Below are 55,858 nucleotides of genomic sequence, written 5' to 3'. Positions count from 1 at the left end.
AGTCTGCGATCCGGTCGTCGCTGTCCTTGTTGGCACCGATGTTCACGCCGATCAGAGACTGGCGCGAGCAGGTTCTCAACCGTTCAAGCGCGGCAGCGTGGCCCTCGTTGTTGAAACCGAGCCGGTTGATGACCGCTTCGTCGGCGGTGAGCCGGAAGATGCGCGGTTTCGGGTTGCCGGGCTGCGGCTTCGGCGTAACCGTGCCGATTTCCGTAAAGCCAAAGCCGAGGCGAAGCAGGGCTTCGGGCACCTCTGCATTCTTGTCGTAGCCGGCGGCCATTCCGAGCGGATTTGGAAAGTCGAGACCAGCAATCGTCTGGTGCAGTCGGGCATCGGGGCGAAGGCGGCAGGACGGAACCAGGCCGCTCTTCAGCGCCGTGATCGAAAGGCCGTGCGCGGCTTCGGGATCGAAAAGAAACAGCCCCTTGCGGGCGAGTGCGGCCAGCGTCATGTCAGTCCATCTCCGGAAACACATGCCGGCCATCAGCCCCGAGCGGCAGCGACTTTTCCCACAGCACCGCATCCAGCGGCAGCGCGCCGTAGAGGTGGGGGAAGAGCTGGCCGCCGCGGGAGGGCTCGTAGACGAGCGCCTTGCCCAGCGCCGCGCCATCGATTGCGACCAGCAGCAGGTCCGTCTGGCCGGCGAAATGCTTCGCGGCCGTCTCGGCTGCCTGTGCTGCGGTGGAGAAGTGGATGAATCCATCGGCCAGATCGACAGGGGCGCCCTCGAACATTCCCCTGGCCCGGGCGGACTGCCACAGACCTGCCGGAACAATCTTGTATATCGTGTCGGACATGGCGCGCTTCTCTGCTCGTTGGAGTGGGCGTATTGTTCGGCCAGCGCATGCCCTTCGGATCGAACTTGGCCTGAAGGGAAGTACGCAGATTGCGCAGTAGCGCTTGCAGCATCGCCGCGGGAATGTCCACGGACAAATTCGTCGGGCGGGGCCGTTTTGAGGAGGAAATCGGATGCGGAAGACGATTGCCGGCCTTACGCTCATCCTGCCGCTCATCATGGCAGGGGCATCGAACGCCGAAGGCGAGGGGCGCTACCAGATGGAACGCAACGCCGATGGCTTCGTCCGGCTCGACACCGTCACCGGCGAGATGTCGGTCTGCAAGGAGGCCTCCGGTCAATTGACCTGTCGCATGGCTGCGGACGAGCGTGCCGCCTTCGAACAGGAGCTCGATCGTTTGACGAAGCGTGTGGAAGCGCTTGAGAAGGCACAACGATCAGGCGTTTTCGCGGACAAACCGCGCCTGCCGACCGACGAGGAGATTGACCGGACCATGGGCATCATGGAAAGAATGATGCGACGCTTCATGGATATCGTGAAGACACTGGAGGGTGGGGAGGAGAAGACCGGCCCCCAGAAGGACCAGATGCCAGACAAGACCTGAGCGCGGCCGCAGTTCAATGTCGCGTAGCGGGGGGCTGATCATGACTGTGCTCTTGGGAGGGAGCCCGCATGACGACAGGACTGACAATCATCATTGCCGATGACCATCCGCTGTTCCGGGGGGCGCTGAAGCAGGCCTTGCAGGGAATGGGGGACGCGCCGGAAGTCGTGGAAGCGGGCGATTTCGAGACGGCGCGCACGACGGCCGAACTGCATCCGAACGCTGATCTGCTGCTTCTCGATCTGGCAATGCCCGGCGTAAGCGGGCTTTCGGGATTGATGATCCTGCGGTCGGAAATGCCGAGCCTGCCGGTCGTGATCGTTTCGGCCAGCGACGACGCCGCGACGATCCGGCGCGCGCTGGACCTTGGCGCCTCAGGGTTCATTTCCAAGTCCGCGTCGATCGATGAAATCCGCCAGGGGATTGCCACCGTCCTCGAGGGCAATATCTACACGCCCGACGACTATGAACGCGGTATCGAACAGGACGCCGAGATCGGCGATCTGATCAACCGGCTGCGTACACTGACGCCGCAACAATCGCGGGTCCTGTCGATGCTGGCGGAGGGGTTGCTCAACAAGCAGATCGCCTATGAGCTCAGCGTTTCCGAGGCGACGATCAAGGCGCATGTCTCGGCGATCCTCCTGAAATTGAACGTCGACAGCCGTACCCAGGCGGTCATCCAGCTCGGCAAGATCGGAGCCACGGTCGCCGTCGCCTGACGGCACTGGCAATGCACACGCTCGAGGGAAGGCCGTGCCGGGCTGCTGTCGGGCGGCGCTATTCCGCGGCGACCTTCAAATTGGCGAGCCGCGTCAGCCAGGCGCGCATCGAAGCGGGACGCACCGGCTTGTTCTGGAGCGAGATGTCGCTATTTTCTGCCAGCATTCGCACCTCGGCCGAGCGATCGGCCGTGATGAGCAGGCCGGGAATATCGGAGCCGTGCGCAGCGCGCACGCGGGCTATCGCCGTGACACCGGTGCCGTCGCCCAGATGGTAGTCGGCGATAATCGCGTTTGGCGGCGCGCCGTGACCGGCCAGAAGCACATCGATTGCATTAAGTGAATCCGCAGTCACGACCTCGCAGCCCCAGCCGGTCAACAGCAGTTCCATGCCGTCGAGGATCTTCGGTTCGTTGTCGATGCAGAGCACCCGCAATCCACGCAACTGCTCGCCGGCTGGCGGCTCTTTGGTTGCGGCGGCTTTGCGGCCGGTGGCAATGGTATCGATCGGAATGCGGACCTTGAAACTTGTTCCCCTTCCAGGCGTCGACTGCAGATCGACGGGATGGCCGAGCACGCGCGAGATCCGGTCGACGATCGAAAGGCCGAGCCCGAGCCCCGGTGCCGTGCGGGCTCCTTCGTCAAGCCGGATAAACTCCTTGAAGACGGTGCGAAATTTCGACGACGGGATGCCGATGCCGGAGTCGAGCACCTGGACGCTTGCATATCCGCCCTTACGCCGCACCCCGACAAGCACCTTGCCGGAATTGGTGTATTTGATCGCGTTGGAGACGAGGTTCTGCACGAGGCGCCGCAACAGGTTCGGATCGCTCCGCACCGCAAGGGAGCTCGCCACGACCGTCAGCGTCAGGTTCTTCGCCCGCGCCATTGGCGCAAAATCGGTCTCGATCCGCTTCAGCAGGTCGTCGAGGCGCACGATTTCCAGACGCGGCTTCATTGCCCCGGTATCGAGGCGGGAAATGTCCAGAACCGCGCCAAGAATGGTTTCGACCGACTCCAGCGAGGAATCGATATTCTGGACCAACGGCCGGTTCTCGGAATCGCCGAGCCGTTCGACCAGGGACGTGGAATAGAGCCGGGCGGCATTGAGCGGCTGCAAAATGTCGTGTCCGGCGGCGGCGAAGAACCGTGTCTTGCCGAGATTGGCCTCGTCGGCGGCGGCGCGCGCTTCGGCCAGCTCGGTGTTGACCCGGGTCAGTTCGGCGGTGCGTTCATCGACGCGAAGTTCCAGCGTCTCGTTTGCGAGCTTCAGCGCCCGGTCGGCTTCGACCCGTTCGGTAATGTCGGTGAAGGTTGCGACGAACCCCTTGTCAGGGATGGCGTTGGAGACAACTTCGACGATGCGGCGACCGCCCGACAAGACGAGTTGGAGCGGCTGATCGAATTCCATGATGCCATTGAGAATCGCCCGCCTTTCAGCCGCGGCGACATGACCCTCCGCGACGAGGATGTCGATCACGTCGGTGAGCGCGAAGCCGACCTGGCCGACCTGTTCGGGCAGATCGAGCAACTCGCGAAACCGGCGGTTCCACACCGTAAGATTGTTCGCGCTGTCGAATACGGCAATTCCCTGGTTCATCCGGCCGAGGGCCGTCTGGAGTATGCCCTGATTGTACTGCAGGGCCTCGCTGGCCTGGTCGAGCAGCCAGCTTGTGTCGGCGGTGGTATCGTCGATCCGCTGTAGCGTGAGCGACAGGACGAGCCGTGCCGAGGAGGAGCCGATCGCACTGCCGAGCACCTGCTCGGAGAAGTGGATGAGCGCGATGTCGGCGGGCTTGTTGTCCTCGAGCCATCGGCCGGCTTGCTGCTCATAGGTGTGGAACGAGCGTTCGGTCCGCTCCTCGCCAAGGTAGGTGGCGACGGTGTTCTTCAGATCGCGGACCGTCACCTTCGTCTTGCTGCCACGGAAGGCACGCTCGAGCTGGGGGCGCGAGTGGATGAAAATGTTTGCTTGCAGGCGCTCGCTGTTCGTCGGGTTGCGCGACAGTGAGCCAATGATGAAAGCGCCGGTGTTGACAAGCAGCGCCAAAACGGAGGCAGCGACCAATGGATCGGCCTTCTCTCCGGAAAATACGCCGACCCCCGGCAGCAGAAAGCCGAGGATAGACGTCGCCAGGCCGGAGTTCTCGCTTAGGCCGAGGCTCGGCAGGAAGAGCAGGTAGGCCCAGACCAGCAGGCCGGAAACCATGCCGGCAATCGCGCCCCGGGCGTTCGCCTGGCGCCACAGAAGGCCGCCGAGCAGGGCGGGCGCCACCTGGGCGATTGCGGCAAAGGCGAGCAGCCCGATCGAGGCCAGGCCGGCGTTCGAGGTGGAAAACCGATAGTAGGCATAGCCGAGCAGCAGAACGAAGAAGATCGCAAGCCTGCGAATACGCAGCAGTGTTCTCGTCAGGTCCTCTTGCGGCTCGGCCTTGCCGATCAGGTTGCGCCGGAGAACGACGGGGATGACGATATCGTTGGAGATCATGATCGACAGCGCCACGCATTCGACGATCACCATGGCCGTGGCGGCCGAAAAACCGCCGATGAAAGAGACGAGCGTCAGGATCGGCTGGCCCTGCGCCAATGGCAGCGCCAGCACGTAGAGATCGGCGTCGCCCAAACCCTGGAAGGTGAGCAGGCCGCCGATCGCCACGGGCAGCACGAACAGGTTGATCGCCAGAAGATAGAGCGGAAACAGGTAGCGGGCGGTGCGCAGTTCCCCGGCAGTCCGGTTTTCCACGACGGTCACATGGAATTGCCGTGGCAGCATGACAATGGCGAAGGCCGACAGCACGATCAACAGCAGCCATCGCGCCACCGGCGTCTCGTACGACAATGCCGTCATGACGCGCTGGCTCTCGGCGGCACGCAGCCAAAGGTCGCCAAGCCCGTCGAACATGAAATAGACGACATAGACGCCGACGGTCGCGAAAGCGAAAAGCTTGACGACCGACTCCATTGAGATCGCCAGGATCAGGCCGTCCTGATGTTCCGTCGCGTCCGTGTGTCGCGTGCCAAAGATCGCGGCGAAGCATGCAAGGAACAGGGAGACGATCAGTGGCAGGTCGATGATGGAATGGCTCTCCGCAAAGCCGTATTCGTAGAAATCGACCACGACCTTGACCGAACTCGACACCGCCTTCAGTTGGAGCGCGATGTAGGGAATGGCCCCGATGAGCGCGATGAGCGCGACGATTGCCGCCACGCCCGGGCTCTTCCCGTAGCGTGCGCCGACAAAATCGGCGATGGAGGTCAGGCGCTCGGACTTTGCCAGTCCGACGATCCGGCGGATCAGCGGAAGTCCCAGCGTGAACATCAGGATCGGGCCGATGTAGATCCCGAGGAATTCCGGTCCCTGGACGCTGGCAAGGCCGACGCCGCCGAAATAGGTCCAGGAGGTGCAATAGATGGCGAGGCTGAGCGCGTAGACCAGCGGCCGACCGCGGGTGGCCGCGTCCGGTGCGCGCGTCTTCCTGTCGCCGTAGGTGGCCACCGCGAAAAGCAGCAGCAGATAGGCGAAGGCCGCGGCGAAGATGGTCCAGCCGGGCAGCATGCGTCCTCCCAGATTGGCGGGACCCTTACCCGCCGCCCGGCACAATAGGGCATTCAAACGGCAAAGAAAATCGAATGCGGCTTAGCCTTAAGTCCGATAAATTCCGGAAAGGTTGCAGGATCGCCAGTGGCGCGCAATGGGTGTTCCATGCGACGAAAAACTGCATTAGGTTGGAGATGCAGGCAGCAACAGGAGATGCACATGCTCAACGAATTCAAGGCGTTCATTGCCCGCGGCAATGTGATGGATCTCGCCGTCGGCGTCATCATCGGTGCGGCCTTCAGCAAGATCGTCGAATCGGTCGTCAATGACCTGGTCATGCCGATCGTCGGGGCGCTCACGGGCGGCGGCTTCGACTTCTCGAACTATTTCCTGCCGCTGTCCTCGACTGTCACCGCGAGCACGCTGGCCGCTGCGCGCGAGCAGGGGGCGGTTTTTGCCTATGGCAGCTTCATCACCGCCCTGATCAACTTCCTGATCCTCGCCTGGATCATTTTCCTGATGATTAAGGGCGTGAACCGTGTCCGCACCAGCGTCGAGAAGCAAAAGGAGGCAGAAGCGGCGCCGCCGCCGGAAGACGTCCAGTTGCTGACGGAAATCCGCGACCTCCTGAAGACGCGATCCTCGGTGTGATCCCCCGCCAGGATCTGGCAAATGCGAGCCGGGTCGCGCCTTCATCACCGAAATCGATCGGAGTGTCAGACAAACTCGCGTGATCGGGCACCGAAATTCCGTTAGAGATCGATCGGAGACGGTCGGCCGGCATTGAACGCGCGCCGCCCGCAGCGGAGAAGTCATGAATATTGTCAATAGCCTGAGCCCGCGGGCGCTGCAGGCGCCGGAAAGCGGCATCGTCGAAGTGGTGAACTACGCGCGCGGTCGGGAAGGGCTCATCCCGCTCTGGGTCGGCGAAGGCGACCTGCCCACGCCGTCCTTCATCTCCGACGCGGCGATGGAGGCTTTGACGGCCGGCGAGACCTTTTATACCTGGCAGCGCGGCATACCGGAACTGCGCCAGGCGCTCTCGCGCTACTACGATCGTCAGTTCGGCCGCGCACTCTCGCCCGAGCACTTCTACGTGGTCGGCTCCGGCATGCAGGCGATCCAACTGACGCTTCAGGCGATTGCTTCCCCCGGGGACGAGATGGTCTATCTGAGTCCGGCCTGGCCGAATTTCGCCGCCGCCGCCGAGATCGCCGGCATTCGCCCGCTGGCCGTTCCGCTAGAATTCACCGGCGGGCGCTGGCAACTGGATCTGGCGCGGCTGGAGGCGGCGATTACGCCCCGGACGAAGGCTCTCTTTATCAATACGCCCTCGAATCCGACCGGCTGGACAGCGACACGCGACGACCTCAGGGCAATTCTCGAAATCGCGCGCCGCCGCGGCCTCTGGATCATGGCCGACGAGATCTACGCTCTCTACTACTATGCCGGCGGCAGGGCTCCATCCTTCCTCGATGTGATGGACGAAGGCGACCGGATCGTCTTCGTCAACTCGTTCTCGAAGAACTGGTCGATGACCGGCTGGCGTGTCGGCTGGATCGTCGCCCCGCCTGAGATAGGGCAGGTCATCGAGAATCTCGTCCAGTACTCCACCTCCGGCGTGGCGCAATTCCTGCAGAAGGGCGCGGTCGCAGCCCTCGACGCGGGTGACGATTTCGTCCGGTCCAACATCGAAAAAGCGACCCGCTCGCGCGATTTGCTCTGCGATGCGCTGATCGCCACGAACCGCGTCGAGACATTGAAGCCGGATGGCGCCATCTACGCCTTTCTGAAGATCGACGGCGTCAACGACGTCCGCCAGACGGCTCTCGACATCGTCGACAAGACCGGCGTGGGGCTCGCGCCTGGCACGGCTTTTGGTAAGGGCGGTTCGCTCTTCATGCGTGCCTGCTTCCTGCGCGATCCCACCCAGGTGGCCGAGGCCGCCGAGCGACTGTCGCGCTACATCGCATCGCTCTAGGCTAAAAACCGCCGCATTGCTTCTTCACCGCCATGGCGCTTCTATGCGTCGATATTGACACGAGAGTTGGAAGGGACCCCGATGGCGGTACTGGTAACAGGAGGAGCAGGCTATATCGGCTCGCACATGGTGTGGGCGCTGTGTGACGCCGGCGAAGACGTCGTCGTCATCGACCGGCTCTCCACCGGCTTCCGCTGGGCGGTCGCACCCGAGGCCCGCTTCTACGAAGGTGACATCGCCGATCGCGAACTGCTGCAGCGAGTTTTCGCAGAGAACCGAATCGATGCCATCATCCACTTCGCCGGGTCGATCATCGTGCCTGAATCGGTGGCCGATCCGCTGAGCTACTACGAGAACAACACCGTCAAGTCGCGCGCACTGATCGCCGCGGCGGTGGAGGCGAGGGTCCCCCACTTCGTCTTTTCGTCCACCGCGGCGGTCTATGGCACGCCGGACACGGCAGACCCGGTCGAGGAGACGGCACCGCTGCGACCGGAATCTCCCTACGGCGCGTCGAAGCTGATGACGGAGATCATGTTGCGCGACACCGCGCTCGCGCATGATTTCGCCTACACGGCGCTGCGCTATTTCAACGTCGCCGGAGCTGATCCGCGCGGCCGCACCGGCCAGTCGACGAAAGGGGCGACGCACCTGATCAAGGTCGCCGCAGAGGCTGTGCTCGGCAAGAGGCGGGGCATGGACGTCTTCGGTACGGATTATCCCACGTCGGACGGAACCTGCATTCGCGACTACATCCATGTCAGCGACCTTGCGAACGCTCATCTGAAGGCACTTGAACGCATGCGCGCTGGCGGCGGCTCGATCGTCGCCAACTGCGGCTATGGTCGCGGTTTCTCCGTGCTGGAGGTGCTGAATCGCGTCAAGGAGGTTTCGGGCGTGGACTTTCCGGTGCGGATCGCCGGCCGGCGCCCGGGCGATGCCGTGTCGATCGTCGCCAACCCCGCAGTGGCAATGCGGGAGCTGAACTGGCAGCCAAAGCACGACGATCTTGCCTTCATCGTCCGCACGGCGCTCGACTGGGAAGATCACCTCGCCCGTCGCAACCAGATCTGACATCGCGGCTCTGGCGCCGGCAGGAGCGGCACCTTATTCGCCGAGACGTTCTGCCTCATAGGCAATCGAGTGCTGGATCAGCCTGTTCCACAGGTCGTCGTAGAACGCTTCGTCGAGACCATGCTGCCGCGCGTTTTCGCGTGCATTGGTGCGGACTTCGTCGACGCGCGCCGGAATGTCGGCCTTCAGGCCAAGTCCCGCCTTGATCTCGGCCGCGCGGCCGATGAAGGTCCAGCGCTCGGCGAACAGCTGCATCAGCGCGCGGTCGATCCGGTCGATGTTCTCGCGGATTTCCGCCATGGTCCGGCATTCGGCTGCTGTCTCAGGCATTCTCTGTCTCCGGTCTTGTTCGCGTGCGCTTGCCCCGCGGTCATTGCGGTTGGCTGTAACAAAGCGGGAGGAGAGAGGAAAGATGAAAGCGCCTGCGGCGGCGCCGTGCCACATAGGGACCGCGCGAAAGACAGGGAGGGTGCGGTCCTGTTCCTGTTTCCGGCGGTCCCGTATGCTGGCCAAGGACAACCTAGAACACGAAGCTTGAGCGAGCCTTAAATTAACAAGCACTAAAGGGTTGCATTGGTGGTGGCGGGCTTACCTTAGGTGAGGCGATAGGGATGCAATACCGGAACGGCAGCAAAAAACTTGCCGTAACCGAGCAATTCTGTGGCCGCGGCGCTCAAGCGCCCAGCGCGAACCTGATGATAAGGCCAACAAGGGCGACGGTCGCGACGCCGGCGATCCATAGGCCTGCGAACCACAACAGCTTTCGGCCGATTCCGCCCGCAGCCATCAGTGATATCCCTCTTCCGGATCGACCTTGCCGCGGAAGACCCAGTAGGCATAGGCCGTATAGGTCAGGATGATCGGCACCAGCACAATGGTGCCGACGAGCAGGAAGACCAGGCTCTCCTCCGGCGCCGCCGCTTCCCAGATCGTCAGCGAAGTGGGGACCATGTAGGGGTAGAAACTGATCCCAATGCCGGCAAAGCCGAGCACGAACAGGCCGAGTGCCGCCAGGAAGGGCTGGCTATCGTGTTCGCTACGCAAGCCCCGAAGCAGAAGCAGGAAACACCCCAGCACGAGCAGGGGAACGACGATGCTGAAGATGGCGGTCGGCCAGCCGAACCAGCGATTGAGGTAGGCGGGTTCGAGGAAGGGTGTCCAAAGGCTGAAGACACCCATTGCGACAAGCGTTCCGATTGCAGCGCGAAGTGCATGGACGCGGGCGCGCGCGGCAAGGTCGCCGCTTGTTTTCATCACCAGCCAGGTGGAGCCGAGCAGCGCGTAGCCGATCAAAAGCGCCACGCCGGTGGCGATCGAGAACGGTGTCAGCCAGTCCCACCACCCGCCGGCATAGGTCCGGTTTTCGACCGGAATGCCCTGGACAAGGGCGCCGAGTGCGACCCCCTGGGCGAAGGTGGCGACCATGGAGCCGCCAGTGAAGGCGCCGTCCCAGAGGAACTCGCCGCGCCGGGTGCGCCACCGGTACTCGAACGCGACGCCGCGAAAGATCAGCCCGAGCAGCATCGCGATAAGCGGCATGTAGAGGGCCGGCAGGATCGTCGCATAGGCGAGCGGAAAGACGGCCATCAGCCCGCCGCCGCCCAGCACCAGCCAGGTTTCATTGCCATCCCAGACGGGGGCGACCGAGTTCATCATCACGTCGCGGTCGTGCTTTTCGGGAAAGAAGGGGAAGAGGATGCCGACACCGAGGTCGAACCCGTCAAGGATGACATAGGCCAAGACCGCAAAAGCGATGATCGCGGCCCAGATGAAGGGAAGGTCGATGGTCATGGCGTGCTCCCCTTGTGACTGTGTGCCGGCGTGATGCCGGCGGAGCGAAGGGGACCCTCCTCCAGATCCGGCCTAGCGTCATGCGGCAGGCGCGACATCAGGCGCAGGATGTAGAAGGTGCCGGCACCGAAAACGAGGAAGTAGACGATGACGAAGGCGGTCAGTGAGGTTGCAACCGCGGGCGCGTCGATCGGTGAGTGCGATTGCGCCGTCAACATGTGCCCGTAGACCGTATAGGGTTGCCGCCCGACCTCGGTCGTCACCCAGCCGCACAGGACCGCCACGAAGCCCGCCGGTCCCAGCAGCACCGCGGCACGATGGAGCCAGCGGTTCGATGCGAGCGTTCCCCGCCAGCGGCACCACAGCGACCACCCGCCGATGCCGAGCATCGCAAAGCCGATGGCGACCATGATGCGGAAGGACCAGAAGACGATCGCGACCGGCGGTTCCAGTTCGTCCGGCACGGTATCGAGCCCGTCGAGCGGCGCATCAAGGCTGTGCTTGAGGATGAGGCTGGAGAGTTTCGGGATTTCGATCGCGTAGTCCACTCTCTTTTCCGTCTGGTTGGGAATGCCGACGAGGATGAGCGGTGCGCCCTGCGGATGGCTGTCTAAGTGACCCTCCATGGCCATGACCTTCGTCGGCTGGTGTTCCAGCGTGTTCAGGCCGTGTAGATCACCGGCAAAGATCTGGATCGGTGCGACGATCGCCGCCATCCACATGGCCATCGAGAACATGGTGTACGAGCGCCGGTGTGCTGTGTTCCTCAGGAGATGCCACGCGCCGACAGCGCCGACCACGAAGGCGGTGGTCAGGTAGGCGGCGAGCACCATGTGCACGAGCCGGTAGGGGAACGACGGACTGAAAATGACCGCCCACCAGTCCGTTGGGACGAATTGTCCGGCGGCATTCATGGCGAACCCGGCAGGGGTTTGCATCCAGGAGTTCGCCGCGAGGATCCAGGTGGCCGAGATCAGCGTGCCTAGTGCCACCATGCAGGTGGCCAAGAAGTGCAAGCCGGCACCGACCCGGTTCAAGCCAAACAGCATGATGCCGAGAAAGCCGGCTTCAAGGAAGAAGGCCGTCAGCACCTCGTAGCCCATCAACGGCCCGATGACCGGCCCGGCCTTGTCCGAGAAGACGGCCCAGTTCGTGCCGAACTGGTAGGTCATGACGATGCCAGACACGACCCCCATGCCAAAGACAAGCGCGAAGATCGTCTTCCAGAAGTCGAATAGCTCCCGATAGACCTCGTCCTTCTTCCACAGCCAAAGCCCGTTCAGTACCGCCAGATAGCTGGCAAGGCCGATCGAGAAGGCGGGGAAGATGATGTGGAACGACATCGTGAAGGCGAATTGGAGCCGGGCCAGGAGAGCAGTATCCAGCATCGTGCATCCTTCCTCGGCCAGTCGGGCCGGGCGAAAGCAAGCCGCGGTCGGCGCGGACATATAATGAATGTGGCGCGGAACGGCGAAACGTCAATTCCGATGCGAACGGCAGGTTGTCAAACGGACGTTACCGCGCGCGGGAAACAGCAGGGGCGGGGATGCGTTCCGCAAGCACTCCGGAGGACTCCGGCACAGTCACTTCAACGGCATTTGCCAGTTGTGGCTATGCTTTCGTTCGGCGCAGTGCCCGTCGACCGCATTGCAAGGCCTTTCTCCGATCCGTCCGGTCTCCTTCCGGGCGAGGCCGCCATTGCCCAGCCACTCGTCGACCTGGACAAAATGAGGCAAGCCGAAGCTTTGCGGGAAGGCGGAGGCAGCGGTTGCGGGCAGCGCCAGAACCGCAGCGGCAACGACAAGGCGTTTCATTTTTAGATCCTCGGAGCTCTGCCCGGTCACAAGGCCCAGTGCCGCAAAAGGGCCGTTCACTGTATTTTAATAGAATCTGATATAAAAGGAACATTGACCAAACGTGGTCAGCCCCCGGCAGTGAAGCGATCCACCGCTTGGAGGATGAACGCACGGTCACGCTGCCCCGATGGAGCGGGGAAGAAAACCCGTGTCTGATCGCGGGGCCGACGCCGATTGGTTGGCACGGAAGGGTCCCCGACCAACCGCCAGCCGCAAGGCGGTCATCCGGGGACCGATGTCATCGCGGGTTCAATTCTTCTGGGAACCCTCTTGAACCGGCTTGGCTGAAGGATCGGCGCAACGCCGCACCGTCTTGACGCCAAACTTGCAGGTCTGCAGTTCGACCGACCCGGTCATGGTATTGTCTATCATGCTTTCATTGGACGCGATGATCGGATCTCCGAACCTTGCGCGATCAAAATTTGCGGTAACTGCAAATGCACCAGTGGCCGAAACGGCCACGACAGCAATCGATACAACGAATGTCTTCATGGTGAGGTCCTTTGATTGCGGGGAACATCGGACATCCTCGTGCAGCAAACGAATCATATGGGGTAAAGGCGGGTTGTGTTAAGTGGGGTGTCAAACGAAAAATCGTCACGTTTTAGTGATCGCTGAAAAACAGCGGGCCGATCCGGCCTTTCCGGGGGCGAAGAGCGCCACGCGCTTACTACAATTGGAGGGTCGTGGCCCCAGCGGGCCGTGAAAATGGAGCGGATTCGGGTACCGCGTACCTCAAAAGAAAAGCGGCGCATTCTTTAGCGCCGCTCTTAGAAAGTTTAGCCCTTACTCGGCCTCAGACGGGTCTGAGATAGCTCTCGGTGAGCTCCGTCCAGAAAGCCGCGCCGATCGGCAGCAGGTCGTCGTTGAAGTTGAAGCCGGGATGATGCAGCGGCTTTGCCTGGTCCGACGCCTTGGCGCCGAGGAAGAAGTAGCTGCCGGGGCGCTCCTTCAGCATGTAGGCGAAATCTTCGCTGCCCATGAACGGTCGCGGCAGATCGACCACCTTGTCGGCACCGGCGAAGCGGGTGGCGAGATCACGCAGCAGGTCGGTTTCGGCCTTGTGGTTGATGGTGGCGTCGTAGCTGCGCCGGTAGTCGACCGTCGCGGTCATCGCGTAGCTTTCAGCCTGGCGCTCGGCGATCAGGCGGATGCGACGTTCCAGCTCGTCGCGGACGCCAGGATCGAAGGAGCGGATGCCGACGACGATTTCGGCCCGCTCCGGGATGATGTTGCTGGCCGAGCCGCCGTGGAAGGAGCCCACGGTGACGACGGTCGGGTCAAGCGGATGGATGTTGCGCGATACGATCGACTGCAGCGCCATGATGATCGAAGCGCCGGTGACAATCGGATCGGCGGTCTCCTGCGGCTCGGCGCCATGCCCGCCCCGACCGTTGACCGTGATGCGCGCCTCGTCGACGGCGGCCATGATCGGGCCTTCGCGCAGGGCGAACTGGCCGAAGGGCAGGCCCGGCTCGTTGTGAAGCGCAAAAACGGCATCGCACGGGAAGCGGTCGAACAGGCCTTCCTCGACCATGATCTTCGCGCCGCCGAAATTCTCCTCCGCCGGCTGGAAGATCAGGTGCACCGTGCCGTCGAAGTTCTTCCGTTCCGCAATGGCGCGCGCCGCGCCGAGCAGCATGGCCGTGTGGCCGTCGTGGCCGCAGGCGTGCATCAGGCCGGGCGTCTTGCTGGCGTAGGGCAGGCCGGTTTCCTCGAAGATCGGCAGCGCATCGATGTCGGCACGAATGCCGATCGATTTGCGGCTGGTGCCGTTCGAGAGCGTCGCCACCAGGCCGGTCTTCGCCAGTCCGCGCGTCACCTTGTAGCCGTAGCTTTCGAGATGCCGTGCGATCACGTCCGAGGTGCGCACCTCCTCCAGCCCGAGTTCTGGATGGGCGTGCAGGTCGTGGCGGATGGCGACCAGTTCCGGGATGGCATTGGTGAGGGAAGCGCGAATGTTCATGTCAGGCACCACGGGTTGGAATCTTGTTTTCGAGATAGCGGAACCCCACAACGAGGATCGCTGTCAAGCAAAGGTAGATGAGTGCAAGCAGGAGCAGGGGCTCGTAGGTCAGGTAGGTCATCTGCCGGATCTTTGAGATCACGGCGTAGACGTCGATGACGGTGATGGTGGCGACCAACGGGGTTGATTTCAGCTGCAGCACCGTCTCGCCGTTCAACGTCGGCAGTGCCCGGTGGATTGCGCGCGGGAGCCAGATGCGGCGGAAGACCTTCCAGCGGCTCATGCCGTAGGCGCGGGCCGCCTCCAGTTCGCCCGCGGGCACGCCGGCGAAGGCGCCGCGCATCACCTCGCCCTCGTAGGCGGCGAACGAGATCGTCAGGGCGGCGAGGCCATAGGGCCATGCCTCGCGCAGATAGGGCCAGAGGAAGGAGTCCCGGATGGCCGGAAACTGGGGAAACAGCGAACCCAGGCCGTAATAGAGCAGCCAGAGCTGGAGCAGTAGCGGCGTGCCGCGGATGATCGTGCAGAAGCCCTTCGCGAGCATCTTCAGCGGCCAGGGGCCGGTGACCTGCACGAGACCGATGGGAAGGGCGAAGAGAAAGCCGAGAATGCAGGTGCTGAAAAGCATCAGCAGCGTGACGCCGACGCCTCCCAGGAGCCGACCGCCATACTCCGGCACCCAGTCCCAGCGCATGAACCAGACGACGCAGAAGACCATGATCGCCGCGATTGCCATCAGCGCGATCCGGTGCGGCTTGAAGAAGCTTTGCCGGTTCGGCAGTTCGGTGAGCGCCATGGCGTCGATCGTGCTGCCCTCGCTCATCATGCTGTCGCCACCATGCCGCGCCGCGCGCGGGCTTCAATAATGCGGATGATCACGTTCGAAACGAGCGTAAGGGTGAGATAGAGGGCGCCGGCGGCGCAGAAGAAGAGCAGGTAGGCCTTGGTGCTGCCGGCCGCCTGGCGCGTCACGAGCGTCAGCTCGCTGAAGCCGACGACGGCGAGAAGGGCGGTATCCTTCGTCGCGATCAGCCAGAGATTGGACAGGCCGGGAATGGCATGCGGCAGCATGGCGGGCAGCGTCACACGCCGCATGATCTGGGCGGGCGACATGCCGAAGGCGCGGGCAGCCTCGATCTGCCCGGCCGGCACGGCCTTGATCGCCCCGCGCAGCACCTCGGTCGAATAGGCGCCCTGCACGACGCCGATGACGAAGATGCCGGCGGCAAGCCCGCTGATGTCGACGGGGCCGTAGCCGATCGCCGACATCAGCTGGTTCAGAAGATCCGTTCCCGCATAGTAGAGAAGCAGGATCAGCACCAGTTCCGGGATAGCCCGCACGAGGGTCGTGTAGACCTCGAGCAGATCCTTCAGCACGGGTCCGCCATAGAGCTTGCCGAAGGCACCGCCGGTTCCGAGCGTGAGCCCGAGTGCATAGCCACCGACCGCGATCTTAATCGAATTGAGCAGCCCCCCAAGAAGCACGCCGCCCCAGCCGGGCGGGTCCAGCGCCAGAAGGCTCCAATTGATCAAACTACCGGGATCGGTCGCCATGAACCTTGTATCCGTTTGAATCCGACCGGTCGCCCGGCCGAAGAGTCATTGAAAGTAATAGCCAGGAAGCCGTGCCGCGCTTCCCGCGGCACGGCTCGAGACGGATCATTCGCCGTAGATGTCGAAGCTGAAGTAATTCTTCGTGAACTCTGCGTAGGTGCCGTTGTCTCGGATCGCCTTGATTGCCGCGTTGAGCTTGGCCTTCAGTTCATCCTCGCCCTTGCGGAGGCCGATGCCGGTGCCGACGCCCAGGATCGCCGGATCGTCCTTGACCACGCCCTTCATCTCGCAACAGGCCTTGCCTTCCTCCGTCTTCAGGAAGTCCTCGAGCGGGATCAGGTCGGCCTGGATGGCGTCGATGCGCCCGGCGACCAGATCCTGGTTCGCCTCGTCCTGTGTCTGGTAGATCTTCACGGTCGAGCCATTGCCGCTGAAGTACGTGTTTGCGTAGACTTCCTGCGTGGTCGACACCTGGACGCCGATCGTCTTGCCGGCGAGACCTTCCGGCGTGGGTTCGAACGCCACGCCCTTCGTGCCGATCACGCCGCTCGGCGTCTTGTAGTACCGGTCGGTGAAGTCGATGGTCTTCATGCGTTCTTCGGTGATCGTCATCGAGCCGATGATGACGTCGATCTTTTTCGACGTGAGCGCCGGAATGATGCCGTCCCAGGCAACCGGGGTCAGGACGCAGTCGAGCTTGGCCTCGGCGCAGAGGGCCTTTTGAAAATCGATCTCCCAGCCTTGCCAATTGCCTGTTGCGTCCGGCGATGTGAACGGCGGATACGGTTCGGCCGCCAAGCCGACCTTGATTGTTTCCGCGGCGGCGCCGCCCGCAGCAATGATGCCGAGCGCGGTAGCCATCGCCAGGATTTTCGCAGTCTTTTTCATGCTGTTCCCTTGGTTTTTTAGCAATTCAAAGATCACGGGACTGGCGCGCTTCTCCCGACGCGCGCCAGCCGCGGTGATCAGTCGCCGTACACGTCGAAGTCGAAGTACTTCTTGGTGATCGTATCATAGGCGCCGCTTGCACGGATCGCCTTGATCGCGGCGTTCAGCTTGTCCTTCAGTTCGGTTTCGCCCTTGCGCATACCGACGCCGACGCCGGCACCGAGGATCGCCGGGTCATCCTTGACGAGACCCTTGAGCTCGCAGCAGTCCTTGCCCTGATCGGTTTTCAGGAAGTCGCTGAGGGCGATGGAGTCGGCCTGGACGGCGTCCAGACGGCCGGCGGCCAGGTCATTGTTGGCTTCGTCCTGGGTCTGGTATTCCTTCAGCGTCGACGTCGCGCCGAAGTAGTGGTTGGCGTAGGCCTGGTGAATGGTCGCGACCTGGACGCCGATGGTCTTGCCGGCCAGGCTTTCCGGAGTGGCGTCGAAGGCCACGCCCTTCGGCCCGATCACGCCGGTGGGCGTGTTGTAGTATTTGTCGGAGAAGTCGATCGTCTTCTGGCGTTCGGCGGTGATCGACATCGAGCTCATGATCATGTCGATCTTGCCGGAGGTGAGCGCCGGGATGATCCCGTCCCAGGCGACCGGGGTCAGCACGCACTCGAGCTTGGCCTCGGCGCAGACCGCATTCATGAAGTCGACTTCCCAACCTTCCCACTTGCCGGCGGCATCAGGCGCGGTGAACGGCGGATAGGGCTCGGCGGCAACGCCGACCTTCAGTTCAGCGGCGGCTGCGCCGGTGATGCCGGCTAGGCCTACGACGGCGGCCAGCGCGAGCGTTTTCAATGCAGTCTTCATGCTTTTTCCCCTCTGTTGGTTATTTATACTTTCAGTGGATGGAGCTGATAAACTTCTTCAATCGTTCCGATTTCGGTGCGCCGAAGATCTCTTCGGGCGGGCCCTGCTCCTCGATCACACCATTGGCGAGAAAGACGATGTGGTTGGCCACGTTGCGGGCGAACTTCATCTCGTGCGTCACGAGGATCATCGTGCGCTTTTCCTTCGCCAGGTCGCCGATAACGGTCAGCACCTCTCCCACCAGTTCCGGATCGAGTGCCGACGTTGGCTCGTCGAAGAGCATGACATGCGGCTGGACGGCGAGCGCCCGGGCGATGGCGGCGCGCTGCTGTTGGCCGCCGGAGAGGAACGCGGGATAGGCGTCGCGCTTTTCGAACAGGCCGACGCGGCGAAGGATCGCCTCGGCGCGCTCCACCGCCTTGGCCTTCTGCTCGCCCAGAACATGGACGGGCGCCTCGATGACGTTTTCGAGGATCGTCATGTGCTGCCAGAGATTGAAGCTTTGGAACACCATTCCCAGGCGCGAGCGGATGCGCTGCACCTGCTTGCGGTCGGCCGGCATGAGGCCGCCATGGCCGTCTTTTTTCATTGCGATCGTTTCGCCGTGGATCGTCACGGATCCGGCGCTGGGGAGTTCCAGCATGTTGATGCAGCGAAGCAAGGTGGACTTGCCCGAACCAGACCCGCCGATGATGGCGATCACGTCGCCTTCTCGTGCCGTGAGCGAAACCCCCTTGAGGACCTCGAGCGGTCCGAAGCGCTTGTGCAGGTTTTCGACTGCGATTGCCTCGGCGCGATCCGTCATCGGACAGATTTCTCCGCGCGGCAGAACACGGCATCACTCATGCGCATTTCTTCCCCTGTTTTTCTTCGCACACCGTGCCGTTGCAGCCGGTGGCTCTTGTTCGTGCGGGCATCTTCGGCTCGTCACGTCCTTCCATTGACACCATCGTTGCACTTGTGGCGTAATTGTTCAAGCGTATAATAACCCGCGTCGCCGACTTTTTGTTTGGTGCCGCCAAAACACCTTTTCGGTCAAAGGAGTAGCTCATGTCCGCGTTCGGTTCCCAGGAAATGTCGGCCCCGCTCTTGCGTGTGCTGATGCGCCGTCCCGGCCCGAGCCTGGTCGCCGCCGATCCGGTCAAATGGCACTACGGGCCGACTTTCGACGGACAGAAGGCGGTGCGCCAGTATGCGGAATTCACTCGGCTCGTGGAAAAGTCGGGGACGGAGATCATCTGGCTCGAAGATTCCGCCGACGGGCTCGCCGATGCGATGTTCACGCACGACCCCTCACTGATGTCCGACCACGGCGCGATCATCCTGCGTATGGGCAAGCCGCTTCGGGCGAACGAGACCGAACTGCACGAGAAGGCCTATGCCGAACGGCAGATCCCCATTCTTGGGCGGATCGAGGCCCCGGGCACGGTCGAGGGCGGCGACTGCATCTGGCTCGATACGAAGACGCTCGTCGTCGGCCGGGGCGTGCGCACCAATCAGGAGGGTATCGACCAGTTGACGAGCATGCTTGCGCCGCATGGTATCTCGGTGCTGGCCTATGACCTCCCGCTCTGGCAGGGCGAGGAGGCGTGCCTGCATTTGATGAGCGTGATGAGCCCGCTTGCCGGCGACCTCGCACTCGTCTTCGCGCCGCTCCTGCCGGCAGCGTTCTATCAGCTTCTCAAAAAGCGTGGCATTCGCCTGATCGAGGCACCGGCCGACGAGTTCCATGCCAGCAACGGGCTTAGCCTCAACGTTCTTCCGACCCGGCCGAACGAGGTCATCATGGTTGCCGGCTTTCCCAAGACGAAGGCGGCGATGGAGGCTGCCGGCTGCACGGTCGAAACCTTCGAGGCCGACGCGCTCTGCATCGCCTGCGAGGGCGGCCCGACTTGCCTGACGCGGCCTGTCCTCAGGCGGGCTGCATGACGAGACGCCCCTTTCATCGCGCGCCCGAAAGTGAACGCCGCCACGATCTGATCGAGGCGACGCTGGACTGCATCGCCGAATCCGGCTTGCAGGGCGCGACGGTGCGCCAGATCGCCATCAAGGCCGGCGTGACGGCCGGGCTGATCCGGCACTATTTTTCCTCCAAGGAGCACATTCTCCACGAGGCCTATCGGGTGGTGATCGCCCGGCTGACGGAAAAAGCTGAGCGCGTGACCGGCGACCCGGAGGAGCGGCTGCGCTCGTTCATCGTCATCAACCTGACGGAGCCGGTTGCGAACAGCCGCAGCCTGTCGCTCTGGGCCTCGTTCATCAGCCAGGTGAGCGTCGACCCGATGCTTTCGGCCATCCACCGCGAGGGCTATCTCAGTTTCCGCGATGCGCTGGAGGGGCTGCTTGCCGACTTCCTCGCGAACAAGGGGCAGGATGCCAGCCCGGCGCGCTGTCGGGCGCTTGCCATCGCGATAAACGGACTGCTCGACGGTCTCTGGTTGGAAGGCTGCCTGGCGGGAGATCTTTTCGAGGAAAGCGAACTGGTGAAAATCGCACTCGCCTCCGTCGAGGCGTTGCTGGGTGTGCCGATCGGGTTGCCGAAGGCAATTGACTAGAAATGGAGAGGACGACGATGCGCTATGCATCCATCACGGATCGGCTGGCAAGCCTGGGCTCAGAGAAATGGGCAGTGCACTCGGAGGCACGCCGCCGCAAGGAGAAGGGCGAGCCGATCATCGAATTGACGATCGGCGAACCCGATATGCCTCCGCACGAGAGCCTCCTGGCCGAAGCGACGCGGGCGATGCATGCCGGTCGCTACCGCTATTCCAATGGCCGGGGCGAGCCGTCGGTGGTCGAGGCACTGGTTCGCAAGTACAAAAAGCGCCGCGCCGATGTAACGAGCGCAAACGTGCTCTGCTTTCCCGGCACGCAGACGGCTCTCTTCGTCGTCATGCTCGGGCTTGTCGAGAAGGGTGACGGGGTGTTGGTCGGTGACCCGCTCTACGCGACCTACGAAGGGGTGATCCGCGCCACCGGCGCAGATCAGGTGACGGTGCCGCTGAGTGCGGAAAAGGGCTTTCACATGCAGGCGGAGGACCTCGAGCGGGCGATCACGCCGCAATGCCGCGTGCTGCTGCTCAACACGCCGCACAATCCCACCGGAGCGGTGCTGACCGCCGCCGAGATCGCGGCGATCGGCGAAGTCTGCCGCAAGCACGATCTCTGGATCGTTTGCGACGAGGTTTACGAGGAACTGGTGTTTTCCGGCGGCTTCGCCTCGCCCTTCGACAGTCCCGACCTCGCCGAGCGCACGATCGTCTGCTCGTCAATCTCGAAGTCGCATGCCGCCCCCGGGTTCCGCAGCGGCTGGGCGATCGGACCGGAGGAGTTCACCAACCGGCTGCTCTCCGTTTCCGAGACGATGCTCTTCGGCACGCAGCCCTTCATCGCCGACATGACCGCCTTTGCGCTAGACAATCCAATCGACACCTCTGCGCGCATGCGGAAATCCTACAAGAGCCGGGCCGAGCGGATTGTGACGGTTCTGTCCGAGGCGCCCGGGTTGGTTCCGGTGATGCCGGAGGCCGGCATGTTCATCGTCGTCGACGTCTCCGGGACGGGCATGAGCGGTGAGGAATTTGCATGGGCCCTGCTGGATGAGGAGCAGGTCGCGGTCATGCCCGGAGCCTCCTTCGGAGACAGGGCGGCCGACTTTATCCGCATCAGCTTGACGGTGCCGAATGACCAGATTGAAGAGGCCAGCCGGCGGATTTCCGCCCTGGCGATGCGATCGAACTGCAGGAAGGAAAAGCGGGCATGACGAGTTCCATCACGAGACCAAAGACAGTCGGCGAGGCGATGGTCGATCTCCTCGAGGCGAACGGCGTCGAGGTGGTCTTCGGCATTCCCGGCGTGCACACGGTCGAACTTTATCGAGGCCTTGCCACCTCCAAGATTCGCCATATCACGCCGCGTCATGAGCAGGGCGCAGGCTTCATGGCCGATGGCTACGCCCGCGTGACGGGCAAGCCCGGCGTGGCGCTCGTCATCACCGGCCCGGGCCTGACCAATACGATCACGGCCATGGCGCAGGCCCGCCAGGATTCGGTGCCGATGCTGGTGATCTCCGGCGTCAACCGCCGCAACTCGCTCGGCCATGGTCGCGGTCTGCTGCACGAACTGCCGGACCAGGCAGCGATGATGAAGAGCTTTGCCCTTTATTCGCACACGCTGGTCGATCCCGCCGACCTGCCCGCGGTGATCGCGCAGGCCTTTTCGATCATGGGTTCGGCACGGCCGGGTCCGGTCCACATCGAAATCCCAACGGATGTGATGCCGCTTCCGGCCGGCGACTACATGCCGAAGGCAACCCGAGCGGCGCGCCCCAGTGCGGATACCGCGACGCTGGCGGAACTGGCCGCCCTGTGCAACCAGGCAAGACGCGTCGTGCTGATGTGCGGTGGCGGCGCCGCCTCGGCGGACAAGGCGGTTACGGCGCTGGCCGAAAAACTGGACGCACCGGTCGTCCTGACGACGAATGCCCGTGGCATGCTGTCCGGCCATCCGCTGCGAGTACCCGCAAGTCCAAGTCTGAAGGCGCCCCGGGCGCTGATCGCGGATGCCGACCTCGTCATCGGTCTCGGGACGGAGATGGGGCAGACGGACTACGACATGTATGCCAACGACGCCTTCCCGGCACTGAAGAAATTCGTGCGGGTCGATATCGACGCCCAGCAACTGGCGCGGGAGCCCCGGGCGGACCTGCCGGTTCTGTCGACGGTGCAATCGGCCATCGATGGACTGCTGCCCTTGCTGTCTGCGCACAGCGCCGAGGGCGCACAGCTGGCTCGCAATGCGCGCGAGGGCGCCTGGAGCGAGCTTTCGCCGAAGATCCAGACGGAGATCGGTGTGATCGGTATGATCTACAAGGCGCTGCCAGATGCGGTTGTCGTTGGCGATTCCACCCAGGCCGTCTATGCCGGTAACATCTACCTCGACGTCGCGCGACCGATGAGCTGGTTCAACGCCGCGACCGGATTCGGTGCGCTTGGCTACGGCGCGCCGGCAGCGGTGGGGGCAGCGATCGGCGCTCCCGACCGTCCAGTCGTCTGCCTCACCGGCGACGGCGGCTTCCAGTTCTCGCTGGCAGAAATCGGCTCTGCGGCGGATGCCGGTGCAAAGGTCATCTTCCTCGTGTGGAACAACGACGGCTACCAGGAGATCGAAAACTACATGGTCGAAAACGGGATCGAGCCGGAAGGCGTGAAGCCTTCGGCGCCCGACTTCCTGGACATCGCCAAGGCCTACGGGGTTCCGTCCGTCCGGCTCTCGGATGTCGCGGAATTTGGTCCTGCATTGCAGGCGGCCGCACGCCGCAACGGCCCGAGCCTGATCGAGATCCACCAGACACGAACCAGAGGCGCGACCGCCTGAATTCGCGTCGGGCGAGCGGCGACGCGAGTTGCCGCTCGCCTTCGCCCACTGTAGCTTTCCGGTCGGGCAGGCTTTGTGCAGGCTTACCGATTGGTGGGAGAGTTGCGGGATGGGCAAGAACGGAAACGGCCTCCACGCCAGGACGGAGCGATGTGCCGTCTGCGGCGAACTGTTTGCTGCTGGCAGGCTTTACCACGCTTCCTCCATACGACCCGGCATTTCGGAGCTGATCGCCAGAGACGTGAAGGATTGGAATGCCGATAGCCGTATCTGCGGCCCGGACCTGTCGTCGTACCGCCGTCGCTACGTGGCCGACCTTCTCGAACAGGAGCGCGGCGAACTAAGCGATCTGGACCGTCAGGTGCTGGAGAGCTTCGAGAAGGGCGCCTCCTCCGTTCACGCCACTGCTGCAAGCGCGGTGAGGAAGGACCTCGAAGCGGAAACCTTCGGACAGCGGGCCGCGGACAACGTTGCCGCGTTTGGCGGTTCCTGGACGTTCATCATCGCCTTCTGCGCGGTGTTGGTCGGCTGGATGACGATCAACGTGACAGGGTTGCTGGTCGGCGGGTTTGACCCCTATCCCTTTATCCTGCTCAATCTTGTTCTTTCCTGTGTGGCCGCCTTCCAGGCGCCGGTCATCATGATGAGCCAGAAACGCCAGGAGGCGAAGGATCGCCGGCGCTCGGAAAACGACTACATGATCAACCTTCGCGCCGAACTCGAGATTCGTCAGCTGCACGACATGATCGATCACCAGATGGCCCATCAGTGGGAGCGCCTGGCGGAGCTGCAACAGATCCAGATCGAGCTTCTCGAGGGTCGACAACAGGGGAAGCGCGACTGAGCGCACCGACGCGCACGACCTCTATCAGGAGCGGATCGCCTGCCAGAAGGCTTCCACGATCGGCCGGCCCGCCGCGGCGTGGCGGTAGATGCGGATCTGCGTTTCGAGGTCCCAGGCGGGGTCATCGCTCGCCCGTATCAGGCTTCCATCCGCCAGTTCCTGGCGGATGAGGCTCTCCGGCAGCCAGGCGAGCCCCCAGCCGGCCAGCGCCATCGTCTTCAGGCCGATGGAGATCGTGTTCTCGTGGACGATCCGTCGCGTGAACGCAGGCCGTGCTGCAAAGAGCTTCGCCAATGCGACCCCGAAGAACGAGAAGTCGCCGTAGCTCAGATAGGGAATCGGTTCTCCGCTTCTGATTGCCGCGTCAAGCGTCTGAACGCCGGCGTCAGGACGGCAGACTGGAATGACCCGTTCCGTCCCAAGTACGCGGTAGGGAAAAAGCTTTGAATCCAGCAGAAATGGCACGGCGGGGTGGGCATAGGTGAGGAGGAAATCCGCCTCTCCATCCACCAGCGTGCCGATATTCTCCTCGATCCCACCCTTGTCGGGGCTGAGGCGGGAGCGAATGCTGCTCAGCCCCTTGGCCACGGTGTTGAGCCACTCCGGGAAGAACGTCACCGTCAGCGTGTGGAGCGCCGAAAAGGTGAGTGTCTGGTCGTTCTTGTGTGGGCGGAGCGCATCGCGGGTCGCGTAGAAATTCCGGATCGTTTCCTGTGCGACCGGCAGGAATGCCCTTCCTTCGCGGGTCAGCTCGGCAGGAAAGGTCGCGCGGCTGACGAGCGTCACACCGAGCCACACCTCAAGCTGTTTTATCCGTCGGCTGAACGCCGACTGCGTGACGTTGCGCTCTTCCGCGGCTCGCGAAAAGCTGAGTGTCTGAGCGAGAGTCGTGAAATCCTCGAGCCATTTCAGTTCCATGGGCGCCGCTCTCCTCGTGCGGATGTGTCTTCCTATCAAAGTGCCGGAATTGAGCCTATGCAAAAAATGCATAAATCTTGAAAAACAAAGCATTGGCCAGGCAAAGGCCTTTTCCATAGCGTTCGGCCCGCGAGCTTTTCATCTCAATTTACCGAGGTTTTCGCCTTGACCAGGACCGTTTATGTGAACGGGCAGTACCTGCCCGAACACGCTGCACAGATTTCGATTTTCGATCGCGGTTTCCTTTTTGCCGACGGCATTTACGAGGTGAGCGCAGTCATCGACGGCCGACTCGTCGACAACGACCTGCACCTTGCCCGCCTGGAGCGGTCGCTCAGGGAAATCATGATTCCGCTGCCGCTGCCGGTCGCCGAGATCATGAAGGTCCAGGCTGAACTGATCCGCCGCAACGAACTGCGCGAGGGCGTTGTCTACCTGCAGGTGACGCGTGGAGCGGCGGACCGCGACTTCGGCTTCGCCGACGGCATGCAGCCGACCTTCGTTGCCTTCACCCAGGCGAAGAACCTGCGCGGTGCCGCATCGGTGCAAAATGGCGTCGCTGTCGACGTGATCGAAGACCAGCGCTGGGCGCGCCGGGACATCAAGACCGTGATGCTGCTCGCACAGGTGTTGGCCAAGAAGCAGGCGAAGGCCAAGGGCTTCCACGAGACCTGGCTGGTGGAAGACGGCTTCGTCACCGAAGGGGCCTCTTCGACCGCCTATATCGTTACCGCCGACGGCAAGATCGTCGTCCGGCCGAACTCCCATGCCGTCCTGCCCGGCTGCACGCGGCAGGCCATTCTGAAAATTGCGGAAGACCTGGATGCTCTAATCGAGGAGCGCCGGTTCACGGTCGAGGAAGCCTATCAGGCCAGGGAAGCCTTCCTCACCAGCGCGTCCAGCCTTGTGACCCCGGTCATAAGAATAGCGGATCGCACGATTGCGGACGGCAAGCCCGGTCCGATCACGCGCCGCCTCCAGACCGTCTATCTCGAGCTCGCCCTGAAGAACTCCGAGCCGCTCATCTAGACGCCAATCCTCTCAAGCAAACGACCATAAAGGAAGGGAACCATGACCATCTCCAAGATCACGAAACGCGTTGCGACCGGCGCACTGCTCGCCGCCTCGCTGGCGCTTTCCGCCGGCACGGCAATGGCTTCGGAAGGCTACGGCGATTGCCCGCTGACCGGCCAGAAGGGCACCGCTTCGATCACCCCGGCCGTTCCGGGCCAGTTCACCGTCATCATCAACCTGCCGGCCGTCGGCCAGTTCAACGGCGACACGCCCGAGACGATCAAGGACGGCTTCGAGTTCTGCATGGCGGTCAACATCGCCCACCGCCTCGGCCTCGACAAGGTCAAGCTGGTCAACGCCTCGTTTGATTCGATCGTTGCCGGCCAGAACAGGGAATTCGACATCGCGCTGGCGCTGATCTCGGTCACCGAGCCGCGCAAGAAGGTCGTCGATTTCTCCATGCCCTATGCCTCCTCCGACTACGGCATCGCCGCCAAGGCCGGCTCGACGCTGAACGAAGAGACGATCAAGACGAGCCACATGGGTACCCAGGCCGGCACGACGATGATCCCGTTCCTGCAGGAGACGCTGAAGGTCGCACAGGTCGACGTGTTCGACGACACCGGCTCGATGTTCACCGCCGCCGCAGCCGGCAAGGTCGATGCGGTCATGACCGACCTCGGCATCGTTCTCGGTCAGGTTGCCAATTCGAACGGCAAGCTCGTCACGCTCGGCAAATACTCCACCGGCGGCCAGACGGCCGGCATCTACCAGAAGGGCTCGTCCAACAACCCGGTCATCGACAAGGTCATGGAAGAGCTGAAGGCCGACGGCACGCTGAAGCAGCTGGAAAAGGCCTATCTGCTGGAATCCTTCGGCGGCGTTTCGCCGGACGATGTTCCGGCCTGGAAGCAGTAATCGAGAATAGAGAGACCCCATGACCATATCGGCTGTCGAAGCCGGGGGAGAGCGCGCCAACAACTGGCGCGCTCGCAACCAGGTGAAAACCCATGGCAGGCGCGCCCTCGTGGTGCTGATCTGCTCGATCCTCACGCTTCTGGCCGTTGTCTACACGGTCCATTCCATCCGTGACTACGTCCTGGTTCAGGGCTGGTCGGCAATGCCGGTCAATCTGGTCTCGATCCTTGCGGTCATCTTGCCTGTCGTCGTGACCGGTGTGGCGCTGCGGGCCGTATCATTGTCGCGACAGTCGGCACGCTCCTCGGACATCTATCTTGGTCGCGAGCTTGGCGCGAAAGCGTCCGACACCTCGTGGAAAGCGCTCGCCTATGCTGCTTCGTTGCTGATCATCTGTGCCGCCGCCGGGTTCCTTGTCGTCAATGACGCGGCGGTAAGCCGGACCTTCTTCGACGTCGGGCTGATTGCGAAATCCGCTGGCGCCGTGCTGAAGGCCTTCGGCACCAACGTCTTCATCTTCGTCGTTTCCTGTATCCTGATCCTGGTTTGGGCATTGGTCGTGGCGATCGCCCGCACCTTGCCGGGCGAGGCGGGCAGGCCGATCCGCACCATCGCCATCATCTATGGCGATCTGTTCCGTGGCCTGCCGGCGATCATCACGATTTACCTGATCGGTTTCGGCCTGCCGTTGACCGGACTGCCGATCCTGAAGGATCTTTCGTCCAACGCCTATGCGATCATCGCGCTGACGCTGACCTACGGCGCCTACACGTCCGAGGTCTATCGCGCCGGCATCGAGAGTATTCACCCGAGCCAGATCGCCGCCGCCCGCTCCCTCGGCCTCTCCTACTTCAGGACGATGCGCTATGTCGTCGTGCCGCAGGCCGTGCGTGGCATCGTGCCGCCGCTGATGAACAACTGCATCAGTTTGCAGAAGGATACGGCACTGGTCGCCATCATCGGCACGATCGACGCCTTCAACCAGTCGAAGATCATCGCCAGCAACTATTTCAACCTGTCCGCCGTCACGACGGTCGCGATCATCTTCATCGTTATCACCATCCCGCAGGCCCGTTTCGTCGACAAGCTGATCGAACGCGACCGCCGCAAGATGCGTTCGTGAGCCGGCAGGTAAGGAATTCAGAGACATGGCACTCGTCGAAATCGACAAGGCATACAAGCGCTACGGACCCGTCGAGGTTCTGGCCGGCATCTCGCTGGATATCGAGGAACATCAGGTCGTCTGCCTGATCGGCCCGTCCGGCTGCGGCAAGTCCACGCTGCTTCGCTGCATCAACCGCCTGGAGACGATCCAGGAAGGGGAAATTCGCCTGCACGGCGACCGGGTCACGGGTCCCGGCGTCGATCTTGACATGCTGCGGCGCGAGATCGGCATCGTCTTCCAGGGTTACAACCTTTTCCCGCACATGAGCGTGATGGAAAACGTCACCCTCGCGCCGCTGAAAGTGCTCGGCATGGGCAGGAAAGAGGCTGTCGAGAAGGGCAAGGAGCTGCTTGCCCGTATCGGCCTCGATCACAAGGCAAGTGAGTATCCCGATCGCCTCTCCGGTGGCCAGCAGCAGCGCGTGGCAATCGTCCGCGCACTGATGATGGACCCGACCTTGCTCCTGCTCGACGAGATCACCTCGGCGCTCGACCCGGAACTGGTCTCCGAAGTGCTGGACATCGTCCGCGATCTTGCCAAGAAGGGCATGACGATGGTGCTCGCCACCCACGAAATGGGCTTTGCCCGTGAGGTGGCCGACAAGGTCTGCTTCCTGCAGGGCGGCGTTGTCTATGAGGAAGGTCCTCCGTCGCAGATCTTCGGCCAGCCGCAAGGCGAACGCACGCAGGCTTTCCTGAAGCGGATCATCGAGGCGGGCCGGCTTTGATCCGTTGGGTGGCGGGCGAACGTCCGGGCCGATAAGGTTTGGCCCGGGTCTCGGCCGCCTCGCCTCGGTCGGTGAAGCCGGCACCATTCGAGACAGTAGAGCAGAAGGGAAGATGTCATGTCGATGGCAGCACGCAATCTCGGAATCGTCTGCGGCATCCTGCCGACCGGCGAGAAGAACGCCATTACCGACGTGCCGGGCGTCCGAGTCGGCCACCACACGATCCGTGAGGGCGATGTAAACACCGGCGTGACTGCGATCCTGCCGCATGGCGGCAACCTGTTCCGCAAGAAGGTGCTGGCGGCCAGCGAGGTGATCAACGGCTTCGGCAAGTCCGCGGGCCTCGTGCAGGTCGATGAGCTCGGCACGATCGAAACGCCGATCCTGATGACCAACACGCTCTCGGTCGGCACCTGCGTCACGGCGCTGGTGCGTGAGGCGATTGCGGCTAATCCGGACGTCGGCCGCACCACCTCGACCGTCAATGCCGTCGTGGGCGAATGCAACGACGGTCCGCTGAACGACATCCAGGCGCTGGCCGTGACCGAGGAACACGTTCGCTCGGCGCTGGCAGATGCGCATTCAGGCGAGGTCGCCGAAGGCAGCGTCGGTGCGGGCACCGGCATGACCTGCTTCGGCTTCAAGGGCGGGATCGGTACGTCCTCGCGCCGAATGGTGCTTGACGATCGGGACTTTCACCTGGGCGTGCTCGTGCTGTCCAACTTCGGCCGTGTCGGTGACCTCGTGCTGCCGGACGGCCGCCGTCCCGACCCGCGCGCGAAGCAGGAGGCGGAGAAGGGGTCGATCATGATCGTGCTCGCCACGGACGTGCCGATGGAACACCGCCAATTGAAGCGCGTGACGCGGCGGTGTGGCGCCGGTATCGCGCGGCTTGGGGCCTTCTGGGGGCACGGCAGCGGCGATATCGCGATCGGTTTCACGACCGGGGTTAGCGTTGATCACGACGAGTCGAGGGACCTTTTCCCGATCACCGCGCTGAACGAGGATCGGATCGACATGCTCTTTCGCGCCGCCACCGAGGCGACGCAAGAGGCCATCCTGAACTCGTTGTGTGCGGCCGAAGCCTTTCGGGGAAGGGGCGGAACCAAGCGGCCGTCGCTCGCGGACTGGCTGCGCCAGCAGAGCTGATCCGGCTTCGAAAAAAGCCGGCGGGCGAACCCGCCGGAGTTTTGCTCGGTCTCCATTCCGAGCAGGTGCAGTGACAAGCACCAGGTAAATGACGGTTGAAAGGCCCGATTTGTTCCCGGCATCATCCGAAATGATGACGTTTGTCGGCGTGCTTTCCGTATCGAGGCACTTGGCATGCGAACGCTCGCGTGCATGACGCTGCGTCATACTCGCGTGAATGGTCAGGTGTCTTGGCGCAAGCAACCGATGATGCGTTGAAAACCTTTGTTTTGGCGGTACCCTTCAATTGCACTCTGTGCGCGTGCTGGGGCGCCCAAGCGCCTTGCTCATGAACTTTCCCAATCGGATCCGCCCGGTCGATCGCTTTGCGTCCCACGGCTCGAACGAATGGAAACTCGAATTAAGCGTGCTTCCGAACTCCAATCTTCCGGGCCATCCAATCGTCCCGAAGGTTGGTAGATCCGCTGAACACTGCGGAAGGAGACGTCGACGCGATGCCCAAGAACGCGAGGTCTGGTGTGAGCGGCCTCGACGTGGGTGCGTTCCTCATCTGTGCAGCGTTTGCGGCCGGACTTGCCCTCCTAATTGCGGCGCGATCTTCGTCCGATCTTGTCTTCATTCTGCCGATCGACCGGCAGATTGATGTTCACTCCGCGCAGGCGTTGAAGGTCCGTATTGCCGACCTGAGTGTGCTGGACGAGGACTTCGGCGCATCGTTGCGCAAGAAGGGCGGCGAAGACTTGGCGCTGTCGCTTGAAATCGACAGGGCCGAAAAGCTGGTCACGGTCAAACCTCTGTCGCCCCTGGAAGGGGCGAGCGAATATACTCTTTGTCTGTCGCGTGTATGGCAGAGGTCCGTCTTCCGAGAGATGCTCGAAGATTGGTTGCCGAGCGCCAGTTGCACCTCGTTCACGACTCGTGCCGTTGCAGCGGGAATCCATCACGACGGTGCAGCCGGCCTGATCGTCGTTGGAACGGACAACACCTACGCCTCCTACTACGAGGAGATTTTGAAGGCTGAAGGGCTCAACCTCTTTGATTCGGTATCGCTGGAGCGTTTCGATACCGGCTTGCTGAAGCATTATTCGACGGTCGTTCTGGCCAATTCTTCCCTCCTGTCTGCGCAGGTTGCGTCGCTGGTCGAATGGGTGAGGGCAGGAGGAAGCCTGGTCATGATGCGGCCGGACAATGACCTCCTTGCCCTGATGTGCCTGGAAAAAGACGGGACATTGCTTCACGACGCCTACTTGCGTGCGACCCCGGACCTCGAGGCGGTCAAGACGTTCGCGACCCGACCGCTGCAAGTCCATGGCGAGATCGACCGGTTGAAACCACGGACATCATGCGAGGCAAAACCGGTTGCGGCGGGCGGCGGTGGCGTATCGGAGGAAGCACCACGCACGGTTGCCGCCCTGTCTGTGGGGGCTTCTTCGCCGTCTCTGGCACCGGCCATTGCCATGCTGCGTATGGGCCGGGGCACCTTGACGGCGTTCTCATATGACCTCGCCCGCTCCATTGCCTATACCCGTCAGGGAAACCCCGACTGGGCGGGCCAGGACAGGGACGGCCAGGCGCCGCGCCGTCCAAACGACCTGTTCTATCCGGACTATCTCGATCGCGAACTGATCGGCGTGCCGCAGGCGGACGAGCATCAGCGTTTGTTCGCCAACATCGTCCTCTCGACGACGGCGATGCCGCTTCCCCGCTTCTGGTATCTGCCTGGAGACCGCCGCGCTGCCATCGTCATGGTTGGCGACGATCACGCCACCCGCGATGCGACGGCGACCCTGCTTGCAAAGCTTGTTGAACTCAGCCCGCCGAACTGCAGCCTAAAGGGTTGGGCGTGCTTGCGTGCGACGGCATTGTTGACGCCGGAGACTGAGATGGCGCCTGCGCTCGTCAAGACCTACCACGATCAGGGTTTCGAGTTTGGGGTGCATGTGAACACGAAGTGCAAAAACGCCGACACGGAGGAGTTTGAAGAGCTGCTGCGCCGGCAGGTGAGCGAATTCAGGGCCAGGTATCCTTTCCTCGGAAGGCAGCAAGTCGAGCGCTTTCACTGCATCGTCTGGAACGGCTGGACAGAGTCGGCCGAGCTGGAGGTCGAGGCCGGGATCCGCTTCGACATGAACTATTACAACTGGCCGCCCGCGTGGCTCGAAGGACGCCCCGGTTTCATGACCGGGTCGGCCTTGCCAATGCCGTTCGTGACGGAGGACGGAACCGTTCTCGACGTCTATCAGGCGGCGACCCAACTGGTAAATGAAGACCAGGTCCCCCATCCATTGGGTGTCCGGACGATGATCGAACGGGCACTCGGCGCCGATCAGTTCTTCGGCGCCTTTGTCACCCACTATGACTATTCCGACGACTACGCCGACATACTGGTCGACGAGGCGAGGCGGCACAACGTGCCGCTGATTTCAGCCGAACAATTGCTGGCTTGGGTCGATGGTCGCAACCGCTCCCGTTTCGCCGACCTGAACTGGCGAGACGGCGTGCTGCACTTCAGTCAGCGTGTCGCAAGGGGGGCCGAAGACGCCTTCGTGCACCTGCCCCTGCACGCGACGGGGGGACAATTGCGTGCCGTCCGCTGCAATGGTCAGCAGATCGCCTTCAATATGCAGGATATCAAGGGGCTGCCGGTTGCCACCTTCCCCGCCCGCGCAGGCGACTGTACGGCGACCTATGGCGGCGGCCGGGCAAGTTGAAGGCTGTCGCGGTCTTCAGATCCGCTTACCGCGCCGTTCCGGGGGGCGGACGCCGAGCCCTCCATATGGGAAGCGCCGGATCAGTTCATCCACTTGCATTGGTAGGCAAGGACGGGGCGCGCAAATCCTTTCAGGTGGCGGTGAGTGGCGTGCGCGAAGATGTCGGACGCGCCATACTCTCTGTAGATGTTCTCGGAAACCAGGATCTGATCGCCGCTCGCCGCCGCGCACAGCCTTGCAGCCAGTTGGACCGTGGAACCGAAAAGATCGTTGCTGTCCTCGACGGGCTCGCCGCAATCGATCCCAATCCTGACATGAACCGGCTCGGAATTGCTGGAATTGAAGCGTCGGAACTCCCACTGGATGTCCATCGAACACTCCACGGCCGACACGATCGAGGAGAAGGCGGCCATGATGCCGTCGCCGGTATGTTTGATTTCCCTGCCATTTGATCGGTTCAGGCAGCGGCGGACAAGGGCATCGTGTGCCCTGACGAGTTCCGTCGATATGCGATCGCCCAGCCGCGAGGTCATTTCCGTCGATCCGACAATGTCCGTAAAGAGGATGGCGCGATGACCGGGATCATTGTCGCTGGCGCTTGAGGGCGTGAGATCCTCTATGCGCCCCAGGAAGGCCTCGACCGCCGACAGGGGCACCTCCAGGACCTCAGCGGCGACAAAGCCGTGAGCCTCGCGGTGGACGCACTGTGCGGTCTCGGCATCAGGAGCGTCAATCAGGCAGAACGTGTTCCCATTGCGATGGTCGAACCAGTAGGTGAGAAATTTGACGCCATACCGGTCCTGTATGCTCAGATCCTTGAGGTGAGCTTGAGCCACGTCCGCCGCGGACACACCGGGAAGCACGTGTCGGTCTATAAAGATTGGCATTCGCTAGCTCCTGCCAAGACCATCGGGGATGGGAGTTTAGAGCAGGCGCAGCCGATCGTCCATCTTCCTGTGGCGACCCTCACCGTCGGGCTTTGCCTTCGTCCCCGATGGGCGACTCGCCTGGCGGCCAATTTCGTCGCCGCACCCCGGCTCACGAGAACGTGTGCGCTTGCCCAGAATAAGCGCGCGGCTTCCTCGGTCTCCTACTCGGACGATAGACGTCCCCGAAAGGAGAACGGCAATGCGCAAGGACGAACAAGAGACCGATGCTGGCTTCGTGCTGACGCGCCGGCATGCGCTCGAATGCATGGTATGGGCGGGAACGGGCGTGCTGTGGACCGTCTCGGGCGGCATCCCCAGGTCGCTCGGCTTGCTCGACGCAGCTCAGGCCGCCGACGCCGCGCAAGGCGCGATGACCTTCCTGCAGATATCGGACAGCCATATCGGCTTCGACAAGGAAGCCAAGGTAACCGCCGTCGATACGCTGACCGAGGCGATCGACAGGATCAAGGCGCTTCCGGTCAAGCCCGCCTTCATGATCCATACGGGCGACATCACCCATCTGTCCAAGAGCGGTGAATTCGACGATGCCGCCCGCATTATCGGCAGCACTGGACTGGAGGTTTCCTATGTTCCCGGCGAACACGACCTGATCGATCCGGAACAGGGCAAGGCCTATCTCGATCGCTATGGAAAGGGAACGCTTGGCGCCGGCTGGCATGCATTCGACCGCGACGGGGTCCATTTCATCGGGCTGGTCAACGTCGTCAATCTCAAGGCCGGGGGGCTCGGCAATCTCGGCGCCGAGCAACTCGCCTGGCTGAAGAACGACCTCGACGGGCGCTCGGCGTCGACGCCGATCGTCGTCTTCGCCCATATCCCGCTGTGGTCGATCTATCCGCAATGGGGCTGGGGCACCGACGACGCCGCGCAAGCACTCGCGCTGCTCCGGCGCTTCGGTTCCGTGACTGTTCTCAACGGCCACATCCACCAGATCATGCAGAAGGTGGAGGGCAACATGGTCTTCCACACCGCCCGCTCGACGGCCTTTCCGCAACCGCAACCCGGCACGGCCGACAAGCCCGGCCCCGTGATCGTTCCGGCTGACCAGTTGCGGTCGATGCTGGGCCTGACGTCCGTCGACTTCACGGTCGGCAAGGAAAGGCTCGCGATCACTGATACCACCCTCGCGTGAGAGGCCTGACATAAACATGCAGGAAGGGAGCAATGACCATGCCCGGCATTCTGCTTAACACCGTCAAGATGGGGTTTGCCGCCACGTTTGTCGCCCTTCTTGTCCAGCCGATAACGCCGGCTGGCGCAACGGAGGCGCTGGTGACAATCTCGAATTTCACATTCAAGCCGCAGGCGTTGACGATCGAGCGTGGCGACACGGTGCGCTTCGTCAATTCCGATGACATGGTCCACATAATCGTGGCGGGCGACGGCAGCTTCCGCTCCGCGCCGCTCGATACCGACGACAGTTTCGTCCGGACCTTCGCCCAGTCCGGCACGATCGATTATTTCTGTGGTCTGCACCCCTTCATGAAGGGTAGCATTGTCGTCAAATGACCGACGCGGCGGCCGCTCGGCCGGCGCGGCAAAGAAGGACACGAGCGCTTGCACGAGGATCAGCCGGCGACCCGATTCCGGGAATTGGTCGTGCCGCACCTTCAGGACGCGCTGATCTTCGCGCGCGGGCTGACGGGCAATCGCGACGATGCGGAGGATGTCGTGCAGGAGGCTTGCCTCAGGGCCTATGCCGCGACCGGCCGCGGCACCGTGCTGCACCCGCGTGCCTGGCTGCTGGCCATCGTGCGCAACACCGCGTTCACCTGGATGGCGAAGAACCGCCCGAAAGCAGTCCTCGTGCTCGGCGATGACGCGGAGCTCGATCGGCTGGCCGAGACGGCAGACGCAGCTTTCACCGATACCCCGATCCTGACGCCGGAGGCCGAACTGATCCGCAAGGCCGAGGCCGCCGCCGTCCAGCGGGCTGTCGATGCGCTGCCGGCGCCGCTGCGCGAGGTTCTGGTGCTGCGCGAATTCAATGATCTGAGCTATCGCCAGATCGCTGACCTTTTGTCGGTGCCGATCGGTACGGTGATGTCGCGTCTGTCACGCGCGCGCCTCCTGCTCGCCATCTCGATCGCGGAGGCTCATCGTGACTGAAGCCAGATTGCCGCCGGAAGCCGATCTTGTGCTGCTGAACGCGCTTGTCGACGGCGAACTCGACGCACCCACCGCTGCGGCAATAGAACGCCGTATCGCGGATGAGCCGGAGATGGGGAAGGCCCATGAGGCCATCGTCGTCACGCGCGCGGCACTGGCCAGGCTCGAACGCGAGGAGGTTGGCACGAGGCTGCTCGACAGAATCGAGTCCGGCGCCGGCATCTCCGTTCCTGCTTCCCCCCAGCGGCAACCACGCCGACAGGCGGACTGGCGGGCGATGGCCGCCTCCGTTGTCGTCGCCTTCGTCATGGCCGGAGGCGGTGGTTACTGGCTGGGTGCGACCCGCCCAAGTGAAACCACCAGCGATCTCGTGGCAAGCACCCACCGCCGCAGCCTGCTTGCCGCAAGCCCGGTCGATATCGCCTCGTCCGATCGCCACACGGTAAAACCCTGGCTCGATAATCGGATCGGCATTTCGCCGCCGGCCCCCGATCTGGCTGCGAAAGGCTTTTCGCTTGTCGGCGGCCGTGTCGACGTCATCGGCGGCCGCGCCGTCCCGACGCTCGTCTACCGCCACAACGAGCATCTCATCACGGTGGTGGCGGAACCGGCAGCGGCCGGGACTTCCGGTCCCCAAAGCAAACAGGCCGACGGTTACAACATGGTGAGGTGGACGGGCAGCGGCTTTAGCTACTGGGCGGTGTCCGATCTGGAACGCGCCGAACTGGATGGCTTCGCTGAAGGTTACCGCATTGCCACCAGCGTGACGGCGGCGCCTGAGCCTTGATGCCGACCAATCGTGTCGACTGCGTCGGGTATTGGGCCCTGAAACAAAGTGAAGCCGCTGCGGCCATTTCGTTTCTCTTCATGCAGAGCCGCCGCGCCCGCGCGCAAGTTCTTCGAACATGTCAAGTTGTGCTTCTTGTATCTTCGATAACCGCTCCCATTGACCAATGAGGATGTGATCGAGTTTTTCGTGCAAGTGGCGGATCTCAAGCTCTGCCTTGAGATTGATCTGGTAGTCGTTCTGAGAACGCAACCGGTCTTTTTCTTCCTGTCGCCGCTGGCTCATCATAATCAATGGAGCTTGAAGCGCCGCAACCATGGACAGGAATAAATTCAGCAGGATGAAAGGGTAAGGATCGAAAATCGAAAAGAGGGCCGGCAGGATGTTGATGAACATCCAGAACAACATGAAGGCAACGAACGACACGATGAAGGTCCATGACCCGGCAAATGCCGACGTGCGGTCGGCAACGCGGTCTCCGATCGTCGTGGTTTCCTCGTAGCTTTCATCGGTGTTCTCTGTAACCGTTTCGTGCGCTGCTAAGCTCTCGATAACCTCTCTATCCAGTTCAGTCAGTTCGCCGTGCTCACGCCTGATCATCGCTTCCACGGATTTGCGTCGATAGTCCTGCAGATCGGTCCGGCAGATCCAGCCGGTATCCCGCCAGTCTGGAATGGCTTTATCCAGTTCCGCGGCGACTGAGGTGCGCACAATATCGCATTCGGTCATGTCCGTGATGGGTTTGGTTAATCCGCAGACACCGCAGACTTGTGTGAGCGTTTCTCGATGCAAGTGATTTCTGGATTTGGACATGACCCAACTCCCTGATCTCGAAATATCGACGAGAAATGCCGACCGGTCAGAGACCGGACGGCAATGGAGTACTGACCAAGCGTGCCAGCAAGCGGCTCAGTTGACGGCGAATGGTACCGTTACCAAGCTCTGACCATCTTGCCCGCGGACCAAGAGCAAGACTGACTTATGCCCGCTACGACCGGCATCAGCGACGGCAGCCTTCGCCGCTTTGGCTGAGGTGACCGGTTGCTGGTTTACCGACACGATGACGTCACCGGGCTGCAGGCCGGCGTCCGCCGCCGGCTGGCCCTCAGCAACGCTTGTGATCACGGCGCCGGATTCGTCGCGCGGCAGATGAAGCTGGCGGCGAATGCCGGGCGTGATATCGCCGAGGTGTATGCCGATTGTGGGCCGCCGTTGGGCAGACGCGTCGGATTTTCCGCTCGTATCAGCAACTGCAGACTGCTGCGCTGCTTGGTCCTGCCCGATCGTGATGCTGAGCTCGTTGCTCTTGCCCCTGCGCCATACGGTAACGGTCTCCGGTGTGCCCGGGGCAAGATCTGCGACAAGCCGCGAAAGATCGCGAGGCGAAGATATTGGAGTTTTGCCGAAAGCGGTTATCACATCGCCCGCCTTGACGCCGGCAAGAGCTGCCGGTTCGCCGGGCTTCACACCGGCGACCAGGGCACCAGCCGCTTTCGGCAGGCCAATCGCCTCCGCGACGTCGTCGGTGACTGGCTGGATCATGATACCGATCAGGCCATGAGCGATCGTTCCATCTTTGATGAGTTCCGCCACCACCTTACGCGCCTGATCGGAGGGAATAGCGAAGCCAACGCCCACGCTGCCGCCATTTGGTGAGTAGATCGCCGTGTTGATGCCGACAACTTCACCGTTGCGATCGACCAGCGGCCCGCCCGAATTGCCGCGATTGATCGGCGCATCGATTTGAATGAAATCGTCATAAGGCCCGCTATGAAGATCACGGCCGCGCGCGGAAACGATCCCAGCCGTCACGGTCGTGCCTATCCCGAAAGGGTTCCCGATCGCGATGATCTGGTCGCCCGCACTCAGTACATCGGAATCGCCCCAGTGCAGAACGCTGAGCACCTTCGGCGTCTGCACCTTGAGAACGGCGAGATCAGACTTGGGGTCTGCACCGATTAGCTTAGGCGTAAGTTCAGTGCCATCGTCGAGCGTGACCTTGATCGATGTCGCTTTTTCGATCACGTGGTTGTTGGTCACGATATAGCCGTCGGACGCGATGATGAAGCCCGAACCAAGCGACTCGGTCTGGGGCAGAGGTGTCGAGGGCGGAGATGAACCACCTTGGTCACCGAAGAACTGGTGGAACTGTTCGCCGAAGGGCGTGCCAGGCGACACGTCGGCAGAAGCGGAGTCTTGCTCCTTCACCGTCGCCTCGATCGTAACGACGGCAGGCTTGTCGACGGACACAATGGGAGCAAAGGAACCTGAAACTCCAGTCGGAGCAGCACCTTTTGGCGCGGCTGCAACCTTGTCTGCAGCCCCTGTGGTTGACGTCAACATTACGATCGGTGCGGCAGCGATCACGACCCCGAAAAGTGCCGCGACTTCGCGCCTATGAAGAGTGGTCGCCATGTCATTTCTCCCTCGAACCCTGGATCAACCTGTTTCCAGTATTTGCCTGCGGTCGGGCGCGGTCCCGGAGAGCCATAGCCAGTATGTTCCAGGCCTCCGGAAGCCGCGGAATTGGTGCCGGGCCGGCCGTTCGGCCGTTTGCGGCTCAACTCGATCGTGCGACGTCGCGATCAAGGTGACGGATTTCATTCTGCAGCTGCGCATAGGTCTGGTTTGGAATAGCGCCGTCATGTCGGTCGGCGGTGGCAACGGCCTGAGCCCGAATGTTCGATTCCTCGCGCTCGAGGCGGTTGAATGCAGTGGCGGAAAGCTTGCCGTGTGTGCGGTCGCGGTCAATTCGGTAATCTTCGACACGCAGTTCACCCAGAACATGGGTAAGGCGCGGCCGCTCGACAACGCCCCGGTGTGGCGCCACGACCACCATCATGTTCGCGGGATAACTAGGATTTTCATCGACAAAGTGGTCCTGGCCCTGGTTGGATTGAAGTTGCGACGACACCACGGCATGTTGATCGCCGCTATCGTGGTCATGGTGACTGGCTGCGTATGCTGCGCCTCCGCCGGCGCCTGCATACAGAATTAGTGTGGCAATCGCAGTAGTCTTGAGAAGCGAGCGCATGGTTGAATCTCCACAATTGTGGATACCGTCGCGTCGCGGCTCACCGAGTCGCCGGCAGTATCCGGCTGGATGCAGAGTGTATTCCTTCCAGTTTTGCGGGTCATGTTACGTTTGAGTAAGATTCTGTTCGGTTGAACGGTCGCAGTCACGGCCAATCAATATTTGTTTACCGCGAAAATGGCGCAAATTTCAAATGCATAGCATGGATCGCCCTGCAGAGAGTCACTAGGTGGCTACTATGTGTTCAAATTATTTATAGTTGCCTATATTTAATATTGATATTTTTTCTTTTCGCTCCAAAGTGTCAGTGTGCTGGCATTCGTTGCCGGCATGCAGAATACGCCCGCGCAATTCGAATTGATCCCGAGACGTGAGGCGGAGGTGGCTCATGGATCGTTCGATTTTTCTTGCCAGACTGGTCGGACCGACATTGATCGCGGTTGCGCTCGGCATGCTGGTCAATATCGGTATGTACGAGAAGATGATCGTGGACGCGCTGCACTTCGGCATCCTGATCTATCTGTCCGGTCTTTTGTCGATGCTCGCCGGTCTTGCTATCGTCAACCTGCACAACAAATGGCAGCTGGACTGGCGGTTGGTCATCACCATATTGGGCTGGCTAATGACCATCGGTGGCATTATCCGAATTGCTTTGCCGAAAGTCGCAATTGCGGCAGGTTCGACGATCTATAGCGGTCGAGCGTCTATCGTCGTGGTGGCGATGATTTCCGGATTGCTGGGCGCTTTCCTAAGCTTCAAGGGATATGGGGGCGTAGCTGAAGGGCAGGTGCGCCGTGATGGGTGATGGGTGATGCGGAGGCCAGTTCTGCTCCGGGTTCGGCCTTAAAAAGATGGAAACGCTGGGACCCACTACACGGGCGAGCTGCCGCAGAACTCCAAGAATCCGAAGAGCGTGTCTCAGGCGACGTGGCTGGATTCCAGCAGCCGCTTAAACGTCACTGGCCGGAGCGGTGGTCTTTTCTGCAAGATAGCGGTGCTCTACCGGCCAGACCGGAGCGGAAAACCAGGAAGCATTTTGAGCTGCTGTTGTTGGAGATGCTCCTTCAGAGCAGCATTGGGCAAAGCTCGCTTCGGTTCCGCATTCCTGGGCTCGAACTCACTACCCATCCAAATGCATGAATACGTCGATTTGCAGAAAGTTGCGATTCCGCCGTGACAAGGGATACCCATGCCCATGAACGTCTTCCCCGTCCTGCATGCCGTTTCCTTGAAGTCCCTGCGTCCCACCCAGATGACCGTTGGTATGCGCGAGGTGGCGCTGAAGCGCAAAGAACTGCAGAAGATGACGATCGGCAAAACCGGAATTTTTCTGGGCGGCCATTTCCTTCCCGCGGTTATGGCGCGAAAGGGCCGATACCATATAGTCGACCATCATCACCTGGCGCTCGCTCTGCTTCGGGAAAATATCGAGCAGGTCCTTGTCACGGTCATCGCCGATCTTTCCGCGCTGGACAAGGACGCTTTCCTCACCGTCCTCGACAACCGCTCGTGGCTGCATCCGTTCGACGCGTCTGGCGGGCGACGGCCTTATGGCGATATTCCCAAGAGACTCGACAAGCTCAGCGACGACCCGTTCCGCAGCCTCGCCGGCGAGGTGAGGCGCCTTGGCGGCTATGCCAAGGAGGAGACGCCCTTCGCCGAGTTCCTGTGGGCGGACTTCTTCCGCCGCCGCGTGGACGCTGATGATCTATGGGATGATTTCGACAAGGCGGCCAGAAGAGCGCTGCAACTGGCGAGGCACAAATCGGCCGCCTATCTGCCGGGCTGGTGCGGTCCGGAGGATTGATTGCGCGGTATCACGTGAACCCGTCGGGAGATGACGTCAGGAGCATCGGAGTGCAATGCGCATGCCCTGATTTGGTGGCTCAGGGTGCCGTCGTAGAAGAATGCGACCGGCGGTCGAGGACCCGCCGGTCACTCTGAGGCATTCAAGTTTGAGCAAAGCGGCAAGCCCAAACTTGCGAAAGGATGCCCTGAGTTTCTGACAAGAGCCTGAACAATTCCCGGTGGAAAGGCCCCGCACAGTGGCGGGGCAAAGGGCGTCACACATGGCTCTGGTGGTGCGGTCACACCTCCGCGGGAGATGGCGGGCATTCCGTCCTCACCTCCGTGTCGCAATCCTCGCCCACGTCGTGGATTGGCAGATAGCCGCTCCCGCCAGCCACTCCCGAACGATGAGTGCGGTCGTATATTCGCGGCGCTTTTTGCTATGAGGCTGAAAAACAGGGATCTTTGAAAGCAAATGGTGCCCGGAGGCGGATTTGAACCACCGACACGCGGATTTTCAATCCGCGTCTAACCGTGTCAAAGTGGTATTTTATGGCCGAAAAGCTGTCAAACGTCGCCCCTCAAATCAACTACTTACCGCCATTTTGTCAAACCGCTATGGCCGGCATTTTGGGCTATCAAAGACCTTTGAAGTTTGCGCCGGGCTACTGCCGCAGGCTGCCCCCCCCCGGACGGCGCGGATCTAACTTCGGTCAACCGAGCTCTTATCAACGCTCATCAGACGTTTTTGTCAAAGACGAAGGCAAACCTGCAGAGCGCCAGACTCACTCGGCAGAATGGACGCCGGCGATGAAGGCCCATCTCGGCGCGATCAACAAGAACGCGCTGCTGCGGCGCTACGGTCTCGGAGTGCCGTCAATAGTGCGGGCGCTCGGCAGTCTCAACAATGACGTCACCATGGTCGTCGAGAACGAGATGCAGCCCTTCATCACCGTCGGAAGCAAGATCGAAACCAAGGATACGGTGCTGCATGAGCTGCCCTGGCCAACACAGGAGCTCGAAGCTCTTGGCGAAACTCAAGTTCAGCTGCGGATCACGCTGAGCTATTTCATCGAGCCAAACCCAGGTGAGCGCGGCCAGACCCGGCGTCACAGCTATGCCTCGCATGGATTGAGGTTCGCGTTGAAGCCGAGCGCCGAGCGTGCCGACGTGTTCTTGCGCCGTATCAATGCTGCCGCGGGCGCCCGGCCGCCGGCAAGGGCGGCCGGCGACGCAGGTTGGACAATGGGGCCCGTGCTGCGCAATCGGGGTTCCCTACATGCGGATATCTGGGAGGGCAATGCAGTCGAGCTTTCCCAGCGTGACGCGATTGCCATCTACCCGACCGGCGGCTGGTGGCGGGAGAACACGGGGCAGAGAAGGGGCGATACGGTCGTTCGATATGCGCTCGCGGCAACATTGCGAACCGCGGCGGAGGCCGATCTCTATACCCCGATCAGCACCCGCATTCAGCCAGAGGTGGCGCCTGAGATCCTGATTGAGACTTAGCCCAGGGATAGCCGCTCAAGGAACGACTATCTTATTCCCGTAGCTTGATCTCGGAAACGAAAGCTTCCCCGATGTGCATTCGGGCGCTGTAACTCCCGGCATCGGTGGTCATGCGTTCCTTGACGGCTTGGGTCTCGTCACCGACCACCTCCTGGATCGGTTCCTCGACCAACGGATGGTCGGAAAGCTGGCCAAGAAAGTCCACACCGACGCCATATCGGACCCGCACCGATCGAATGACACGCTTGCCGACCGTGATTGGCGCCGGAAGGTCAAAGTCGATCGCACGACCGAGATAGCGTTGTTTGTCGGCGGTGAATGCGACGCGATCCCGCCTGTTTTTCAACTCCTCCGCTGCGTGGCCTTGCTTCTCGGTCACGGTCTCACGCCGCATGCGCTCAAAACGGCCGGACGTCGGCCGAGATCTCGGTGTCGCACCCGCCGGCGCTGACATAGCGGAAGAACTGGCACCAAAGCCTGCGAGTCGCAACGATCTCGCACTCACAGCTCTGATGATGGCATCGTCGGCATGGATCATCTCATCCTCGCCGACTACGAACTTGTCCTCCGCGGGCGGATCAATGACGCGCAGGCTGCTAGCATGCGCGCCGCCTTGCACTCCAATCTGGAGCCCGCAGGCCAGACGCTGCCCAGCATAACCTGCAGGAAATGTAATTGTCCGCTTCTGGGCTACCGCTCCCGTCGGCGGTGGTCCGAGTCCGCCAAGCTGTGCCTCGCGATAACCATTTCCGGTCTGCGTGCCCTTGCATTCGATGATGTGCCAAATACCGTTTGTATCCCGTGCTACAAAGTCCGGCGACTTTCCCGGTCCCCGCTTTTTTGGTTTTGCTGCGGTCGCACCGACCGATGCTGCGACACGATCTATGAAATAGCGCCCATCGGCGATAGGCCCGAGCTGGAGACGGTCCATCAGCCAGCAAATTGGCGCACCCATCCCAAAATCGTCGCTGAGGATGGTCTTCTGGTGAGCATCGAGTTCGAAGAAGGCAGGTGTTAGACGTAGATCTGGATCAGGCGCAATCGCATGGAGATAGCGCACCCACGCCCAGAACTCGCTAAGGGAGACGCCGGAGGCGTGCGAGGGCGTGGTCAGATAACCGATCGTCAGAAGCAGGGCTGGAATGTTCAAGTCGAACGACTGCGCTCCGGCCGTGAACGTGGATGGGAAAGCGGGCAGATCAGGTGGCGTTGGCCAGCTTGTTCTGTCGACGAATACGGAAAGTTCACGCTCCATTGCTCCCCCGATGCTGCATTAACCCTCATCCGCTACCTTCTCCATGCCCAATGGGCGAAACGGCGTCGGGGCGGCAGATTATTCACCCGCGCGATGCAGTCACCCAAGAACTGGTTCTCAACCTGGAGGCGGGGTATTCTCCTGCCAAAGTGCTTCATTGTCGGCATACAAGGCGACGTTCTTGGAACGAAGCGTTTTAGCCTCGGATGAGCGCTCGCGGACAGCGAAAGGCCTGCCAGCCAATCTGCCCCGATCACCTATGTGACCTCGCGCTGTGTCTCGTCGAATAGGCCCGCGGCGCGCACTTTAGCGACACTCTCTAGCCCGTGCTTCGCTTGTTTGATCGATGGACGTCGGCTCCAACCGCCTGCCGCATAGTTGGCGAGTGTCATGCAGATGCTGGCGAGCTTGAAATGAAGCACCCCGTTGCGCTGCCCGGCCTCAGCTGTTGCTACCCAGACCGCCGACGGGACACGCATGCATTCCTCGATCCGGTCATAATCAGCAACCTGCAGAGCCGGTCCGTGCCGTTCTGTCACAGCGCCGACCGTTTTTGGCGAGGTGCCGTTAAGCTCCGCCGGGAGCGGATCCGACAGGGTCGGCAGATGATTGCGGACTTCAGCCCAGCAGTCCTCTTTCTTGAACCATTCCGTGGGATTGTGGTTACCGACGCTTGCACGCAGGGCCTGATCGATCAGCGGTGCCCAGGCGGAGATGAGGGCCTCCATCTCGTTCGACAGCTTTTGTTGGCGCCAGATAAAGTCGAAATCGATGCGGCCGCCCGTGCGCTCTCCAAGCGCGGCAATCAGATATGCGACAATGTTCACGCCATACGCTGGGAATTTCATCGTTCGGACCAGGCGCTCAGTCGTACGATAGAGGATAGTGAGCGCAATCAGCCGGTGGAACCAGGCGGCGTCCGGGGGTGGAGCAGTCAGCTCCTTGCGGCGCTGCATGAACGCCTGGAAGTTCTTCTGACCGCCAAAAGCGACCCGCCAAGGGAACCCGTCCCACGCCGACAGATAGCGCGCGAGGTCGAGCTTGTCGAAGCGTCGAGACTTTGGCGTCTGCTCGCGGAAGGCGCGCTGCTCAGTGGTTCGGTACGAAGCTTTTTGCTCAGCGGCAATCCATGATCCGCGTGCCCGCTCATAGAACCAGCGGCCGCGCCCGCTTTCGAGCCACGCGTTGTTCGCCAGCGTCTCCACCTCGCGATGGAACGGGTCGTTGGCCGAGAAGTCGGCCTGCTGCACAGTATTCTGCCGGTTGGCAGCGCGAGAGATCGAGGAAACCATTTGCTCCAGATCTCCCTCTGTCACTCGGATAATTTTGACCGGTACCTCCACCGCGCCAAGTGCTACGCTTTCCTTGCGCCGGGCGCGGTGCAGCGATGCCGTCGTCTGTCCCCCATTGACGATCTGCAGGCCCCGCAGGCCGGTCAGGTACACCGCGCCGCCTTCATGTTCGAGCCGCACCTCGTCCGCGGTTGCGACCACACCGTTGTTAAAGGCGAGGAACATCTCCGGCTGTTCGACCAGCGTGCGGCGGAGCTCAGCATTCACCGACTTGCGCCCGGAAAGTCCGAGAAATGCGCGTACATTCAGTTCAAGGAGATGCGTGCCATACCGGTCATAGATGCGCGATAGCGCCTCACCTGGAAAGGCGGCAAGGAACGCCTCGTAGTGTCCCGCGCCGGAAGCGACTGGCAAGCAGGCGATGCGATGTCCGACAAGAGCGACTAGGTCAATGTTGATATCAGCGCGGGTCTGGCCTTCTCCAAGAACTCTGTGGAGGCGGACGATGTCATAGAGCTCGATCTCGACTGACTTTCCATGACTGTCGACCGCCGCGGGCAGCGTGCCACCGGCAATGCAGTCGGTCAGCACGACTATCCGAAAGCGATCGATGCGCTCGCCGAGTGCTGCCACGCGGCGCGCCAAGTCCCCGGCTTCTGTATTGGACGGCTCAATGCGATCCGCCAAACCACCAATGCACGCGGCTACATACGTCCCGGCCCTTTCTGCAGTCTTCAGCAGGTCCGAGGCGGGAACCCGGCGCGGCGGAATGTCGCCAGAGTAATGCGTTGCGAAGAGCGTCAGCTGGCCGGCGTCTTCATCGATGGCGTACCCGCTGATCCGGAAGGGTGACCGCCCGACCTTTCCCTCCTGAGGAAGATCAAAGGCCGCCTCGAAGTGACCGATCTCCTCCAGCTCATCGATGACGATGCGTGTGAAGAGCGCTTCCGTCGACGGGATGTCTATTGTTGGATCGTCACGCGCCTCATCGACCTCGGTCGCCAGCGCTCGAGCGAATTCCGACGTCGCATCCTCACTCATCGCCCGCCCCCCCGAACGTATCCAATACCGCTGCCGCATCGACGGCAAAGCTGACGAGCGCGCGCACGTCTATCTGATAGGTCGCCTCCGCGATCCCGAGCGCTACATCGCTCCTTCGAAGTCGCGGGAAGCCATCGTGGACCGCGTAACAATCCATGCCTACGCAAGCAACCTGCGGCCCGGCGGTCGTATCGCCCCCGGGTGCAAGGCCGCGACGCAAAAGCGCGTTGCGAAAAGCCCCACGCGCCCGCTCGCCATTTAGCCGCTGTTCAATCCGTGCGGTGATCTGGCCGAGTGTCTCGCCGGCAACCGTTTCCACCAGACGGACGTGCGCGACGTGCAGGGAGACAAGACCGGCGTCGTCAAGCTGATCGAGCGTAGAAATATGGAGTCGCCGCGCCGCGCCCAGCGCAGTCTTGACCTCAAGGCCATGACTGGAGAGCACGAAGTCATGCAGGCCATCATCAGGTGCCTTCCACGCGGCGACCGCTTCAGCATTTTCGTCCAGCATCCGATCGAGGACGAGGAGCTCACCGATCAGCCCAACTATTGCGTTTCTCGACAGGCCGGCGGTCTGATCGCGCAGAAACGCTCGCCACGCAGCGAGACGGGCGGCGAAGACCGTGACCAATTCAGTTTCGCCTTCATCCTCAGCGCGCAGGACGGAACGGATGCAGTCGCTGCAGATCTCGGCGAAAAGATCACGTCGGGAGGTCTCCTCGAGTGAAAGGACCAGCGGGAAACCGCCGGGATCAGCTGCTCGGGATAGCCGCAGGCCCGCGGTCTCGAAAGAAGCGATGGAATTGCCAGCGTCACCCGGCAACGCAACGAGACAAGGTGCGCCGTCAGCTTCCCGCAGACCCGCACGGAGATCGAGTTGCACCGGGTGAGAAAGCCGTCGGCTGCGATACAGCCGGTCCCCCGGGGTTACGGCAGCCAGCTCGTCCCATTCCCTCAGTAACGCCGCCGCATCGGGAGTGACGCTCATGGCGCCGCCCGCTGCTGGACGGTATTTTCCAGGCGCCACTCGGCCGAAGCTGTCGGGGAGGTCGGGAAACTCACGACTACACCCCAAAGCGGGGTTCCAGCTTCCAGCCCAGCGCCTGCCGAGTCGATTGGATAGAGAAGGAGCAGACCGCGACGTGGATCTTCACCACGGACCCTCCGGATCCAAGGACCGGCCGGACGGTCGGCGGGCGGCTCCCCCTCGTCGGCCAGCACCTGATCGGTATTTTCCTGCGCGCGACGATACTGGTCGTCGCTCAGATCGATGGCTTCGTCGAGTGGGCTGAGGATCGACTTAGTGATAAAGCGCGCAGTGGTTGAACGGGCGATTGGCGAGCGACGAACACTCCGCAGGTCGCGCCCGGCCAACTGAACCGTGGCTCCGACACCAGCCGGCACAAACACCGTCCAGTCGCTCAGTTCGCCCAGCTGAAGCTGCGTGGTGATGTAGGCCGCCATGCGTTTCCCATCGACGTCGCTGCTCTCGGGCGGAAACGCCATGGCCTCAAGCAGCGCGGCGACGCGGTTACCACGTACATTCCGCCAGATGAAGCCCGCTGCTGGCGGGCGGCCTCCCGGCCGGGCCGGATCGATCTCCGGCTCTCCCAGTTCTTCCAGCAGGCCGTTGACAGCCGCAGCGTTCGCAATTGTAGTATCGGTGTCGCGGTATAGTACCGTCTGGATCTTGCCTTCGCCCGCATAGGTGACGGGACGGAGAACAGCATGGCGCCGTTTGTTCGCCGCCGTCACGTTCATGATACTATGATCAGCGATGCTGAGACCGTAGAGTTTGGGCGTGCCCGCGGTGACGCGCATATGTGCCAGCTGCGCGCGGAGGTCCTCGTTAACCGTAGCCAAGTGCCGAAACCATGTTTCCATATCGGGGGTGGTGTACAGCCGGCAGAGATCGGCATAACCGCGTCGGTAACCGAACCAGCGCCCCATCTGCAGCAGACTGTCATACTGACGGGAGAAGCGCAGGAAGTAACTGGTCGAAAGGCCTTCAAGCGTCAGCCCACGTGACAGCTTGTCACCACCGATGACAATGACCGACAGGCTCTGTCCGGTAGCGTCGGCAGCATCATAATCGATGCCCGTGCGGCTGCGGCCGTTGGATACCACGACCTGAATGCGGTCAGCCTCATCTCCAAGCTGCAGCGCTACCTCATCCCAGCGGATCCTTCGAACAGAACGCGCGAATACGGAGGACGCCATTGCCTCGGTGGTCGGTTCGAAGTCCTCGCACCACAGCCGTTCCAGTTCCGCCATTTCGATCGGATCGGACGCAGCGATAGCATTGCGGATCGAGCGAAGCGCTACTTCGACCTGAGCATGAACCGGGTCATGAACATCCTGAAAACGCGAAACGTGCACCAGCATGGTTTTGTGTGCATTGGCTTGGCCGCGCGCGGCGCGTGCCGCGCAGCAGATGACAAAGCTGCGGATCGCTTCCAAGAGGCTCGGCGGGACGCGTGCCTCACCCCGGTATATCGGCCGCCACGTCTTATCGTGCGGGTCAGGAATCCAACTCTCAGCAGTCTGGTCGAGATGGCGAATGACTGGCAATCCCACTGCATCAGCGTCGTCGTCGCGACCGAACACCGCTAGTGGCCCGAAATAGTCGTCCGGAGCGGACAGCGACACAATGAAGGCAGAAGGAAACAGGTCGGCGCCATAATCCTCAGCCGCACGCTCATCATGAATCATGATGTTCGCGAAAGGAGTTGCGGTGTAGCCGACATAGGCACTGCGCCTGAACCCACCCAGCAGTTTGCGGATCTCGCCGTTGATTCGTTTTGGATCGTAATCCTCATCGAAGCTTCCGTCCGGTAGAAAGCCCTGATCTCCCGTGTCAGGTGATGCCTGATCCGCCTCATCATCGATCACGAGCAGTGGCGCGTTGCGCGACTCTTCGGGCAGTCGTGCGATCCACCGATTGATGTTCTTGAGCACTGCGCCGTTCTTCTTCACGACAAACACAAACGGCCGGTTGGCCGGTGCGAAGTTGGAATTTTGCGCAACAGTTCGGTTGAAGTCGCCGTTCAACTGGGAGGTTGTCAGACTGTCGACTAGCTGTACCGGTCCCGGCAACAAGCCGACGCCGACAGGCCGGCGCCCCCCGCTTCCGGCAACGCCGGCGGTATCGAAACCGAGAAAATCCTGGTCGAGACGCAGCTGGGTCTGCCGACGCAGGATCTTGTGCATGCCCGCAAGAATGATGATTACGCGATAGCCGGCATCAGCGGCCCGGTTGATGACCCCCGCATAGTGTGCAGTCTTGCCCGACTGAACATTGCCGACTACGAGGCCGCGCCAATTCCATGGCACATCCCGGTTTGGATCGTCGAGCAGCTCGAGCACATCAGCAGTGCTTTCCTCAAGCGCCTCGAGCGCACGCGGCGCCCACCCGCTTTCGCCCAGTTTCTGCAGATAACGTGAGAAAAAGGCGCCTGGCCGACGGCGCTCGCCAAGATACCACGGTGGCGGCTGTGTTTCACCAAGCAGCCGGATCGACGGTCCCTGCGCAACCACAAAAAGGGCTTCAAGGTCGCGCGTCGCTGCTTGAATTTCGTCCTCGGTGAAGTTGTGTCCGCTGGTCAATCCGACAAGCGGGGCTGTGGCGCGCACCACCGCCATGATCTCATCTATGCCCAGCGTGCGGTCGCCGGCTCTTGGACCGAGTGCAACGCGGGCGGTATTCGCAAGCTGCGTAACCGGATCCATCCGCTCAATTCTCCTCCAATTTTCGGATGACGGCGGCGCGCAATGCGGGCTGCGTGATCCCAAGGGAACGCAGCACCGAGTCGAGTCGGTCTCCAGTATTGTCCATGTTATCCATACTGCGCACCAGCGTGGCAAGCGGTGTGGCGAGTTCGGCAATTTCTGTGGCTGCCGGTTGCATAAGCTCTGCGCCACCCTGCTCGGCGACATCCAGCCAGATGCGTTCGACCGGGACAGTCAGCTCGAGGGCAGACAGTAATCCTTCTAGCAACCCCGATTGGGCGCCGAGCCCTTGCACCACAGCAGAAACAGCAGGATGGTCCCGCCGTACACGGTACCGCGGCACGGCCTTGGCGCTGCGCGCTTCCCATGGCCATGCTTCCCCGTCTGAATTGCTCCGGCGACCTTTGCCACCCGCCCCAACACCGCGCCAGGCGAAGACCTCGCGGGCGCGGCGCCTGCAGTCCGCGCCAAGACCTGCCAGACGTCCCCGAGCCCAGGCGGGCGGTCGGGCAACAGATTTGCGGATATCGATCCGCCAAGCCTCATCCATCGAGGCGGGCAGATCGAGCGCAATGCGGGCGAGCCGGCTCGATTCCTCGCGGGTCCAAGCCCGAGCGCCGCCGAGCCCAAGCCAGCCGCCGGCCGAGACGAGGCGGTCGCCTCGGTAGACGTAAAATCCTTGCCGTTCGACCCAGCCGCCCGGCCCACCAGCTTCTTCCCATTCGCGCTCGCTCGCGAACCGGTCTCGATGAGGGAGAATGTATGGTCGTGCTATGACCACGCCGTCAGGACCGCGAATTATATCACGCGGTAATGCCATGGTCGCATCATGCCATCTGCAAAATGGATCCCAGGCGGCGAGTGCTCGGCCATTGACGCTCACAGCCAACCGCCGTGTCTCGCCGCTCAGAAAGCGGTGAAAGGTCATCGCGAGATGCGCGCGTATATCGGAGATGCGATCATTAAAGGTATCGCGATCGAGACCCCAGAGGCTACCGAGCCGGTCCATTCGGCTCCAGCTCACCAGCGTGCCATTGCCTGACGACTGGAATTCCGTCGCCAACTCACCCGACGGCGACGCATCAGGCACAGCGGCGGACCACTCTTGACCGACGCGATCGATATCCCAGGCCAGCCGCGCGACCGAGCCATCGTGGCGCGATGCAACAGTCAGCTCGCGGCACTGCGAGAGTGAGGCGGTCTTCAATCCCAGTCCGAATCGGCCGAGATCACCATCTTGCCGTTCGGCATCGGGTCCGGTACCCCCAAAACGCATGGCCTCAATGAGCCGGCCGAAGTTCATTCCGGCGCCGTCATCGAGAACTTCAACGAGCGGATTGCCGTCGCGCCAGTCAAGGTGAATGCGCACCTGCCGCGCACCAGCTGCAAGCGAATTGTCGACCAGATCAGCGAGCGCGGTTTCGGGTGAATAGCCCAGGCCCCGCAGGGATCTCAGCAGTGCATACGGCGATGGCTCAATCTTGACGGGACGCAACAGACAGCCTCCGGTGGCAGACAGTGGAACGAATTTACGCCGACGCACCGAGTCGGAAATACTGAGAGTCGGCCCGACAGAGCGAAACTGTGATTTTCGCCCTTCTGGCAGCTAGCTTGGTGACTTATCAGATTCTGTACAAGTGCGTCCTTCGTGATGAAAAGTGGTGCATAGTGGTGCGATCTGGTGTAGCATCGAGTCAGGGAGTATCGCAATGTTAGCAACAGGTAAGACCGTCCGTACCACAGTATTATTGCCAGAAGGCGTGTATCGCCAAGTGCAGGCGTTGGCGGTTACCAATGATGTATCAGCTGCCTGGGTGATTCGGCAGGCAGTTCTACACTACCTTGCCACGAAAGCCGGCCAAGCCGAGTTGCCGTTGGGAAGCGATCGGTCATGAGCGTTGATCCGAAAGTTATCCGCCAGAAAATCCAGCGATTAGACGCCGGCGCTCGCCCTCGTGTGTTGGATCTCTTCTCAGGCTGCGGTGGGATCTCGCTTGGTTTTCAGTCGGCAGGTTTTGAGATCGTCGCAGCGGTCGAGAATGATCCCGACGCGGCCCGCTCGCACGGCCTCAACTTCCATAATGGCGAGGACCGCCATAGTATCCCACGCGACATCACCGCAACGTCGCCAGCCGCCCTTGCCACGGCGCTCGGCCTCGGCCCCGCGGCAGGCGCGTTCGATGTGATCGTGGGCGGCCCTCCCTGCCAGGCATTTGCGCGTGTCGGGCGCTCAAAACTGCGCGAGATCGCCGAACATCCGGAGGCCTTTCGACATGATTCCCGCGCCCGGCTCTATATTGAGTATCTGACCTACGTAGAAGCTTGCGCACCACTCGCCGTGGTGATCGAAAACGTGCCAGACATGCTCAATCATGGGGGACACAACCTCGCTGCAGAGATCGGTGAGATCCTAGCGAGCAAGGATTATGTCGTTCGCTACACGCTGCTCAACGCAGCATTCTACGGTGTGCCGCAGATGCGCGAGCGGATGATCCTCATCGCAATCCGCCAAGAACTTGCGGACGATGTCGAGTTTCCCGCACCGACACACTGGATTGACCTGCCGTCCGGCTATCAGGGTTCGCGCGCTGTAGCGCTCAAACTGGCGACAGGAAGGGATCTGCTCACCGAAGCAACCGGCGGCAGCGCATACAAGGCCGCTCCGGAAGCTGTGGAAACCCTGGCGCCCGCGGTGTCCACCCAACAGGCCATCGGGGACCTTCCGGAAATAATGGCGCGAGAATTACTTGCCGAAGGGGCGCTTCGACGTGGCACACGTCGTCTAGACGCCATGCTCCCTTATGGCGGGCACAATCAGCAGAACGACTATGTGAAGGAGATGCGAAATTGGCCCGGGTTCGAGGGTAGCTCGCATGTGCGTGACCATGTGATCCGATATCTCCCGCGCGACTATCGTATCTTTGCCGGCCTGAAGCCCGGCGATCAGTATCCTGAGGCACATCGCTATGCGCTGAGCCTGTTCGAAGCGGAGCTCGAACGACTTCATGCCCAGGGTAAACGCCCGGAACACGGCAGTTCCGAATGGGACGCGCTCAAGGCAGCTTTCGTGCCTCCATACGATGCTGGGAAGTTTCCGAACAAGTGGCGCAAAATGGAAGCAATCACGCCTGCCCGCACCCTCCTCGCGCATCTCGGGAAGGATGGCTACAGTCACATTCATTACGATAGCCGACAGGCGCGGCCGATCTCGGTACGCGAGGCAGCGCGTCTGCAGTCGTTTCCTGATGGCTTTCGCTTTGCCGGAACGATGAACCCGGCATTCCGTCAGATTGGCAACGCGGTTCCGCCGCTGCTCGCTCGCGCGATCGCCCAGACCCTGCGCAGTCAGCTTGTCCGAGGAGTAGCAACAGAGGACCTGCCGCGCGTGGCAGGTGCAGGTCGCTAATGAGCCGGCGCGATGAGATCATCGTCGTCAGGTCACTTGCGGAATCGGACCTGGGCCTCTTCTCGGCGCACCGCCTGAGCGCCACCAGTAAGCAGCGCGCGATCGCACTGACCACACCTGTTGCGCGAAAGCTCCTGAGCGCGCAGCTGTTCGAAAAAGGCGGCGCGGACATGGATTTGATCTGTGTCTATGGCGGCTACGGCAACCGGGAGCTCAGGAACATCGGCAAAGTCGGCAAGAACTGGCGGCTGGGCGGCCGCAAGATCACCGCCAACGCTTGCGCCTTTCTCGACAGCAAGGATTTCGTGCTGCTGCGGTCTGTTGCGGGAAATGACGGCGTTCAGCCGATCCTGATGACGTTCATCGGCCGTCAGCGCGAGCGTCTTCTCCACGCAGGGATCGTTGCCAGCCTTGTCAACGAATTCCGGGACAGCGTGGCCATGGTGTCAGCTGGGTCGGATGCCTTCAACGCGCTCTCAGCTGCCTTTCCTGCCGTGCCAGCTGATCTGGCGATCGGTGCGCCCCTGGCTGGGGACGATGCGGTGCCCCTGGAGCAGGCGGCTGGGAGCGATGGCCGATAGACTTACCCCGGAGCAGCGCCGGCTCAATATGAGCCGTATTCGCGCGAAGGATACAGCGCCAGAATGGACCATACGTCGGCTTCTGCACAGCCGCGGCTTCCGATACCAGCTTCATCGAAGGGACCTGCCGGGCAATCCGGATTTAGTTCTTCCACGGTTTCGTACGGCGGTCTTTGTGCATGGCTGTTTCTGGCATGGTCACGCCTGCTCGCTGTTTCGTATGCCGGCAACTCGCACAGACTTTTGGTCAGCTAAAATCGCTATCAACCGTGAGCGCGATGCCGCTGCAATGACCTCCCTCAAAGATCTCGGCTGGCGCAGCCTGTGGATTTGGGAATGCGCGCTCAAGGGGCGCGGCCGCCTGCCGGAAAGCCAGCTCGCGGAGCAAGTGACAGCCTTCTTGAACAGCGACGCCATATTTGAGGAGATTGCGGGGAATGGTATTTCACCAACAGCGGAGGAGATTTTATGAATGAAGCTCTGCCGGTTCCGCCAGCAGCTCCGTCGGACGCGCTTGGTGACCTGAGCGATATCGCGCTGCTTCGATTGCGTGGTCGGGTCGCGGCGGAGCTCAAGCGACGCGGGTTGGCATCGAATGTCGGGCAGGTCGCGGAGAGCCTTGTGATTGCCCTCTATAACGCCACGCCTGGCCGTCCCAATCTTCAGTCTGCGCCGACTGGCACGCAGAACGTCGATGCCCTCTCCCGGCGCGGGGACCGTTATTCGATCAAGGGCGTGCTCGATGCGCGTAAGACCGGCACCGTCTATCCGGATCGCGATGACCCGGAGAAGCAGCTGTTCGAATATTTGCTTGTCGTGCGCATCGATCCCGATTGGCAACTGGTGGCAGTCTACGAGTTCGATTGGAAGACGTTCTGCGAGGTGCGCAGCTGGGACAGACGGATGAATGCCTGGTACGTGGGGCTTGCAGCAAAGACCCTATCCCGAGCGACGCTGGTCACGCCCGAGCCAGGCTAGTGCCTCGCCATGAGCCCCCGGTATCGGCCGTCGATAGTCGTGCGGCCCTTGAGAAGCATGTGCGGTAGGAGTTCAATCCGTGCTATGAATGTCGCGAAAGCTTGTGATTGCTGCGACGAGATTGGCATGAACCCAGGCGGCCTTCTCGTCACGAGTGAAAAGTCCGTCGTCGCATACACAACGAAACCGAGATCGATGAGGTCATTGCTCATTCGATCCATGCGCACCACCGCTTGACTACCGACCCGGATCCACCAGAGAAGATTGACCACTATGCCCAGCGCGTACCGAAAGAGATAGGCCCGGCATACGACGGTTTCGTCGAGGCCCTCCCATCTAATTTCGTGATGGCCTGCCAGAGTTTCCCAAATCTGCAGCGCGGCGCCGAAGATAGTGAGAACCATCTTTTCAGTGTATTTGCCGGCCGTCCTGATAATCCGAACCTTCTGGCGATCGAACATCTGCTCCTGCATCTCAGAAAAGACACGGCGATGTCCGTCGCACCTTCGATCGACGAAGGCTGCAGATTTCTTGCCCAGTCCCATAACCAGTTCAGTCGAGCCGTCGCCAGATCGTCCATTGGTCCGTCCGATCTCACAAGGCGAACAAGTTCGCCGATCTCGCTTTCAGGTCCGTCGAAGACTAATCTGTTCAGATCCTCAGCGACCGCCGGATCCAAGCGTGATATGTGTCCTCGGGACCGAAGGAGGATCACCTGCTCAGGATGGTTGCCGACGACAGAAAGCCCCAGTCTCAAACCTTCCAAGGATTGCTGCTTGTAGAGTTCGTACCACGCGAAATCCGGAAGTATCGCCAGATTGCTCCTCTCTTGCTTCAAGTACCGGCGGAGTTCGTCCGACTGCAACATATTGCTGTCGATCACGTAGGCCTTGATGTCCATTCTCGTAGAGTGGGTGCTAACATACGGTGGCGACGAGTGCTGGAATCG

General features: G+C 61.8%; 53 protein-coding genes and 1 tRNA gene (1 of these 54 running past the window's edge). 28 read left to right on the top strand and 26 right to left on the bottom strand.

The window, feature by feature from the left end; all coding sequences use genetic code 11:
* Both AC1DDS_RS19320 and AC1DDS_RS19315 read right to left on the bottom strand, forming a co-directional pair.
* Nucleotides 1-451 carry the 5' portion of a quinone-dependent dihydroorotate dehydrogenase gene (locus tag AC1DDS_RS19320; protein WP_477480353.1) on the bottom strand. It extends 632 nt beyond the left edge of the window, so 451 of the gene's 1,083 nt are visible here — the first part of the coding sequence; the start codon lies at nt 449-451; its stop codon lies beyond the left edge, outside the window.
* Between the two features lies 1 nt (nt 452).
* Complete coding sequence (locus AC1DDS_RS19315; RefSeq protein ID WP_477480352.1) at nt 453-797, bottom strand: DUF952 domain-containing protein; 345 nt, start codon at nt 795-797, stop codon at nt 453-455.
* 172 nt (nt 798-969) lie between these two features.
* On the opposite strand from AC1DDS_RS19315, the gene AC1DDS_RS19310 reads away from it, so the two are divergent.
* A complete protein-coding gene (locus AC1DDS_RS19310) occupies nt 970-1,401 on the top strand; it encodes a hypothetical protein (protein ID WP_477480351.1) in 432 nt (143 codons plus the stop codon).
* A 68-nt stretch (nt 1,402-1,469) separates the two neighbouring features.
* Nucleotides 1,470-2,123: a response regulator gene (locus AC1DDS_RS19305; protein ID WP_477480350.1), complete on the top strand. Its 654-nt coding sequence runs from the start codon at nt 1,470-1,472 to the stop codon at nt 2,121-2,123.
* Nucleotides 2,124-2,181: 58 nt separating this feature from the next.
* Here the strand turns inward: AC1DDS_RS19305 and AC1DDS_RS19300 are convergent, their stop codons facing one another.
* Nucleotides 2,182-5,679, bottom strand: a complete 3,498-nt coding sequence (locus tag AC1DDS_RS19300) for a NahK/ErcS family hybrid sensor histidine kinase/response regulator (protein WP_477480349.1) — start codon at nt 5,677-5,679, stop codon at nt 2,182-2,184.
* A 201-nt stretch (nt 5,680-5,880) separates the two neighbouring features.
* Here AC1DDS_RS19300 and mscL point away from each other — a divergent pair, with 201 nt between their 5' ends.
* From mscL to galE, 3 genes are all read left to right on the top strand, one after another.
* Complete coding sequence (mscL, locus tag AC1DDS_RS19295; RefSeq protein ID WP_477480348.1) at nt 5,881-6,312, top strand: large conductance mechanosensitive channel protein MscL; 432 nt, start codon at nt 5,881-5,883, stop codon at nt 6,310-6,312.
* Nucleotides 6,313-6,475: 163 nt separating this feature from the next.
* Nucleotides 6,476-7,642: a pyridoxal phosphate-dependent aminotransferase gene (locus tag AC1DDS_RS19290; RefSeq protein ID WP_477480347.1), complete on the top strand. Its 1,167-nt coding sequence runs from the start codon at nt 6,476-6,478 to the stop codon at nt 7,640-7,642.
* A gap of 81 nt (nt 7,643-7,723) precedes the next feature.
* The gene (gene galE / locus AC1DDS_RS19285; protein ID WP_477480346.1) at nt 7,724-8,716 is read left to right on the top strand and encodes a UDP-glucose 4-epimerase GalE; all 993 of its coding nucleotides are present in this window, start codon (nt 7,724-7,726) and stop codon (nt 8,714-8,716) included.
* Nucleotides 8,717-8,749: 33 nt separating this feature from the next.
* Here the strand turns inward: galE and AC1DDS_RS19280 are convergent, their stop codons facing one another.
* From AC1DDS_RS19280 to AC1DDS_RS19230, 11 genes are all read right to left on the bottom strand, one after another.
* A complete protein-coding gene (locus tag AC1DDS_RS19280) occupies nt 8,750-9,046 on the bottom strand; it encodes a chorismate mutase family protein (RefSeq protein ID WP_477480345.1) in 297 nt (98 codons plus the stop codon).
* A 456-nt stretch (nt 9,047-9,502) separates the two neighbouring features.
* Nucleotides 9,503-10,507 carry a cytochrome d ubiquinol oxidase subunit II gene (gene cydB / locus AC1DDS_RS19275; protein ID WP_310411271.1) on the bottom strand — a complete coding sequence of 335 codons (1,005 nt, stop codon included), beginning with the start codon at nt 10,505-10,507 and terminating at the stop codon, nt 9,503-9,505.
* Entirely contained in the window at nt 10,504-11,895 is a 1,392-nt protein-coding gene (locus tag AC1DDS_RS19270; RefSeq protein WP_477480344.1) for a cytochrome ubiquinol oxidase subunit I, read from the bottom strand. The genes cydB and AC1DDS_RS19270 overlap by 4 nt, the downstream gene beginning before the upstream one ends.
* Before the next feature lie 195 nt (nt 11,896-12,090).
* Nucleotides 12,091-12,321: a hypothetical protein gene (locus tag AC1DDS_RS19265; RefSeq protein WP_477480343.1), complete on the bottom strand. Its 231-nt coding sequence runs from the start codon at nt 12,319-12,321 to the stop codon at nt 12,091-12,093.
* 291 nt (nt 12,322-12,612) lie between these two features.
* A complete protein-coding gene (locus AC1DDS_RS19260) occupies nt 12,613-12,855 on the bottom strand; it encodes a hypothetical protein (RefSeq protein ID WP_310411264.1) in 243 nt (80 codons plus the stop codon).
* Between the two features lie 304 nt (nt 12,856-13,159).
* Entirely contained in the window at nt 13,160-14,329 is a 1,170-nt protein-coding gene (locus AC1DDS_RS19255; protein WP_310411261.1) for a M20 aminoacylase family protein, read from the bottom strand.
* A gap of 1 nt (nt 14,330) precedes the next feature.
* Nucleotides 14,331-15,152, bottom strand: a complete 822-nt coding sequence (locus AC1DDS_RS19250) for an ABC transporter permease subunit (protein WP_477480342.1) — start codon at nt 15,150-15,152, stop codon at nt 14,331-14,333.
* Entirely contained in the window at nt 15,152-15,883 is a 732-nt protein-coding gene (locus AC1DDS_RS19245) for an ABC transporter permease (protein ID WP_310411255.1), read from the bottom strand. Before AC1DDS_RS19245 ends, AC1DDS_RS19250 begins: the two co-directional genes overlap by 1 nt.
* A gap of 105 nt (nt 15,884-15,988) precedes the next feature.
* Nucleotides 15,989-16,771 (bottom strand): transporter substrate-binding domain-containing protein, encoded by a 783-nt coding sequence (locus AC1DDS_RS19240; protein WP_477480341.1) that lies wholly within the window; start codon nt 16,769-16,771, stop codon nt 15,989-15,991.
* A gap of 77 nt (nt 16,772-16,848) precedes the next feature.
* Complete coding sequence (locus AC1DDS_RS19235) at nt 16,849-17,628, bottom strand: transporter substrate-binding domain-containing protein (RefSeq protein ID WP_477480340.1); 780 nt, start codon at nt 17,626-17,628, stop codon at nt 16,849-16,851.
* 31 nt (nt 17,629-17,659) lie between these two features.
* Nucleotides 17,660-18,433 (bottom strand): ABC transporter ATP-binding protein, encoded by a 774-nt coding sequence (locus AC1DDS_RS19230; RefSeq protein WP_310411246.1) that lies wholly within the window; start codon nt 18,431-18,433, stop codon nt 17,660-17,662.
* Between the two features lie 245 nt (nt 18,434-18,678).
* On the opposite strand from AC1DDS_RS19230, the gene AC1DDS_RS19225 reads away from it, so the two are divergent.
* The 5 genes from AC1DDS_RS19225 to AC1DDS_RS19205 all read left to right on the top strand — a co-directional run bounded on the left by AC1DDS_RS19225 (nt 18,679) and on the right by AC1DDS_RS19205 (nt 23,848).
* Nucleotides 18,679-19,557 (top strand): dimethylarginine dimethylaminohydrolase family protein, encoded by an 879-nt coding sequence (locus AC1DDS_RS19225; protein ID WP_477480339.1) that lies wholly within the window; start codon nt 18,679-18,681, stop codon nt 19,555-19,557.
* Nucleotides 19,554-20,183: a TetR family transcriptional regulator C-terminal domain-containing protein gene (locus tag AC1DDS_RS19220; protein WP_477480338.1), complete on the top strand. Its 630-nt coding sequence runs from the start codon at nt 19,554-19,556 to the stop codon at nt 20,181-20,183. The genes AC1DDS_RS19225 and AC1DDS_RS19220 overlap by 4 nt, the downstream gene beginning before the upstream one ends.
* 17 nt (nt 20,184-20,200) lie before the next feature.
* The gene (locus AC1DDS_RS19215) at nt 20,201-21,391 is read left to right on the top strand and encodes a pyridoxal phosphate-dependent aminotransferase (protein ID WP_477480337.1); all 1,191 of its coding nucleotides are present in this window, start codon (nt 20,201-20,203) and stop codon (nt 21,389-21,391) included.
* Complete coding sequence (locus AC1DDS_RS19210) at nt 21,388-23,004, top strand: 5-guanidino-2-oxopentanoate decarboxylase (protein ID WP_477480336.1); 1,617 nt, start codon at nt 21,388-21,390, stop codon at nt 23,002-23,004. Before AC1DDS_RS19215 ends, AC1DDS_RS19210 begins: the two co-directional genes overlap by 4 nt.
* A gap of 109 nt (nt 23,005-23,113) precedes the next feature.
* Complete coding sequence (locus AC1DDS_RS19205; protein WP_477480335.1) at nt 23,114-23,848, top strand: DUF1003 domain-containing protein; 735 nt, start codon at nt 23,114-23,116, stop codon at nt 23,846-23,848.
* A 24-nt stretch (nt 23,849-23,872) separates the two neighbouring features.
* On the opposite strand, the gene AC1DDS_RS19200 is transcribed toward AC1DDS_RS19205, so the two are convergent.
* Nucleotides 23,873-24,766: a LysR family transcriptional regulator gene (locus AC1DDS_RS19200; protein ID WP_477480334.1), complete on the bottom strand. Its 894-nt coding sequence runs from the start codon at nt 24,764-24,766 to the stop codon at nt 23,873-23,875.
* Between the two features lie 165 nt (nt 24,767-24,931).
* Here AC1DDS_RS19200 and AC1DDS_RS19195 point away from each other — a divergent pair, with 165 nt between their 5' ends.
* The 6 genes from AC1DDS_RS19195 to AC1DDS_RS19170 all read left to right on the top strand — a co-directional run bounded on the left by AC1DDS_RS19195 (nt 24,932) and on the right by AC1DDS_RS19170 (nt 32,450).
* A complete protein-coding gene (locus AC1DDS_RS19195) occupies nt 24,932-25,795 on the top strand; it encodes a D-amino-acid transaminase (protein WP_477480333.1) in 864 nt (287 codons plus the stop codon).
* A gap of 42 nt (nt 25,796-25,837) precedes the next feature.
* Nucleotides 25,838-26,698 (top strand): ABC transporter substrate-binding protein, encoded by an 861-nt coding sequence (locus AC1DDS_RS19190; protein WP_310411222.1) that lies wholly within the window; start codon nt 25,838-25,840, stop codon nt 26,696-26,698.
* Between the two features lie 19 nt (nt 26,699-26,717).
* Complete coding sequence (locus AC1DDS_RS19185; protein WP_477480332.1) at nt 26,718-27,821, top strand: amino acid ABC transporter permease; 1,104 nt, start codon at nt 26,718-26,720, stop codon at nt 27,819-27,821.
* 25 nt (nt 27,822-27,846) lie between these two features.
* Entirely contained in the window at nt 27,847-28,590 is a 744-nt protein-coding gene (locus AC1DDS_RS19180; RefSeq protein ID WP_477480331.1) for an amino acid ABC transporter ATP-binding protein, read from the top strand.
* A 117-nt stretch (nt 28,591-28,707) separates the two neighbouring features.
* Nucleotides 28,708-29,739, top strand: a complete 1,032-nt coding sequence (locus AC1DDS_RS19175; protein WP_477480330.1) for a DmpA family aminopeptidase — start codon at nt 28,708-28,710, stop codon at nt 29,737-29,739.
* A gap of 494 nt (nt 29,740-30,233) precedes the next feature.
* Nucleotides 30,234-32,450, top strand: a complete 2,217-nt coding sequence (locus AC1DDS_RS19170; RefSeq protein WP_477480329.1) for a hypothetical protein — start codon at nt 30,234-30,236, stop codon at nt 32,448-32,450.
* Between the two features lie 80 nt (nt 32,451-32,530).
* Here AC1DDS_RS19170 and AC1DDS_RS19165 read toward each other — a convergent pair whose 3' ends face one another.
* The gene (locus tag AC1DDS_RS19165; protein ID WP_477480328.1) at nt 32,531-33,337 is read right to left on the bottom strand and encodes a nickel-binding protein; all 807 of its coding nucleotides are present in this window, start codon (nt 33,335-33,337) and stop codon (nt 32,531-32,533) included.
* A gap of 241 nt (nt 33,338-33,578) precedes the next feature.
* Between AC1DDS_RS19165 and AC1DDS_RS19160 the strand changes: the two genes are divergently transcribed.
* The 4 genes from AC1DDS_RS19160 to AC1DDS_RS19145 are packed head-to-tail and all read left to right on the top strand — an operon-like array spanning nt 33,579 to nt 36,296.
* Entirely contained in the window at nt 33,579-34,532 is a 954-nt protein-coding gene (locus tag AC1DDS_RS19160; protein ID WP_477480327.1) for a metallophosphoesterase family protein, read from the top strand.
* A gap of 32 nt (nt 34,533-34,564) precedes the next feature.
* Nucleotides 34,565-34,909: a cupredoxin domain-containing protein gene (locus AC1DDS_RS19155; protein ID WP_477480326.1), complete on the top strand. Its 345-nt coding sequence runs from the start codon at nt 34,565-34,567 to the stop codon at nt 34,907-34,909.
* 48 nt (nt 34,910-34,957) lie between these two features.
* Nucleotides 34,958-35,509 (top strand): sigma-70 family RNA polymerase sigma factor, encoded by a 552-nt coding sequence (locus AC1DDS_RS19150; protein ID WP_477480325.1) that lies wholly within the window; start codon nt 34,958-34,960, stop codon nt 35,507-35,509.
* Nucleotides 35,502-36,296: an anti-sigma factor family protein gene (locus tag AC1DDS_RS19145; RefSeq protein ID WP_477480324.1), complete on the top strand. Its 795-nt coding sequence runs from the start codon at nt 35,502-35,504 to the stop codon at nt 36,294-36,296. The genes AC1DDS_RS19150 and AC1DDS_RS19145 overlap by 8 nt, the downstream gene beginning before the upstream one ends.
* Nucleotides 36,297-36,374: 78 nt before the next feature.
* Here AC1DDS_RS19145 and AC1DDS_RS19140 read toward each other — a convergent pair whose 3' ends face one another.
* From AC1DDS_RS19140 to AC1DDS_RS19130, 3 genes are all read right to left on the bottom strand, one after another.
* Entirely contained in the window at nt 36,375-37,109 is a 735-nt protein-coding gene (locus AC1DDS_RS19140) for a DUF1003 domain-containing protein (protein ID WP_477480323.1), read from the bottom strand.
* 96 nt (nt 37,110-37,205) lie between these two features.
* Nucleotides 37,206-38,711 carry a DegQ family serine endoprotease gene (locus tag AC1DDS_RS19135; protein WP_477480322.1) on the bottom strand — a complete coding sequence of 502 codons (1,506 nt, stop codon included), beginning with the start codon at nt 38,709-38,711 and terminating at the stop codon, nt 37,206-37,208.
* 145 nt (nt 38,712-38,856) lie between these two features.
* Nucleotides 38,857-39,330, bottom strand: coding sequence for a hypothetical protein (locus AC1DDS_RS19130; RefSeq protein WP_477480321.1), 474 nt, complete (start codon nt 39,328-39,330; stop codon nt 38,857-38,859).
* A gap of 388 nt (nt 39,331-39,718) precedes the next feature.
* On the opposite strand from AC1DDS_RS19130, the gene AC1DDS_RS19125 reads away from it, so the two are divergent.
* Nucleotides 39,719-40,135 (top strand): hypothetical protein, encoded by a 417-nt coding sequence (locus AC1DDS_RS19125; protein ID WP_477480320.1) that lies wholly within the window; start codon nt 39,719-39,721, stop codon nt 40,133-40,135.
* A 384-nt stretch (nt 40,136-40,519) separates the two neighbouring features.
* A complete protein-coding gene (locus tag AC1DDS_RS19120; RefSeq protein ID WP_477480319.1) occupies nt 40,520-41,137 on the top strand; it encodes a ParB-like protein in 618 nt (205 codons plus the stop codon).
* 457 nt (nt 41,138-41,594) lie between these two features.
* Here the strand turns inward: AC1DDS_RS19120 and AC1DDS_RS19115 are convergent.
* A tRNA-Leu gene (locus AC1DDS_RS19115) sits at nt 41,595-41,675 on the bottom strand.
* On the opposite strand from AC1DDS_RS19115, the gene AC1DDS_RS19110 reads away from it, so the two are divergent.
* The gene (locus AC1DDS_RS19110) at nt 41,671-42,627 is read left to right on the top strand and encodes a hypothetical protein (RefSeq protein ID WP_477480318.1); all 957 of its coding nucleotides are present in this window, start codon (nt 41,671-41,673) and stop codon (nt 42,625-42,627) included. The two genes, AC1DDS_RS19115 and AC1DDS_RS19110, sit on opposite strands and share 5 nt — an antisense overlap.
* A 31-nt stretch (nt 42,628-42,658) precedes the next feature.
* On the opposite strand, the gene AC1DDS_RS19105 is transcribed toward AC1DDS_RS19110, so the two are convergent.
* The 5 genes from AC1DDS_RS19105 to AC1DDS_RS19085 all read right to left on the bottom strand — a co-directional run bounded on the left by AC1DDS_RS19105 (nt 42,659) and on the right by AC1DDS_RS19085 (nt 51,439).
* Nucleotides 42,659-43,882 (bottom strand): hypothetical protein, encoded by a 1,224-nt coding sequence (locus tag AC1DDS_RS19105; protein ID WP_477480317.1) that lies wholly within the window; start codon nt 43,880-43,882, stop codon nt 42,659-42,661.
* Nucleotides 43,883-44,139: 257 nt separating this feature from the next.
* Nucleotides 44,140-46,215: an AIPR family protein gene (locus tag AC1DDS_RS19100; RefSeq protein ID WP_477480316.1), complete on the bottom strand. Its 2,076-nt coding sequence runs from the start codon at nt 46,213-46,215 to the stop codon at nt 44,140-44,142.
* Complete coding sequence (locus AC1DDS_RS19095; protein WP_477480315.1) at nt 46,208-47,203, bottom strand: PD-(D/E)XK motif protein; 996 nt, start codon at nt 47,201-47,203, stop codon at nt 46,208-46,210. Before AC1DDS_RS19095 ends, AC1DDS_RS19100 begins: the two co-directional genes overlap by 8 nt.
* Nucleotides 47,200-49,944 (bottom strand): Z1 domain-containing protein, encoded by a 2,745-nt coding sequence (locus tag AC1DDS_RS19090; protein ID WP_477480314.1) that lies wholly within the window; start codon nt 49,942-49,944, stop codon nt 47,200-47,202. The genes AC1DDS_RS19095 and AC1DDS_RS19090 overlap by 4 nt, the downstream gene beginning before the upstream one ends.
* Before the next feature lie 4 nt (nt 49,945-49,948).
* On the bottom strand, nt 49,949-51,439 hold the full coding sequence (locus tag AC1DDS_RS19085; RefSeq protein ID WP_477480313.1) for an ATP-binding protein: 1,491 nt from the start codon (nt 51,437-51,439) through the stop codon (nt 49,949-49,951).
* A gap of 214 nt (nt 51,440-51,653) precedes the next feature.
* Between AC1DDS_RS19085 and AC1DDS_RS19080 the strand changes: the two genes are divergently transcribed.
* The 5 genes from AC1DDS_RS19080 to AC1DDS_RS19060 are packed head-to-tail and all read left to right on the top strand — an operon-like array spanning nt 51,654 to nt 54,909.
* Nucleotides 51,654-51,839, top strand: a complete 186-nt coding sequence (locus tag AC1DDS_RS19080; RefSeq protein WP_015241387.1) for a ribbon-helix-helix domain-containing protein — start codon at nt 51,654-51,656, stop codon at nt 51,837-51,839.
* Nucleotides 51,836-53,350 (top strand): DNA cytosine methyltransferase, encoded by a 1,515-nt coding sequence (locus tag AC1DDS_RS19075; RefSeq protein ID WP_477480312.1) that lies wholly within the window; start codon nt 51,836-51,838, stop codon nt 53,348-53,350. The genes AC1DDS_RS19080 and AC1DDS_RS19075 overlap by 4 nt, the downstream gene beginning before the upstream one ends.
* Nucleotides 53,350-53,931: a hypothetical protein gene (locus AC1DDS_RS19070; RefSeq protein ID WP_477480311.1), complete on the top strand. Its 582-nt coding sequence runs from the start codon at nt 53,350-53,352 to the stop codon at nt 53,929-53,931. Before AC1DDS_RS19075 ends, AC1DDS_RS19070 begins: the two co-directional genes overlap by 1 nt.
* Nucleotides 53,921-54,403, top strand: a complete 483-nt coding sequence (locus AC1DDS_RS19065; RefSeq protein ID WP_477480310.1) for a very short patch repair endonuclease — start codon at nt 53,921-53,923, stop codon at nt 54,401-54,403. The genes AC1DDS_RS19070 and AC1DDS_RS19065 overlap by 11 nt, the downstream gene beginning before the upstream one ends.
* Nucleotides 54,400-54,909 (top strand): hypothetical protein, encoded by a 510-nt coding sequence (locus tag AC1DDS_RS19060; RefSeq protein WP_477480309.1) that lies wholly within the window; start codon nt 54,400-54,402, stop codon nt 54,907-54,909. Before AC1DDS_RS19065 ends, AC1DDS_RS19060 begins: the two co-directional genes overlap by 4 nt.
* On the opposite strand, the gene AC1DDS_RS19055 is transcribed toward AC1DDS_RS19060, so the two are convergent.
* A complete protein-coding gene (locus tag AC1DDS_RS19055; RefSeq protein WP_477480308.1) occupies nt 54,906-55,454 on the bottom strand; it encodes a hypothetical protein in 549 nt (182 codons plus the stop codon). The two genes, AC1DDS_RS19060 and AC1DDS_RS19055, sit on opposite strands and share 4 nt — an antisense overlap.
* Between the last annotated feature and the right edge of the window lie 404 nt (nt 55,455-55,858).

It is taken from the genome of Mycoplana sp. 10N416, assembly GCF_056394765.1.
This window is presented reverse-complemented; position numbering and strand designations above follow the sequence as displayed.

Coding starts and splice junctions, on each gene's coding strand:
- AC1DDS_RS19315 (WP_477480352.1), bottom strand. CDS start 797: ATGTCCGACACGATATACAAGATTGTTCCGGCAGGTCTGTGGCAGTCC.
- AC1DDS_RS19310 (WP_477480351.1), top strand. CDS start 970: ATGCGGAAGACGATTGCCGGCCTTACGCTCATCCTGCCGCTCATCATG.
- AC1DDS_RS19305 (WP_477480350.1), top strand. CDS start 1,470: ATGACGACAGGACTGACAATCATCATTGCCGATGACCATCCGCTGTTC.
- AC1DDS_RS19300 (WP_477480349.1), bottom strand. CDS start 5,679: ATGCTGCCCGGCTGGACCATCTTCGCCGCGGCCTTCGCCTATCTGCTG.
- mscL (WP_477480348.1), top strand. CDS start 5,881: ATGCTCAACGAATTCAAGGCGTTCATTGCCCGCGGCAATGTGATGGAT.
- AC1DDS_RS19290 (WP_477480347.1), top strand. CDS start 6,476: ATGAATATTGTCAATAGCCTGAGCCCGCGGGCGCTGCAGGCGCCGGAA.
- galE (WP_477480346.1), top strand. CDS start 7,724: ATGGCGGTACTGGTAACAGGAGGAGCAGGCTATATCGGCTCGCACATG.
- AC1DDS_RS19280 (WP_477480345.1), bottom strand. CDS start 9,046: ATGCCTGAGACAGCAGCCGAATGCCGGACCATGGCGGAAATCCGCGAG.
- cydB (WP_310411271.1), bottom strand. CDS start 10,507: ATGACCATCGACCTTCCCTTCATCTGGGCCGCGATCATCGCTTTTGCG.
- AC1DDS_RS19270 (WP_477480344.1), bottom strand. CDS start 11,895: ATGCTGGATACTGCTCTCCTGGCCCGGCTCCAATTCGCCTTCACGATG.
- AC1DDS_RS19265 (WP_477480343.1), bottom strand. CDS start 12,321: ATGAAACGCCTTGTCGTTGCCGCTGCGGTTCTGGCGCTGCCCGCAACC.
- AC1DDS_RS19260 (WP_310411264.1), bottom strand. CDS start 12,855: ATGAAGACATTCGTTGTATCGATTGCTGTCGTGGCCGTTTCGGCCACT.
- AC1DDS_RS19255 (WP_310411261.1), bottom strand. CDS start 14,329: ATGAACATTCGCGCTTCCCTCACCAATGCCATCCCGGAACTGGTCGCC.
- AC1DDS_RS19250 (WP_477480342.1), bottom strand. CDS start 15,152: ATGAGCGAGGGCAGCACGATCGACGCCATGGCGCTCACCGAACTGCCG.
- AC1DDS_RS19245 (WP_310411255.1), bottom strand. CDS start 15,883: ATGGCGACCGATCCCGGTAGTTTGATCAATTGGAGCCTTCTGGCGCTG.
- AC1DDS_RS19240 (WP_477480341.1), bottom strand. CDS start 16,771: ATGAAAAAGACTGCGAAAATCCTGGCGATGGCTACCGCGCTCGGCATC.
- AC1DDS_RS19235 (WP_477480340.1), bottom strand. CDS start 17,628: ATGAAGACTGCATTGAAAACGCTCGCGCTGGCCGCCGTCGTAGGCCTA.
- AC1DDS_RS19230 (WP_310411246.1), bottom strand. CDS start 18,433: ATGACGGATCGCGCCGAGGCAATCGCAGTCGAAAACCTGCACAAGCGC.
- AC1DDS_RS19225 (WP_477480339.1), top strand. CDS start 18,679: ATGTCCGCGTTCGGTTCCCAGGAAATGTCGGCCCCGCTCTTGCGTGTG.
- AC1DDS_RS19220 (WP_477480338.1), top strand. CDS start 19,554: ATGACGAGACGCCCCTTTCATCGCGCGCCCGAAAGTGAACGCCGCCAC.
- AC1DDS_RS19215 (WP_477480337.1), top strand. CDS start 20,201: ATGCGCTATGCATCCATCACGGATCGGCTGGCAAGCCTGGGCTCAGAG.
- AC1DDS_RS19210 (WP_477480336.1), top strand. CDS start 21,388: ATGACGAGTTCCATCACGAGACCAAAGACAGTCGGCGAGGCGATGGTC.
- AC1DDS_RS19205 (WP_477480335.1), top strand. CDS start 23,114: ATGGGCAAGAACGGAAACGGCCTCCACGCCAGGACGGAGCGATGTGCC.
- AC1DDS_RS19200 (WP_477480334.1), bottom strand. CDS start 24,766: ATGGAACTGAAATGGCTCGAGGATTTCACGACTCTCGCTCAGACACTC.
- AC1DDS_RS19190 (WP_310411222.1), top strand. CDS start 25,838: ATGACCATCTCCAAGATCACGAAACGCGTTGCGACCGGCGCACTGCTC.
- AC1DDS_RS19185 (WP_477480332.1), top strand. CDS start 26,718: ATGACCATATCGGCTGTCGAAGCCGGGGGAGAGCGCGCCAACAACTGG.
- AC1DDS_RS19180 (WP_477480331.1), top strand. CDS start 27,847: ATGGCACTCGTCGAAATCGACAAGGCATACAAGCGCTACGGACCCGTC.
- AC1DDS_RS19175 (WP_477480330.1), top strand. CDS start 28,708: ATGTCGATGGCAGCACGCAATCTCGGAATCGTCTGCGGCATCCTGCCG.
- AC1DDS_RS19170 (WP_477480329.1), top strand. CDS start 30,234: ATGCCCAAGAACGCGAGGTCTGGTGTGAGCGGCCTCGACGTGGGTGCG.
- AC1DDS_RS19165 (WP_477480328.1), bottom strand. CDS start 33,337: ATGCCAATCTTTATAGACCGACACGTGCTTCCCGGTGTGTCCGCGGCG.
- AC1DDS_RS19160 (WP_477480327.1), top strand. CDS start 33,579: ATGCGCAAGGACGAACAAGAGACCGATGCTGGCTTCGTGCTGACGCGC.
- AC1DDS_RS19155 (WP_477480326.1), top strand. CDS start 34,565: ATGACCATGCCCGGCATTCTGCTTAACACCGTCAAGATGGGGTTTGCC.
- AC1DDS_RS19140 (WP_477480323.1), bottom strand. CDS start 37,109: ATGTCCAAATCCAGAAATCACTTGCATCGAGAAACGCTCACACAAGTC.
- AC1DDS_RS19135 (WP_477480322.1), bottom strand. CDS start 38,711: ATGGCGACCACTCTTCATAGGCGCGAAGTCGCGGCACTTTTCGGGGTC.
- AC1DDS_RS19130 (WP_477480321.1), bottom strand. CDS start 39,330: ATGCGCTCGCTTCTCAAGACTACTGCGATTGCCACACTAATTCTGTAT.
- AC1DDS_RS19125 (WP_477480320.1), top strand. CDS start 39,719: ATGGATCGTTCGATTTTTCTTGCCAGACTGGTCGGACCGACATTGATC.
- AC1DDS_RS19120 (WP_477480319.1), top strand. CDS start 40,520: ATGCCCATGAACGTCTTCCCCGTCCTGCATGCCGTTTCCTTGAAGTCC.
- AC1DDS_RS19110 (WP_477480318.1), top strand. CDS start 41,671: ATGGCCGAAAAGCTGTCAAACGTCGCCCCTCAAATCAACTACTTACCG.
- AC1DDS_RS19105 (WP_477480317.1), bottom strand. CDS start 43,882: ATGGAGCGTGAACTTTCCGTATTCGTCGACAGAACAAGCTGGCCAACG.
- AC1DDS_RS19100 (WP_477480316.1), bottom strand. CDS start 46,215: ATGAGTGAGGATGCGACGTCGGAATTCGCTCGAGCGCTGGCGACCGAG.
- AC1DDS_RS19095 (WP_477480315.1), bottom strand. CDS start 47,203: ATGAGCGTCACTCCCGATGCGGCGGCGTTACTGAGGGAATGGGACGAG.
- AC1DDS_RS19090 (WP_477480314.1), bottom strand. CDS start 49,944: ATGGATCCGGTTACGCAGCTTGCGAATACCGCCCGCGTTGCACTCGGT.
- AC1DDS_RS19080 (WP_015241387.1), top strand. CDS start 51,654: ATGTTAGCAACAGGTAAGACCGTCCGTACCACAGTATTATTGCCAGAA.
- AC1DDS_RS19075 (WP_477480312.1), top strand. CDS start 51,836: ATGAGCGTTGATCCGAAAGTTATCCGCCAGAAAATCCAGCGATTAGAC.
- AC1DDS_RS19070 (WP_477480311.1), top strand. CDS start 53,350: ATGAGCCGGCGCGATGAGATCATCGTCGTCAGGTCACTTGCGGAATCG.
- AC1DDS_RS19065 (WP_477480310.1), top strand. CDS start 53,921: ATGGCCGATAGACTTACCCCGGAGCAGCGCCGGCTCAATATGAGCCGT.
- AC1DDS_RS19060 (WP_477480309.1), top strand. CDS start 54,400: ATGAATGAAGCTCTGCCGGTTCCGCCAGCAGCTCCGTCGGACGCGCTT.
- AC1DDS_RS19055 (WP_477480308.1), bottom strand. CDS start 55,454: ATGGGACTGGGCAAGAAATCTGCAGCCTTCGTCGATCGAAGGTGCGAC.